The organism is Phormidesmis sp. 146-33 (assembly GCF_052939515.1).
Genome location: NZ_JBJPHU010000021.1, coordinates 1 through 57671, shown reverse-complemented (window position 1 = coordinate 57671; position 57671 = coordinate 1). Strand labels below are relative to the sequence as shown.

Genomic DNA, 57671 nt, shown 5'->3' with positions numbered 1-57671 from the left:
TTGTGAATCATTAGTTTGTACCTCCTGACTTCGAGTGCTTACTGATAAGCTGTATTCAGACAATTGACGATCAAATGCATGTTTCTAATATCCAGCTTTGTATCTGATTGATAAGCGAAATCTTTCGCAGGCAAATATACTGTTGAGTCAAAGCGATCTCTTCGAGTTACCCGCAAGGGGTCGCTTCGAGTTACCCGCAAGGGGTTGCTCAGGTGGATTTTTTCAGAGGAATCGCGATCTAGAAAGGTGAGAGGAGCTAACTGTGCAAGTTGTCAAGGAGTATGTGCGGCGCTGGTACGAAAGCGGATTAGACCCCGACGAGTACATCTGCCATAAACGCCAAGGAAACTTTGTTGAAATTGAAGAGGCTGAAACGGGCAAACGCCGTACCGTTCTCACCTTTTGTACCAATGACGTTTTGGGGCTAACCCAGGAAGAATCGGTCAAACAGGCGGCGATCGATGCCATTTTGCAGTACGGAACGTCCAATAGTTCTACATCGGTACTGAGCGGTCGAATCGATCTCCACCGTCAGCTAGAAAACGAAATTTCTGCCTTCAAGCATTTGCCGAATACGCAGCTATTTCTCAACGCTTGGATGGCGATGCAGGCGCTGATGGATGCCTTTTGTCATCTGGCGATTCCGGTTCCTGGCTTTCAAAACAACCGCGAAACGCTGATCTTGACGGATGTGTTGAACCACGGCTGTATCGTGACGGCTCTGGCGAATGCGGGCACTCGTTCTGGAAAAATGTTTGGGCATAGTGCAAGGGTGCGGGTGCGGGCGTATCGTCACTGTGATGTAGAGGATCTGGCTCGAAAGCTAAAACGCTATGCTCAACCGGACGATCGCATCATGGTGGTTTCGGATGCGGTCTTCTCAATGGATGGTGACATTGCGCCTCTGCCTCAGATGTTAGACGTGTTGGAGAATTATCCAGATAGCACCCTGCTCATGGATGAGGCTCACGCGAGTGGAGCGATCGGAGCCACAGGTCGAGGCATTTACGAATACTTTGGTCTCAAGCCTCAAGATGCGATCGCGCGTGGTGTCAATCCGTTGATCATGACGACGTTTTCCAAGTTTGCGGCATCAGCGGGGGCGGCGATTAGTTCTCATGTACCGGAACTGATTCCGCTGTTGAATGTGTCCCCGACTTCGATCGGCACGATTTCGCTTCCTGCCCCGACCGCGGCCGCCGCTTTAGAGAGCATTCGTCTCGTCGCCAATCAGCCAGAACGGGTAGAGCGCTTGCAGGAAAACACGAAATATCTGCGATCGCACCTTGCGGCCAATGATTTTGTGGCGATCGGCGAAACCAACGTCGTGCCTGTGTTGTTGCCCCCCGAACTCAACCCTAAAGAATATGCTAGGGAGTTGATGGACTTTGGCATCTGGGTGTCTCCGATCTGGTTTATCGCCAAGCCTCGTATTCGGATCACCGTCAATGCCCTGCACACCAAAGAAGAGATGGATCGCTTGGTGACGGGTATGGTCAAGAGTCGCGATCTGGTTTACCAACCCACGATTAGCGCTTAGACAATTTCAGATTGGGTGTTTAATGGGTGAACAGGCGATCGCTTCTAAACGAGGGGGCGATCGCTTGTTTTATAAATTTGCGAATTCGCTCAGTCGCCTGCTAAAAGCCTGGTATATTCTTCAGCAACAACTCTAGAGGAGGTTATATACTCATGAAACCCTCTGTCAATATAAATTCTATAGACGCTGCATCATCTCCTACTTTTCAAATTATTCCTGTCACGAATTCAGCAGAACAAGCCCTATTTTTGAGAGTGCCTGATATCGTTTATGCCAACGATCGCAATTGGGTGGCTCCGCTGCGAAGTGATGTAGCCAAAAAGTTTGCGGCAGACAATCCCTTTCTTCAATACGGCAGACTTCAGCAATTTATCGCCGTTAGAAATCAGAAAGCGATCGGGCGAATTGTTGCAGCCGTTAACGATCGCTTGGTTGAACGAGAAGGCATGGCGATCGGCATCTTTGGTTTCTTTGAATGTGTTGAAGAGTTTGAAGTGGCGCAAGCTCTGTTGAATGCGGCGGGTGAATGGCTAAAAGAACAGGGAATGACGAGAGTGAGAGGCCCGATCGACCTTTCAACTCACAACAATTGTCTGTTTTTGGTTGATGGATTTGACTCGCCGCCGATGGTGATGATGCCCTACAATCCCGCTTACTACCCACAATTTTTAGAGCAGGATCATTGGCACAAAGCAAAAGATGCCTACGCTTATGATTTTCGGTTAGATAAACCGTTGCCTCCAGAGTTTGAAAAAGGCTATCAAATTGCTTGCAAATCAGGCGTTAAGTTTCGTCCTTTGAATACAAAAGAAGGATTTGAGAAAGATGCAATTAGCCTTTATCAGTTGTTTACCAAAGCCTTTTCTAATAACTGGAGTTCGACCCCGCGCACTCAGGAAGAATTTTTAGAAGAAGCAAAATCGCTGCAAAGTTTAGTCGATCCAGACGTGTTTCCGATCGCCGAATACAATGGTGAAATGATCGGCTTTTGGATGGGATTGCCTGACTATAATATTGCGCTCAAACACGTCAATGGTAAATTGAATTGGTTAGGAATCCTCAAGTTTCTCTGGCACCGTAGACAGATCGATCAAGGAAGAGTAATCGCCATCTGTTCGCTTCCAGAATTTAGGCGAAAAATGGTTCCGTTAGGGCTAATTTATTTAGGAATGACGGGCGGAATTAAAAAAGGAAAACCCTACAAACGAGCAGAACTTTCCTGGGTCTATGAAGACAATTCTCCCTCACGTAAACTGATCGAAGCGTCTGGTGGAAAGATCTACAAAACCTACCGAATGTATGAAAAAAGCTTAGTTTAACCTGATACAAAACAGAGGACTATTTCAGATGAAAGCATTTGTAACAGGGGCAAACGGTTTCACAGGGTCTCATCTCGTCAAAGCGCTAGAAAAACGAGGAGATTCTGTCATTGGATTGGCAAGAAAATCAAGTGATCTATCCCGATTGGCAGGTACAAAGGTTGAGTTGATCTATGGCGATATTACCGATCGCTCCATTCTCCAACAAGCCATTCAAAAAGTCGATGCGATCTTCCACACGGCAGCCTATGTTGAATTGGGTTTAGTCGATGCGGCCCGAATGGAACAAGTCAACGTTGAAGGCACCCGATCGCTCCTCCAAGTTGCTCAATCTTCCAACATTTCAAAGATGGTTTATTGCAGCACGATCGGCATTTTTGGTGACACTCAAGGCAAAGTCATCGATGAGACCTTTCAACGAGTTCAAAAAAACTTTTCTTCAGCCTACGATCGTACCAAATATGAAGCACAACAACTCGTTGATCAAGCCGCTGCTCAAGGCTTTCCGATCGTCAGCGTCATGCCCTCTGGAATCTTTGGACTCGACGATCCTCACTTTATGCCCGTCCTCAATTCCTTTCTCAAGGGGCGCTTAAAAGTTTGGGCAGGCGGCGATCGCATTACGGGTGTAGTTCACGTTGATGATCTGGCAGAGTTGATGATCCTCGCAGCCGAAAAGGGCAAACCGGGCGACTACTATATTGCGTCAGCGGGCGATTTATCCACTCGCGACATGTTCCAAGTTTTTAGCCAAGAAACCGGAATTTCTCCCCCATATGAAGTGCCCGAATCGATCGTGCGCGTCGTCGGAACCGTGTTAGATGGAATCGGACGATCGCTCTCCTGGCAACCCCCGATCGACCGTGAGCGAGTGCACTATGTCTACGATCGCTGTGTCCGTGTCACAGGTGCCAAAGCCAGAAAAGAACTCGGATGGAACCCACGATCGGTCGAAACAACGCTCAAAGAACTCGTCGCCAACTAATCATTACCAACGACACAATCTCTATATTCAAAATATTCAAAGAATTGAGAACAAGTAGCCGAGAGGAACCAGAAACCTGGAGATGGTCTGTGAAGGAGTTGTAAACTATCTGTGAAGTATCTGTGAAGTATCTGTAAAGTACTGATAAAAAGTGAACTCGTAACCCGTCCATAACCCAGTCGTAACCCATCTATCCTGAACAATCCGGTAATCTAATTTTCTACCTAGAGTGCAACGGGTCGGGGCTACCTGTCCAAAATGACGCTCACGGATTTAGAGAATAATTAGGGATATCGATGATGACAAAGCTTGGCTACTTAGTGTTTCAACGCATCACCACGGCGCGTTTGCTACGTAAAGTGTGTGTACTGGCGCTGGCTGTACCATTTCTAACAAGTTCTACGATCGGTTTTGCATCGGCTAACCAAAAAGAGAACAAAGGCGGAAATGAATCATACGCGATCGGACTTTGGGGCGATTTACCCTACTCAGACGTGCAGGCGCAGACAGGCGTACCCAACCTGATTGCTGACATGAACGCGCAAAAACTAGCCTTCACAGCCCACAACGGCGACCTGAAAGCAGGCAACTCCACGCCCAACTCGGTCACGCCAACTACCTGCGACGATGCTCTCTTTATCCAGTCGCTTCGCTACTTCAACGATTTGAAAGCTCCCGCGATCTTCACACCAGGCGACAACGATTGGACTGACTGCGATCGCCCCTCAAATGGTGCATTTAACTCGCGCGAACGTCTCGATCGTCAAAGAGAACTATTCTTTAGCACAAGGTTTTCTCTTGGTCAGCGTAAACTGGCTCAGGCAGTTCAAAAAGGGCCTCTATGTCTCGGTGTAAAGGGTGCCGTGCCCTGTGTCGAAAACCGCCGTTGGGAAGTTGGTAGAGTGACTTATGCAACACTCAACATTCAGGGTTCGTGTAACAACCTGTGCGACACTGCGCCTGACCCACAGGAGTATGCAGCCCGAAATGCAGCTAATATCGCCTGGCTGAAAGAGACCTTTAGAGTGGCAAAGGCACGTAACTCGGTGGCGGTGATGTTGATTTCTCAAGCCAATCCGGGGTGGGATCTCAGCGACGGAACCAGAGCGGCTTTGCGTGACCCAAGAACCCTTGCCCAGACGGACGGACAGCCCGATGGCTTCCAAGAATTTTTATTAGCATTGCGCGCCGAGGTGGTTGCTTTTCGTAAGCCAATCGCCTACGTGCATGGTGACTCGCACTATTACCGCATTGATAGACCATTCTTGGATGCTCAAGGCAGACGGTTAGAGAATTTCACTCGTGTTGAAACCTTTGGCAATAGTGCGGCAACTGGCAACAACGACGTGCAGTGGCTCAAGGTAACGGTCAATCCGCGTAGTCGCGAGGTGTTTTCGTATCAGACGCAGATTGTTCCTGATAATCGGGTTGCGGTTCCGGCTCCGTAAGTTCATAGCTCTGATTAGCACTGTCTAATGAACAACTCCTCTCAAGGGTCATTGTGCATGGGGGGAGTTGTTTTTAATATGAACTTTTAATATGAACTTTTAATATGAATTTGATCGACTTTATTTTTAACGTGAATTCGACAAAGGTTTTCCGCTTCGTTACTCAACGCTTCTGCCCCCCAACCCCCCAATTCTGGGGGACTTTCGGGCAAGATTTCTCGTTCAAAGTCCCCCAGAATTGGGGGATTTAGGGGGCTGCCTGGATCTATAACCGCAGCGAAAGATTCCATCGAATTCACATTGTTTTTAGCATCTATTGTGGCCTTGGTGATTGTCTTGCTGTCTTTGACAAGCTGAATATTGATCTGACAGCACTTCTAATTGTGTGGTTTGGATTATTTGTGCAGAGTAGTGTGTTTTGGAGATGTGTTTTTGCAAGCGATCGAACCAGGTTTGTGGAGTCGCTAGAGCATTCTACAAACTAAAGTACAAGCTGTAGATTACGTCTAACCTGCACACAGAGCATATGCACTTTATTGTTTACTAACAAGCAGCCTGTTCTTTGAATTCAACCTTCTTGATTTTATCGAGAGCTTTTATAAACCCACCGAATTTTGTTTTGCCATTCAAATACCCATTACCGTTTAGAGCATCCGATACGATCGTGCCATCAAATAATGTGATCACAACTTTTATAGAAGTCACGCTAATGACGGGCGGCGGACTTGTGGTTACTTCTATGACCTGAAATTGCTTCATGTTAGTAAAAGGAATCACTTGTCCACTCACTAAAGGTAAACGAGAACCTCCACTAAAGCTGAGAGAATTTGCATCGACTGCAACTGGTGCTTGAGGATTGTCTAACGACGTAATACAAACTGTTTGGGTAGATTTCGGCGCTGGTGTGTTCGTTGCAATCACATCCGGTGAAGACGATGGTTTACTGATTGGCTTCTCAGTATTAGGTGTAACACTCGGCTCAGATGTTGGTTGAGGAGAGGCTATCTTTGCATCAGGTGTTTTCTGAATCCATGCGATTAGAACAGGGCTAGCAAATACAGCAGTCATCACTGTTCCAATCAAAGTGACGATCGCCACAAAGATAGTTGGGTCAAGTTTATTCTTCTTAGACTGATTCTCTTGATCTTCTGAAGATGTCTTAGGCATCAGTAGTCACTCTCCACCTTAAACAGATTTCTTTTAATGGTTGGTATCAGTCCATTTAAGCAATACGGTGCAACAGTTTTTAGACCTGCGAGGTAGATGCAAGCTAATCAGAATCTTACAATGCAACCCTCAGAAGCGAAACTCGCGAACACGCCGATCGCCAGTAAATCGGAAAAGCGGCGTTCCCTTTTGAGTGAGTAGCGTCCGATCCTTGCCCCCTAGTCGCACTCTCACCTGCAAACTATCAAGATTCCAGTTGTCGCCACCAATTCCACCGCTAAAGGTTGTTTCCAACCTAACACCGAGAATATCTTCAGGTTGGAGGGTTGCGGGTAGAGTTCGTGATACAGACTGACTTGAGTTGTCAATCCAGCGTTTGCGATCGTTGATATTATCAAACCGGATGGAAGTACCTGTGCGTAAAATCAGTGAGAGATGGACATTATCATTGCCACCGCGCAAATCGTCACTTCCCGTATCAAACTGAACGACTAACTCATTCGGTCGGTCTGTAACGGTTGGTGGGGTAGCACGTGAGTATTTGGTATCGACAAAGTAGGCACGCCAGCGTTTGTTGGGTTCTTCTGCATAAGTATACATGGCACCTGCCACGTTGGGTTTGAGTGTTAAGATTCGGTTCGGGAAATTGGGGTCATACACAAAAATCGAAACATCTTCCGCATTAGCATTGAGATTGCCTGTGTAGTCACCCAAATCGTACCCGATCGCAAGTACCTGGTGGCTGCCAGGACAACCTTTTGGGCATCCACAATCGCTACCGCAGGATTGCAGACCTAGGGGTACAGGCTGTCCTCGGTCAAGACGCTGGCGCAGTTCTCCCAATCGTCCTCCCCCAAACTGAAGCCCCCAATTGAAGAACTCGCGATTACGTGCCCCACCGGGATTGAACCCATATTCTGCCCACTTATCAATATTGCGCTCGATCGAGTTGACCTGACGATTGTAGAGATAGCTTTGCAGGGTTGTCCCTTCAGCAGGCATGAAGTCTTGCTGCGGAATTTGGCTTCGAGCATTGAAATAGTCAAGTGCAGAATAGGCCATTCCACCGCATAGCCCACTTGTTGTCCAATTGAGTTCGCTAATGAAAATGTTTTTGAAACGGTTTGTGAATTTGAAGCCGTGTTCGTTAGGTTTGAAGCGTGTCATGACAGGTGCTGCGATCGCAGAGATGGGCAGCAAGAAGCTTACAACGCAAGCAGTGGTTGAGAAAAAAACGAGCCACCGAGTCTTCTCATAAAATTTTGAAATCTTTCCAATCGTTCTTGATTCAAGTTTAGTTTCTGTCATATCTGAACCAGTCAAATTGCATTCTTTTTTATGGTTCATCGTTTCCTCCACGTTTGGTAATTCAACAATTAGTTTCCAATAGGTAGATCCCCAACTAAAAGATCAATAGTGTAAGTGCTTGCAAGCAAATGATCATGGACAGACAAAATTCCGAGCGTTCTCATTGCTGATGGGTAAATTTACTTCCAGTATGTGTCTTAGATTTAGCCTCTCGTAGTACCCTTGAGGATAATTTTTAATGGATAAGGCAACTATGCTTCAACAATCTTATAACTGCGCTTCTACAGTAAGTTGAGCAGTCTAATGGCCTAATAAATGGACACTTGCCTTGAGGTTGATTCCCAAAACCTGCGAGTTATTCCGATAGCCTGCACCTAGAGCTTCCTTGAGGAATCTAAGCCGAACTACGTAAATGATACTTCGGTGCAAATCAGGGGTTGCAAAATCTTCAGTATTTCTTATAACTAAAGAGCTTTGTTTGTTCAAAATCGACAGTCAAAAAACGATCGCTCACTCTGCACTAACCGCGATCGCTCCTTCTCAAAAAATTAGGATTCCAAAAAACCAAAAATTTGTGTAAGATATTCCGCAGATGGATCAAGCGCCCCGAAATCTGATCTAGGAAATCAAACTCCGAGGACTTCCATCTAAAGTTATACCAAATTCACTAGTTACTGATACAGATCCTCGCCCCCTAAATCCCCCATTTTGGGGGACTTTGAAACGGCTTCCCTGATAGGTTTTTTTCAAATCTGAGAGATGGAAATCGGTTAATTAACTGATTTTTATGAGTATCATTTGTTGGTTGATTTGGTATTAGGCGTAATAACTTCAGAGGCGTATGTGATTGTACACCGTCAGCTTTGCGGAAGTATCGGATTCTCAAAGTCCCCCAGAATGGGGGATTTAGGGGGCGAAGGATCTATAGCATTAACAAATTGATTGGGTATGACGTGAATTCGATGAAATTGTTCGATACGGTGATTAATCCGGGTAGCCCCTGAATCCCTCAATGCTGGGGGACTTTGAACCGGGAATCTGATCTAAAAGTCCCAAAGTTGGGGGGTTGGGGGGCTGAAGGGCTGATAACGAAGCGATAAATCTCATCGAATTCGGATCATAGCCAACAGAACATAGCCAACAGAGAAGATGTAGAATTCATTAAAGTCTGCATCTTCTCTAACGCGGTAAAGGAAGGGACTGCGATCGAATCTCTTCTACCTCCAAGGCTGGCTTATCTTCTAGTCCTGACAGCGCACCCACTTGAATAACCATCGCTTTCTCGTCGGCCAGTCTTGTAAAAGGCTGAATCGCTTTAATTTGCACCCCTGCCCGAATCAAGGTATAAGCCACCAGTTTGACATTATCTTCACTAACATTTTTGCCATAGAAAAGAATGTTAATTGGAATGTCAGTCACTTCTGGTTTTTTAATCTCCAGGTTAAATCCCAGTTTGGTTAGCGTTGCTTGTAGTGCTTCTGGGTCAACATCTTTGGGATAGTACTCAACTGTAATTGGCTGAGATTTCTGCACCATGATTTGAGTTTGGTCAGGCGCAGCAGGGGTTGTAGAAGGCATCGGAGCGGGTACAGGAGCGATCGTTTCAGATGAGGGCGTTGTCTCGGCGATCGAGCTTCCATCCGTTTGAGCTGCAAGTTTTTCAATAGTTTGACGATAGCTGTCGTTAGCCTTTTTGATCTGCTCGACTCGATAATCTTGTTCTGCGGGAGAACTGGCCAACAGATCTTCGACTCCTTTATCAGTAAAGCCAAACTTCTTAAGTTGTTTGATCAAAACGGCTTTGTCTTGATTGAGTCTTCGCCGCTGTAGATTTAGCCCCTCGATCTGGCTCTTTCTAGCTTCAATATTGGTGTTGAGTTGTTGGATTTGTTGATTGCGTTCGTCGATCGTTTGATTGGCTTGATGAACTGCGAATACGATCGCAACGGTTGCACTGATCAAACTCGACAAAGAGAGAATCGCGCTCAACCGAACGATCTGTTTCGCTCTACGGCCTACGTCTGCAAGTCGCTGATCGGCCGCCTCAACTTCACGACTTTTGGTAATGTATTTGTTCTGTAACTCTGTCGGTATCGGTTCTCTCTTTCCTGATTGTGCTAACCATTCTTCAGTCGATTTCAAATCTTTTCCGCGCAAGAGAAATCCGTCATCGCGTCCGTGTTCCCATTCGATCGCTCGACGCAGTAACCGAGTGTGAGCTTGCACATGCGCTAAATCGGTATTAATTGCTTTAATCAGCTTGCGAAATGCAATGTTAAAGTCATCATTTTCTCTAAAAAAGATCCAATTCAACTCGGCTAAAACTGGGTGTACGCCTGTTGCTTCGCGACGAACGATCGGAATAATGCGTTTATTTAATGCGATCGCTTGTTCGAGTTCCTTGATACATTCTTTAGAAGCGGCCGAATCAGGCGTAATCACAAAAATAAAGGTGTCTGCATTCTCGATGCCGTGCGCGATCGCTTTACGCCATTCTTCCCCAGCCGGAATGTCTTCCCAATCGATCCACGGATCGCGGTTGAGTTTGCGAAAGGCAGCATCCAGGATTTGAACAAATTCCTTATCTCGACGAGAATAAGAAATAAACAGATCATTCCTGCGAAGGATAGAGGGCGAATTAGTAGAGGGCATCAGAGTTTCCTCTCTAGCAGGAGGTCTTGACTAGATACAGGGGCAAACATGCAATTCACGGAGAAGGTCGATCGTAAAGTTCTCCAATCTTGCCCAATCTGATAGAGAAATTAGCAAAACTTGTGACTCCGCAACATCCAGGCTGTGATTTAGGGAGAAACTATGCCAAATGCAGTCAAAAAATCTTTGGGAATCGGTCGAGGGCGCATTGTTTCATCGACCCAAACCCATAGCGCTTTTGCCGTGACTAACAACATTTCTTCACCCTGTCTCCGAATCTCATAGTGGCGTGTGGCGCGAGTGCCCTTCATCGTTTCTAGCCAAGTTTTGATTTCTAAATTGTCACCTGCGATCGCCGAACTCAAATATTCAATCTCAACTCGCCGCAGCACAAAAACGCCACCCAGTTCTCTGTATCGTTCTAGCGAAAAGCCCAGATGTTCAGAATGCTCGATCGCCGCCTGTTCTAAATAATGTTGATAAACTGCATTATTAACATGTCCTAAAGCATCCATTTCATAATGTCGAACTCGAAGCTGTGTAATAAAAGTCTGCATAAGAAAAGTGATATCAATTCAATAAAGTTTTTCGCTTCATTGTTTAGCGCTACTGCCCCCCAACCCCCCAAAATTGGGGTAGGGTTGATTTATTCTAGGGAGAGAAAAGCGAACAGCCGATTCCCTCATTAGTTGCTAAGAACCATCCAAATGAAAGAATCAGGGTTTTGGGTTTCCTTGATTTTCCCTTAATCAGAATGAATCAGCCCTACCAAAATTGGGGGACTTTAAGACAAGAATTCCAGTTCAAAGTCCCTCACTTGTGGGGGATTTAGGGGGCGTTCCCGAATTTGCAGTCGGAGCGAAGTATTTCGTCGAATTCACGTTAATTAACTCAACTCTTGGGCCAGAGGCAGTCGAGGCGTACGTTTGGTTTTGGAATTTGTTTTAGAGAAGAGTTTGCTGGCTTCCTTGAGATCAACATTGCCGCCACTGATAATCACGCCAATCCGCGCATCAGGAACCGAAATAATGCCTTCGAGTAAAGCAGTCGCGGCCAAGGCTCCAGTTGGCTCTACCACAAGTTTCATCCGCTCCCACAAAAAGAACATCGATCGCACGATCGCCGCCTCTGAAACCGTCACCATATCCTGCACATAATGCAAAATCAAAGGGAAGGTCAGATTTCCCAAACTGGTAGAACGGGCCCCATCCGCGATCGTCGTCGGATTCTCAACCGTTTGCAGCGTGCGACTATAGAACGATCGCATAGCATCGTCAGCTTTTTTGGGTTCAACTCCGATCACCTGACAGTGAGGAGACAGCGTGTGAGCAGCGATCGCGCATCCCGAAATCAGCCCACCTCCGCCACAGCAGACCAGCAAAATATCCAATTCTCCGACTTCTTGAATCAACTCTTGAGCCACTGTCCCCTGTCCCGCAATCACGGGCGCATAGTCAAATGGGGGAATCAGGGTTGAGCCTTGTTCAGCAGCAATTCTCTGCGTCACTTCTTCGCGTTTTTGAGTGGTGCGATTGTAGAAAATAATATCGGCTCCATACCCACGGGTCGCAGCTTGCTTAACCGCAGGCGCATCATCGGGCATGACGATCGTGACGGGAATCTGCAAAATTTGTCCCGCCAGAGCCAACGCCTGAGCATGATTACCCGAAGAAAAGGCCAGAACGCCCCGATTTTTCTGTTCGTCAGACAACAGCGACAGCGCGTTAAAGGCTCCCCGAAATTTGAAAGAGCCAGTCCGCTGAAAGTTTTCGCACTTAAAGAAGACCTGACTGCGCGTGCGATCGTTCACCGTCGTCGAAGTCAAAACGGGAGTCCGATGAGCCGTTCCCAACAGTCGGTTGGCGGCAGCTTCGATGTCAGAGTGAGCGATCGCGGGCAAAGACAAGGATTGATCAGTCATAGGATATGGCGGTTCAAACCGCGCCTACAGGTCGTTGATTTCCCGCCCTTTATTTTCCGCCGTAATAGAAGGCGACTTCTTTCTCTTTGAGAGGGGCAAAGTCGGCTGCGGTGAGCATTTGGTTGAGTTCGTCTTGGGGAATGTGCTTTGCGCCAATTCGGACGATTCTAGAGCGCATTGTATTAGAAACACCGCTCCGCTGACGACCCGCTTCTAGCCCCATGACTTTGGTATAAAGGTCAAGCTTGGAGGTCGGAATAGGCGAACCGTCGAAATCAATGCCCTGAGCGATCGCAACATCGATCGCATCTGCGCCCGTCGTGGACTGCATCTCTGAATTTGTTTCGGGTGACATGTGAAGAGTGATCAAAACTTACAAAGGTATCTTACCAAGCAATGCACACTCCACTCATTTGAGAAAGCAGCGATTCAAGAGTCGCAACAGATACACTGCTAGTAAGAGTTTGGATTGCCCTTTTCCCATGTTCAAAGTTATTACACCTGGATTTTCTCAAACCTACGATCGCTGGACAGATGCTCTCGAAGCAGGCAAATTGTTAATTCCAAAATGCAAGTGGTTTAGCGATATCCGCATTCTGGAAAATGGAGAATTGGTCTGGGTATACAGTCGATCGCATAAATTTCCTCAGTTTGTCGGGCCGGGAACCTACGATCGTTTGGCAGAAAAGTTCTTAATTGAAACCAGCGAGATAGAAATTGACTCAAATCAAGAACACGCTCAATCAGGAGACACACTGGTTCAACAACTTCAATCAACAGAGACGGGAGCAGTCTACACACAGGTCACAATCACAAATTCTGCTGATCAAGAAATGATCAAGCGTGGAGTGCTTGCCCCACAACAGCTTCGCCAATATCAGGGACGGGCATTGGTCGATACGGAAGTCGTCAGGTTAGTTATTCCTCAAACGGTGGCAGAGCAGTTGGGTTTACGAATTCGCGGTCAGCAGCTTGCTCGATTTGCCGACGGATCTGAAGAACTGGTAGGCGTTACAGAAGGCATCATGATTGACTGTGAAGGACGCAATACGACTGATGAAGCACTCGTGGTTGGTGATGAAATCTTGATCGGCCAAGTAATTTTAGAAAAGTTAGATCTCCTGCCAGATTACAAAAATCAATGCTTAATTCCTAATCCTGTTAATCCTGATTATCCGGTGGCGATTATCAAGCGATCGTCTCCCTCCAAACAATAGAAAGACAACCAGTTTGGTAGAAACAGGATGCAATTAGGAACTCTCTACAGAGGAGAAAACAATGGTTAAATCAACAGATATGGGAGCAGTTCATACTCAAGTTACGCTAACCAATGCAGTCGATCAGGGGATGGTGAATCGTGGAGTACTTGCCCCTCGCCATCTTCGTCAACATGAAGGACGGGCACTCGTGGACACAGGAGCCGTCATGCTGGTGATTCCCGCAGAAATTGCAAGGCAGCTTGGACTAGAAATTCGAGGACAACAACTTGCCAAATTTGCCAATGGTGCTGAAGAGCTAGTTGGCATTACAGAAGGCATCATTGTTAAATGCGAAGGACGCAGCACGACTGATGAAGCGCTTGTAGTGGGCGATGAAATTCTCATTGGTCAAGTGATTCTAGAGAAGTTGGATCTCTTGCCAGATTGCAAAAATCAACGCTTGATTCCTAATCCTGCTAATCCTGATTATCCGGTGGCGATTATTAAGTAGCGATTTGCTCCACCAATCAAGCCACATCTTAAACGTCACTTTCATAAACATCAGTGCATTTATGGAACTGGTTACCCGATCCTCTAGTCAACAAAGAATGTCTGAACGTTTTACAAGTCGCGGTCGGGCTGTTGCCAACTCGTTTGTATGTTCGCAAAGCCAATGCGAAAGGAACGTGAAGATTTTCTAGATTAGCCTGAAAACTAAAAATATCGAGGCAAATTAAAACTACATCGTTTGTCATATCTGATACTAAATACATCCATGATCAAACCCCACCAGTTACTCGTTGCGCTTGTATTGTCTACAGCAGGTTTAGCTGCCAATTCTCTAAACGCCAAAGCTGCGACGGTCGTTCCCCAAACCACGTTGACCGATACAGGGTTTGAGCAGCTCATTACCACAGGCAAATTTACAGAATCCTTTGTGGCTCAAAGTCGCATCGGCAATAATGCCACCAACGGCACTCAAGAAATCGATCTCCTAAACCCTAAAAACAATCTAGGGTCTACCGGGTGAGTTATGCTAGTCAAGCACTAAATTTAGGAAGAGCTAACGCATTTGAGGAGCTTTGAGAATTCTTAACCCCTACAGACTGTTTATGGTGAACGTATGCATAATGATTCCGATAGACCCACAATCTATTGCCCGTCGATCAAAAACAACGTCAGTGGACAAGTGGGCAAGCGGTTGATTTCTCTTTGGAGTATGACGGCTCTTTGGTGAAATACATCGTCGGCAATCAAACTATCAGCAGTAATGTATTTAGTGGAGCTGTGAGCGATATCTTCTTCCGCACTCGTGCTGCCGCTAACAGCAGTATGTTATTGAGCAATCTAGTTTTCAGCGATGCCAAGTCCACAAATCTAGCAATCACGAATGTGCTGTCGTCTGGTTCTATCTCCAGCGATGTTGATTATCTGCAATTAAGCAAGATATCGGGCGCATTCAAGCTAACTGGTAAATCGACGATGACCTGGGCAGGAAACAGACCCAACAATTCTGCGCTGGCCTATCAGCTTAAAGTGGGCACCACTCCCATCCAAAAGAAAGTCCCCGAACCGGGAACGATCGCCGCCCTCATGCTCATAGGGTTAGCGATCGCAGGCAGCAAGAAAGCCAAAGCGGCCTAAAGACAGTCGCGATCGACGCGATCAATCTGCACATCAAACATTACAACAAAGGTGCCGTCGGGAATCTGTTGCCGTAAAAAGTACATATGACCGTCGGCATCGGCGCGTTTATGAAAGCGATCGACCACCACTCGCTGCATTCTCGGTAATACAGCACTTTGCAAATAGATGAAGTACAAAAATAAGTGATTAAAACTCCCGGAGGATCGGGCTTCTTATCAATTTAACTGTGCTTCACTAACTAGAAATCTGCTGTAAGCGAACGATCGCCCAACACTTCAATCACTCCCGATAGGTCACAGAAATCTCTGACGCAAAATCACTACGATCGGCGTTGTATGTCATGATTTACTTACCTAAAGTTTGCAGCCGTGCAGTTGCAGACTCTTGGCGGGGCGTGTAACTGCACTTCAGTTTTCTAATAGCCGTAATTGTTTGCTGTGCGCCTCGAAAGTTTCTCAAAGCCCAGATCGAATTAGATGAACAGCGATTGAGTGCGATCATCCCCATATAGATCTTGAAACCATTCGTGACCATCTGGCGGTAATTCCTCTGATTTGTGCGGGAGGGTTGCCAGCGGGTGCGATCGGGCAACTGCCTTTGAGAGGGCGTTTTTATTGGCTGGTAGCGCCTCGAAGTACCATCATTCAGACTTCACGGGTGCATACTGGACTTTGCCAAGATCTGCCTGCCGTTCTTGACCGTCTCCTGGATGCAATGGTGCGCCCGTCACACGACTGCATTCAATAACACATCGGCACCATCGCGAACGGGATCAGTGCAGGGCAGTCCGGTTTGTTGTTGAGTTTGAGCGATCGCGTCCCTCGCGGCTGCTTCATCCAAATGGGCTGTATTCAATGCAATGCCTGCAACTTTTGTCGGTGCAAACGATCCACCTGCGGCTGCCACCGTTTCATAGAGGTGAATTACAGTTTCAAGCGGTGGAATGGCAAAATCAGGAAAGGTGCGAATGTGAGTTTGTCCGGCTCGATGCACCAAAATCAAATGGGTCGCCTGACTGCCTCGAATTAGCGGTAACGTTGCGGTTGAAGCCGGACTGAGTAGAGAACCCTGTCCTTCAATGTGCAAAATGTCTGCCTGATTGCCATGACGCATCACCAACTGTTCGACTGCTCCAGACGCAAAATCCACCCGAATTGCATCTAACGGAATGCCATCGCCCGCGATCATAATGCCAGCCTGACCTGTGCCCAAAAAGCGCGATCGCAGCCCTCGTTTTTGAGAAGCCCGATGTAATTCTAAACTCGTCGCCATTTTGCCAACGCCCATATCCGTCCCCACGGTAAGAACTCTGAGGCAGGGAAGCGATCGCGCCACTCCACTTCCTACTTTTAACCCCGATGGCTCTTGCCGAATGTCCCAAATCCACTGCCCTGGTTGTAATTGATTTTGCAGTTCAGGAATTGCCGACATTCGCGTATGCAAACCGTTCATAATCGACATGCCAGCCGCGATCGCTTCCTTCAGTTCCGAGAGCCAAGCATCGGGCAACCGTCCGCCAGACGGCGCGATACCAATGGCTAATACCGTCGGTTGATAGGCTAGTGCATCTAAAACAGAGGCTACGATCGGCGCATCACAGGGAATATTCGTAAGCGATTGCAACGATTCTCCTGCACAGTCTGCATCAATGACAGCGGCGATCGTGTCTGGCCGATAGCGAATTAGAGCCAGTCCCGTTTTTCCCTGAGTTCCCCGAATGCCTTCATGGAGAAGAACTGCAACCCGATCGATGTCCGTCAGCATAAACTAAACTTGGTCAGGATCAATACCTAATTCTCTCAGACGAGTGGCAAGGCGATCGGCCCGTTGACGTTCTTCTTCGGCTTGCTGTTGAGCGACGTGGGCTAACTCCTCAGCTAACAAAACCAGATTGCCTTGTGAGTCTTGACACTCCCCGGCGTGAACGCACGGGGATTCTTTAATCTACGAGCCAACTTGCTCAAGCAGGATTGCTCCAGCCAAAGTAGAGGTCGATTCTCCTAAAGCGTTGCTTGGTTCAAGACCAAAGGTTCCGGTATGCCCTACCGTACCCAACCCCCGGCTGAGGATGTTTCTCGCTGCATTGTGGTCTCTATCCAACACACACCCACACCGACAAACATGAGTGCGCGTACTCAAAGCTTTCCTGACCACTTCACCGCAGCGAGAGCATTCTTGGCTGGTGTATTGAGGATTCACGGCTATCGTGATTCGTCCAAACACCTTTCCAAAGTATTCAATCCAGACTCGGAACTGATACCAAGATGCGTCGTTAATCGACTTGGCAAGACAATGATTCTTCACCATATTTTTGATTCTCAAATCTTCGTAGGCGACTACATCGTTAGATGTGATGACGCACCGCGCCAGCTTAATGGCATGGTCTTTACGCTGCCGACTTATTTTGAGATGGCGCTTACCTAAAACCTGTCTTGCTTTCCGCCTGTTGTTTGACCCCTTCACCCTGCGAGAAACACGTTTTTGGGAACGCTTGAGAACTCTTTCACCTTTACGGAGAAAGGTCGGATTCTCAATCCTTACGCCCTCTGAGTCAGTGTAGTACTCTTTCAAGCCCACATCTAACCCGATAGTGTTTCCCGATGGCTCTAGCATCTCTGAACGATTCACATCTACGCAGAACTGAACGTATACGCCATCTGCCCGTTTTACCAATCTCACCCGTTTAATTTGGTCAGGTTGATAGAAATGCAAATCGCGGGTTCCTTTCAGTTTCAAGCGCCCAATGTTCTTTTTGTCCGTGAACGTGATGAACTTCTTATCGTCTGCCAACTTCCATCCAGAGGTTTTGTACTCAACCGAGCGACAATCTTTTTGGAATTGCGGAAACCCTTTCTGACCGGGGATTCCTTTCTTGCAGTTTTCAAAGAACCGATTGATGGATGACCAGGCTCGTTCTGCACTGGCTTGCCGAGCCATGCTGTTAAGTTCATTTGCAAACGGGAAATTCTTTGCTAACACCGCGCAGTATTTTTGCAAATCGTTTTGTCCTGTCCCCTTAACATCCATCCACAGCCGAATACAGCTATTTCGGATGAATTGGGCAGTGCGAATTGCTTCGTCTACTGCTTTGAACTGGCTTGATTTCCCGTATGTTTTGAACTCTAAGACCAGCATCGTTTTGACCCACCCACGATATTCTTATATTAGCACAGTCAATATAAGATGTATAAGATGTGTTGAAAATCTCTTGGTCTGCTGCCTGAGAGATTGGCGCGATAGCGCCGTTGCTCTGCATCCCCGTCCTCAAGGAGCGGGGCTTTCCGCAAAATCTCGGTAAAGTCGCAACCAGGAACAGCCTCCCGTCGGAGGTTCTCGCCGAATACTCCCGTGCCAATTGCCCAACCAGAGTCCAAGTTTTTCAGACCAGAGCCATCCTTGAGAATTGGGAGTCAAAGGCTGATAACGCTGTGAAGCATCCAAATGCCAACCTTGTAGAGAGGTGGGGTCAAATGGATTGTAGACAAAGTAGTCTGCGGTGCGAAAGGTGCGTTCGTAGAGGTGTCTTTTCTCGTTGAGGTCGATGTTAGCAGTAGATGGGGACATGAATTCGACGATCACATCAGGGTAGCGTCCTTGTTCTTCCCAGGTAATCCAACTGCGCCGCTCTCGATCGCCATCCACCTCCAGAGCCACAAAGTAGTCGGGCCCTCGAAAGTCTCGATTCATGGCTTGGTTTTGGCTGTAGTAGACAAACATGTTGCCGCCTGCAAAGTAGTCTGTCCGGTGACTGAGGGCTTGTAGGGTTGAGTCAATCAACACATTCATGGCGATGCGGTGGCGGTTGCTTTCCAAGGGTTCTCCGTCGTCGTAAGGCAGATCGGTCGGCGGTGACGGAAATTCCCATTCTGGGTCAGGCTCAGGATCAGGCTCATAACCAGCTAGAAAGGGTTCTTGGGGGTTGAGCGGGTTGGTCAGGATGGGTCGAGTGACATAGCCGTTCTCCTGTGTGTCACAGTCTCTTTTTAGTATAAGAACTGGGTACGCTAAAGCAAATCTTAATTACAGGGCAAAATGTTAGTTCAACAAAAGATGAGAGTTGTTGTTGCAGCGTTATTTTTTGCGATCGCAACCCCTTACTCCGAACGTGGAACTGAGCAGGCTGTAGCGGCTAATGTAAAAGCAGAACTTGCACAACAATCACCCGTTTCTGATAAAGAAGAGTATGTGACTCGTTTATTTGATTTGTCTGGTAAAAAGCTCGCTGAGTTTGAAGGACGGATGTATCGCTTTAGTCCAGATGGGCGGCGACTGGTAACCGAATCAAGATTTGGGCTGGGGCGCTTTTTTTTGTTTGATCTATCTGGTAAAAAGCTGCTGCAACTTGAAGGAAGCACGCTAGAGTTTAGCCCAGACGGACAACGAATTGCTTTAGGCGGTAAAGATTATTTTCAGCTATACGATGCACTAGGGCGCAAACTGGCTCGACTACCAGGAAGAACTGCGTCATCGCCTATGTTCAGTCAAAATAGTCAACGAATTGTTACGCTTACAGATGATAGTGCCTATTTATTTGATGCTTCAGGTTGGCAAATGGCTCGAATGCAAGGGCTATTCCTTGACTTTGTTAGTGGGTTTGATGCGACTGGAGAACGACTAATTCTAAATCGATTAGATTCCACAACTTGTACTTTGTTTAACTCGTCGGGTCAGACGATCGCTCAATTGCCAAAAGCATGTGCGGGTGTTAGTCCCAAAGGACGAAGATTCTTCTCCTCAGTCGGAACTTTGGATGAGCCATCCCTTCACCTGTATGACTTTTCGGGTAAGAGAATGGCTCAACTATCCGGTTTTTTTGGCATCTTCGATCGCAGTGAACAATTCATTCTGACCACTGATTTTAGAGAAGACTCAAGCTACTTATACAATGCGACGGGCAAAAAGATTGCTCAACTGCAAGGAAGAAATGGAAGATTTAGTCCGACTGGTAAGCGGTTGGTGACCATTTTAGGCAATACAGTTTATCTATATGATGTGTCAGGAAAAGAACTTGCTCGCTTGCCAGGAAATTATGCTGCTTTCCTACCGCAGGGTGATAAATTTGTAACCTTTCTAACTGGAAAGAACAAACAACCCAACGATATTTCTGGTGGACAAAGCCGCTTGTTTGATGGCTCTGGTCGAGAACTTGCCAAAATGACTGGAGATCTTTCTCCGGCTGAGATGGTTTTATATGGGGCTGGTGGCACTCCACTCCCTTCGGAAGCGATCTACAGCAAATCTTTCTCATTCTCAAGCCCGGATGGACAACGTTTAATTACAAGTGATTCTCAAAAAAGCTATCTCTATAATTCATCCGGTAAACAAGTTGCTCAACTACCAGGACTTGCTCCAGAGTTTAATTCAACTGGTCAATTAAGTACTACTTCAAAAGAGAAGATCTACCTATTTAATCGCTCAGGTGTCAAGGCAATGGAAGTTCAGGGCGAGTTTAAAGTTTTTAGTCCTGATGGTCAGCACTTGGCGATCGTCGAAAAAAGGGAAAAGCCGTAACTTCCTCTTGAACGTTTTGAATGGATTATCAACTTGTAAGTTATCAACTTGTAAGCTTCTCAAAGTGCGTTAGCGGTTTCTCAGTTTTACGCCGATGCCAGGGAGATTAGTGGGGACGACGCGACCGTTTTGGAAGGTAGCCCCAATGAAGGGATCGTCTGATAAATTCAAATGACTGTCTAGGTCGAGGTGATCCGCTAACGGCGACAGGTGAGAGAACGCGGTGTTGAGTAACAAACTGTCAGAATAGCAGCCAAACATCACCTTAAAGCCAAAGGCTCTGGCCGCGTGAATCATGCGTAACGCTTCTGACAGACCGCCTGACTTCATGAGTTTGATATTGATGCCGTGAGCGCGATCGACCAACAACGGCAAATCCCGACTCGTCCAGCAGCTTTCGTCCACAAAGATCGGCAACGGGGACTGATAGTAAAGCTTGGCTAGATCAGCTTCTTGTCCTTTGGGTAACGGTTGCTCAATGTAAGTTACGCCTTGATCTGCCAGCCAAAATGCCATTTTGAGCGCGGTTTCTACTGTCCAGCCGCCATTGGCATCAATACTGATTTGCGAAATCTGAGGAGCCGCTTCTTTGACGGCCAGCAACATGGCGCGATCGGCTTCGATTCCTTCTGGACTGCCCAATTTCACTTTCAAGGCTTGAATTCCGAGAGATGGTTCGGCGACCCCTTGCGGGTAACTCGAAGAGATCGTGCCTTTGCCCAACCAATCTAATACTCGCTGTCTTGCCGCTTCTGGAGAACTGATGCCGACCGTCACTGAAGTCGGAACAATCTTCTCTCTTTCCAAGCCCCACAGTTGCCAGAGCGGGAGGTTGATGGCTTTGCCTACCCAATCATGTAGGGCGACATCGAGCGCGGCACAGGCGGCAGAGGGCAGGTGAGACTGCTGGGCTAGTTGGTCGATGCGGCTACGTTCGAGGGGATGCAAGGATTTAAGTAGGGGTGCGATCGCTTGGAGAGACCGCGCAATTTTCTCGGTGGTTTGGGGCTGTTCTCCGATCGAAAACGGCGACGCTTCTCCCCAGCCTTCGATGCCATCTTGCTCAATTCTAATCAGGACATTCGTGGTTTGGGCAGTGGTTCCGCGACTAATGGTGAGGGCAAACCGCTTATGAACGGTAAAGGTTTGGATCTGAATTTGCATTGTTAGAGAGTTCGATTAAATTGCCGTCAGGGTCACGCAGATAAATCGAGAGAAGTTTGCCCGTTGCGCCTGTTCGCTCAATCGGCTCTCCGAGAATGTCTACCTCGCACGATCGTACATGACGAATGATCTGCTGCATTGGGATTTGGGTGATGAAGCACAAATCAGCAGAACCGGAGGTTGGATGGAGTGCTTTTGGCTCAAATTCTTGACCAACCTGATGTAAATTGATTTTCTGACAACCGAACTTTAGGGCTTTACGATTCTGTCCAAATGTAATGACTTGCATTCCTAAAACTTTTGTATAAAATTCGCAAGTCACTTCAATATCTTGAACATTGAGAACTAAATGATCGAAGCGATCGACGTTCATAAAATTTTTGTATTACTTAATCACGGCAACTGGATAATCAAGATTCTTTGGATTGGGAATTAATCGCTGTTTTTTGCAATCTGCCAGCAAGTCTAGCTTCTCTAAAATCACTTGACCAATGAGAAGATTATCTTTAATAGATCGATAATGGCTTTAACCTAGCACTCTAGACTCAGAATCTTCTCAAATCAAGGGTTAGACCAGAAGCCGCTATAATCCAACTATCGAGGCGATTTTACGCTAAAGCTTATGAATCTCCCAATCACCAAAAGTCCGAGTCAGCCTACCGTCAAGCGTTTCACTGTAGACGAATATCATCGTTTGAGTGAGCTTGGTTTTTTTGCGGAGGGCGATCGCATCGAATTAATCCGAGGAGAACTGGTCTATATGGCAGCAAAAGGAACTTCTCATGAGGTCTGTTTGACCAAGCTGATTCGAGCCTTGCCTCAACTGCTGTCCGACCGTGCAACTGTAAGATGTCAGTCTCCTATTATTCTCTCTAACAGTGAGCCAGAACCCGACTTTACGATCGTTACAAATCGTTCTGATGACTATTTAGAGTCGCATCCAAAGCCAGAAGATGTATTGTGGTTGATTGAGCTTTCTGACGCTTCTCTGACGTATGACCAGGAGACAAAGCTAAATCTCTATGCAGAACACAATATTCAAGATTATTGGATTTTTAATCTACTCGAAAATGTTCTAGAAACCTATCGTGAGCCTTATCAAAAATCGCAGGGATTTGGTTATCGAGTTAAGCGGGTCTTGTTGCCAAATGAAGGGCTTACTCTTCCTTATTTCCCTGATCTAACGCTGGATTTGTCTAAAGCCTTTCCGACCAAACTCACTTGATCATCGCAACGGGGGAGTCAGGGCGACCTGGCACCAGACGTTGATCTTTGCAATCTGCCAGGAAATCTAATAATTCCGTGACTCCAAACAGAAGTATCCTAACTCTTCCTTCAGTATAGAAAGAAAGTAGAAAAGAAAAAGAGACGCAACGAATTACGCCTCTCTTACAGATGATTCAATGATTTGAGATCAAGAATTAGTCACGACCGTTAATCGCAATCAGCAATCGCAGAATGAACACAAACAGATTGATGTAAGTCAAATACATCGACAGCGCAGCAGGGAGATACTGTTCATCGGTGTAAGTGCGCGGCAGAATAAAAAAGTCAACCACCGCAGAACCGACAAATAACAGAACACCAATCGCTGAGATAGCTACTTCTAAGAATCCAGGAGTGTATATCCCAAAGACCGATAGAAGGAACTGACCCAACAGCACTACACACAGCGCGATGATGCCTAGCTGAATCGTTTTTGACAGCGCCATCCCGTCTTTTTCGGACAGATTGGAGCCGATCGGTTTTGCTGCAATAAACGTGACACCACAGCCCAAAGCCGCAAATCCTACTCCTGCAATCCCGACTCCCGAAGTTTGCAGTGCCAAAAAGACCAACCCACTCAGGGTATAGCCCGACAGCAAACTATAAGTTGCCAACAACGGCAGTGCAACGCTATTGTTTCCTTTTTGGGCAACGCTAGAAGCCACGAAAAACAAAATCAATTCGAGAATAACTGCCCCAATAAACGTGGGCATAAAAATCTGCGGATTGTTGGCAATGACTGTCAGACCGCCGTAAGTGCCCAACGCCGTGAGCATCAGACCGCCGCCCAACCAGGGAAGGGCATTGGCAATCACGTTAGGGCCGACGAGCGCCTGCCCCTTCGCATCGCGGATCGCTTGACGGAAATTACTGGTATTACTCATGTGCTTCCAGGTAAATAGAGTTTGTCATTCTTCTATTTTCCTCCGATTTTTGAGAATCGACCAAAAAGTATCAAGAAAATAAAGGATGTGAGCCTGTTACAGTAATGCTCGTTGCAGCAGCCACAATTGAACTGCTCACTTACATCTATTTTTTGCTGCCTTTGTCTAAATACACCTTATGGATATAGCTATCCTATTTGAGTTGTGAGAACTTGGTTATCAACATTGTTGCTGCCATAAGAAAATTTACCTTTAACCCGCGCCCCCAAACTTGTAGCCCAGCGACGCATTGATGCCATACCTCAGCCTAAAGTCAATTTCAACATTGATCGATCGCAGGGTGGTTTGCTTGAAAAATCTGGCGTTTCCACTGACTGCTCGATAGAAGCCCGATCGCCGTTGAGCAGATGTAGACGGGAGCGTTTCTAAACTTTGGGCAACCTGTGTCTGAGCCACGATTGGTTGAAGCGCGTCTTGAGTGTGCTGATTCAAATCTAAATAGCTTGTCAGGATTCGTTTGAGTATTACGACTCGCGACGGGTCGAGCTAATTTTGAATTCTAATAAAGGTCTGAAATTTTTAAAGATTTTGTAAAAGCTCCCCTCAACTTTGGGTTTTAGAACTGTCATCCCGTACCATCTCCTGTAAAAGATAGGTCAGTAAAATTGCGGCCGCTTCCCTTTTAGAGTCAGCACTTTTGCTGAGAAAAGTTCGTGGAGTGCGTTGATCTACTGAGCTTTAGCGAATTCAGCCATGTGGCAATTAAAAAGTAGTTGAATAATTAAGCTCTCTATTGAATCGGGAAAGAACTTATGGTGATTCGTCAACCTAAAGAAGCTGATGAATAATTGGCAAATCAAACTGAGAAAAGTAGCGGCTCGTCGCTCCAAATTTCCGCTTCCCCGGTACGTTCACACCCTTGCCGAAATCGAGCCAGACCTTTTGCAGTCCCATCGCATCAAAGGAATCATTCTCGACTTGGATAATACAGTGGTGTCAGAAGACGATCGCTACCTCGCCCCCCACGCCGAAACCTGGATTGCTACAGCCCAATCATTGGGATTCAGCTTCTTCATTCTCTCCAACGGTAAACGTCAGCACCGCGTTGATTATTGGTCAGATCGCCTCAAAATGCCCACCCTTAGTCCTGCCCGCAAACCCTTTCCGCGCAGCTTTCGACGCGCCCTGCGATCGATGGGGCTACCCTCCAGTCAGGTTGTGGTGATCGGCGACAGTTTGCATACCGATTTAATTGGGGCGTGGATTGTGGGATGTCGATCGATTCAAGTTGCGTCTCTCCCCCATCCGCCTCGCTGGTGGGAAAAAATTGCGGGCTGGCTGATTCAAAAACCCTACACTCGACCTCAAGAACTATGGAACTTTTCGGAGCAGGAATACTCTCGTAAACAGGTTTGATGACGACGATCTCACCTCAACTTCTCGATCCAGGGTCAACTACTAGAGTCAAGCAAATGATTTCTACCATGCTCAAAGACATCTCAAAACCTCGCCAAGATCTGCTGGCGGTGATGCTGGTTGGAAGTGTGAGCGGGCTGATTACTTATTGGCTGGCTCATCAAATTCCCGCTAATCTTTACAACTTCTTTGATGTTTGGTTTCAAGCTGATCTGCCGCTGCAATTTCAACGGGCTGCCTACCCAGTTCACCAAGCTCACTACACCAAGCTGCACCCCTTGTTTTCGCTGGTTGTCTTTCCGGTGGCTGCGGTGTTTCGACTCATTCCAGGGGTTGACGTGATTGAGTCGATTCGGCTGTTGGTAAGCCTGGTAGCAGGGGTTTGGAGTGGCGTTCTGTTTCTGGTTGTGCGAAATATGGGTTGCCGTTTGCTGGATGCCAGTTTGTTGACCTGTGTGGCGATCGTCAGTGCGACTTCTCTATTTTGGGGAACGATTTTAGAAACCTGTCAGTTTGCTGCGTTGGGATTTTTGCTAACGTTTTGGGTGGCGTTGGTCAGTGAATCTCGTCCCGTTTCGCCCATCTGGTACGTTGTTGCGAATGTCGTTGCGTTAGGATTTACCATCACTAACTGGCTCACAAGTATTATCGCTACGCTGATCTACAAAACCTGGAAACCTGCGCTAGGCATTCTATCAGCAACGGTAGGTCTGGTGCTGGTGCTCTATGTGATTAAAGGTCTAATTTTGCCAGTCGGATCGGCAACCATGCCACCTGCGGCTCAAGCTTCATTGACGCTGACAAGTACCGTCTCTTCAGAATCACCCGTCCAAAAAACTCGGCTTAAATTTCTGACCGTCCCTTCTCCTGAGCGCATTGGGCAAGTTTTGGGTGCTGCGATCGCTCACACAATGGTTATGCCAGAGGTTATGCCAGAAATCACAAAGCTCCCTCACGCCAATTCTCCCGAACTGTTGAGCATCCAGCGGTCGCGACCGGGATCAGGCAGTGTTTTGGGCGGAGTCGCTGTCGGGTTGTGGACAGCCATTCTGGGTTTGGGCGTTTGGAATTTCTTTAAGGTCGATCGTAACCCCCGATTCAAGCTCGTTCTAGGAGCGTCTGTTGTGACGCAGTTGGGACTCTTTATTCTCTTTGGCGAGGAAACCTTTCTCTATGCGCCTAACTTTTTGGCTCTGTTGCTGCCCGTTGCCGCCCTGAGTACGATCGGTCAAACTCGTAAAGTTGCCCTGGGTTTGATTCTTTGTCTATTGCTGAGTGCAGGCCTCAATAATTTCTGGCAATTTCAAAAGACAACCGCCCTCCTAAACCAGGCTCAATACAACGCCCTTGCGTCACGATCGTCTTTCTAGTCGTCCGTCAACAATGCAGTGAGAAATCTTAATCCCCCCAACCAATAGAAGCAATTCCTTCCTCCCTCCTCCCTTCTCCCTCCTCCCTCCTCCCTCCCCCCTTCTCCTTCCGCCAAAGTACCAGCATCCTACTTACCCAAAACGCCCATGAACTTCTCACTTATTCTCCTCACAGCCAGCGCCCTGATTTGCGGCATCGTCGATGCAGGCACCCGCCTTCGAGGAGGTTCGTTTAGCATTCAAGCTGGTTGGACAATTTTACTGGGGGTGTTCAGCCTCGCGTTTGTGGTTCTACGAGCCAAGATCCCTAAGCAAGTTATAGGGCCAGGTGCTCTACTGATGGGATTTCTCAGCTTAGGGGTCGCCTCACTTGTATTTGACCCCGCCGCCCTCAATCTTTCTTTGCGCGATCAGGCTCAAAGTCTACTGGTGTATTGTGGCTTTGTTGGGTTGCTGCTGCTGGGGGCGATCGAGACTTATCGAGCAAAAGATCAGCTTTGGTATTTGCACACGGGATTCCATCGAGCTTGTCAGTGTGCTGGGCTGATTTATGCCGCGAGTCTGGTCGCAGGGCCGGGCAGCAATCTATTTATTGGGGCGCGATCGTTTGCGCTGTTTGCTTTGATTGCCGTCTCCTGGTTTTTGGCCAGCGCCCGTTACCGATACTCCAAAGATTTGCTGTGGGCGATTATCTTGATTGCCTTGATTGGCATGAGTTTGTCACGCACCGCTACTGTAATCGCGCTTGTGATCTTTCCGTTCTCACGAATCTCGCCGCACAACTATAAAACCTGGATCAGATTCTTTTTGTGGGCAGGCTTTATTGCTCTGGTTGCTTATCTAGCCTTCAATTTTGTTGAACCGATTCGGGCACGCTTTACGGAAGTAGGAGACAGCGGTCAAATTGGGGGCATAAGCCTCAACACGTCGGGGCGAGAATATTTATGGCAGGCGGTGCAAAACTCGATCGCCAGAGCGCCGCTGTTTGGGAAAATCATTGGGTTAGGGCCGGGCGCGACCTCACTGGTGATTGAAGGGGGACAACCTCACAATGACTATTTGCGGCTACAGCATGATTTTGGCTATCTGGGACTCAGCTTTTGGGGACTCGGCTACGCTTGGCTCATTGCCATCACGTTCAAATCCTGGCTGTGGGCCGATCGCTACGATCGTGACAATGCCCATGTTCAACTTGCGGCTTTTCTGGCGCTGGTCAGCATTGGTCTTTCGATGGTTACAGACAACGTGATTGTTTATGTGTTTGCGATGTCTCCTCTGGGGCTATTGACCGGAACGGCGATCGGTCTGCAAGCAGCGCACTACAGAATGAGAAATCAATATCTTCAAGAACTGCGATCGCTGCCTGACGAATCTGAGACCGAGGAGTGGACAGTCGCCGAGCAGCCTTAAATCAGTCTTAAATGAGGGCGTATTCAACACGGCAAATTGTGAACCAAAATGCTTGTCTTAACGTGGATTCGATCAAATCTTTCGCTGCGGTTGTGAATCCAGGCAGCCCCCTAAATCCCCCACGAGTGAGGGACTTTGAACCCAACATCTTGTCTGAAAGTCCTCCAATTTTGGGGGGTTGGGGGGCAGAAGCGCTGAAGAACGAAGCGAAAAAATTTCATCGAATTCACGTCAAAATTGGCAGCTTGGAGAGCAGAAGCCGTCAACAACGAAGCGAAAAATTCTCATTGAATTCACGCTGACTTAGGTGAGTCTTTAGAAGCTTGCGTGAGTTCCTGGTAGATTTGGGTGAATCGCTGCTCCTTGCTCTCCAAGCTGTAGGCTTCTCGAATCCGCTGCTGTCCGGCTTGACCCATGCGATCGCGCAACTCTGAATTATGAGCCAGTTTTTTCATCGCCTGCGCTAAATCTTGAATCGCTTGCTCAGGAGATTGAGCCGCTACCTTGATTCCTACTTCATTTGTCACCATCTCACCGGGCCCGCCTAAATTGAGACAGAGGATTGGGCGGCCCGTCGCCATCGCCTCAATGCACACCCATCCGCCTGAGTCGTGCAGACTGGGATGCACCAACACATGAGATTGCCCTAACTTTTGCAGGGATTCTTCTCTTGACAGGCGCTCCCAAAACTTAACCTGGTGGGCAATGTTCAAAGATTCTGCTAAATTTTCTAGCCGCTGCTGCTCTGGCCCGATACCCAAAATCCAATACTCAGCGTCAGGGAGATTGGCCTCCGCAAAAGCCTGTAAACCCAGGTGAAACCCTTTCCAATGCAGCAATCGACCCATGCTAATAAAGCGGATCGGCGCATCTTTGACCGCAGACTGCTGTTTTAATTGATTGATTTCTAAATCAGGGAGGCTGAGAGCGCTCATCACTTCGACAGACCGGGCCCCCAGCTTGTACAGTCGTTTTGCGGTGTCATCGGTGGTGGCCCAGACGATCGCGCTTCTCCGAATCGTCATCTTCACAAATGGGTCAAACTCTCCTATCCGTTGGGCGGCCGCCCGCACAATTTCATAGATTTTATTCTTGAGGCTAAAGTCTTTCCAAAAAGGCTGAGGCGCTAACTCTGCACCACCCACCGGCCCCAACACAAAGGGAATCGGCAGCAGCGACAAAAAACTGGGACTTTGATATTTTCCATAAGTAACATGGTGGACGAGATCAAACTGGATGGCTTGATGCAGCGATCGCCCCACAAAATATGCCCAGATCTGCCACAAATAGTAGTGTAAATGCACCCCCACTAAAGGACGTTTACCTTCTTGACTCCAGTCATAAACCCAGCCCAGCGGATCAAGGTAAGCCACCTTAAGATTGGGAATCGGATTTTTGGCCAATTCTGCCTCGATAGCTGCCCGATGGGTATTGGAGGTCAAAATGCAAACCTGGTGATGCTTGGGGATAGCCTGCGCCATGTTCCAACCGATTCCTGGTTCAGAACCGCGGTTTGGTTCACAGGCATAAGCAGATAGCAAAATTTTCATAAACGTGAAAGCTAAATGACTAAAAATCAACTCTGGCAGGCAGATGAGACGGAGACGATTTTGTAGAAGTTTGAGAGTCCGAAAAGCCACAAAGAGACTGATATTGCTCTAGAGCACGGGCGGCGATCTGGTTCCATTGCAGGTACTCTAGCGCATAGCGTCGTCCTCGCAAACCGAGATTCTGCCACTCACCGCGACGCTGAAATAACTGCAAAAGTCCGGCTTTGATTGCCTCAGTTTCTGGTGCAACCACGACTCCACACCCACTCGATTGGACATGGGGCGCAATTCCCGCAACTTCTGACACCAACAAAACGCGACCCGCTAACATCGCCTCCAATGCGGACAAACTGAACCCCTCAAATCGAGAAGTCAAACAAAAGATATCGCGATCGCCCATCAGCATAGAGGGTGAGTTTTGATAGTCTGCTTCTAAGAAGGTGACGCGATCGTGAATGCCGAGTCGAATGGACTGGGTTTGCAGGGAGGCGCGATCGCCCCAGTCCGGCCCCTGAATTTCGAGCGTCGCGTTTGCAACCTGGACAATCTCAGCAAAGGCATTCAGTAAAATATCTAATCCTTTGTTGTAGGCATCTAATCGACCCAAAAAGAACAGTCGAGGCGGGCGATTACTTGTCCAGTTCAGCGTCGCTTCGGGGTGAACATCCTGGGGTGAAAAACCGTTGGGGACTTCCACGATCGTGGTGGCAACGCCCAGGTGTCTCAGCCATTCTCCATGTCGGCAATCCAAAACCTGCACGGCCTTGGCCTGTCTCAAAAGCCGCCGCTCTATCAAATACCAATATGTCCACTTGAGAAAAGACTTGGTGCCAAAGATGGCTGGATGGTAGGGATCGTGAGGAGCAACCACATAGGGAATGCGCGATCGCATCAAGCAGCGAGACATCGCATAGACGCTAGGGTGAAAAATGCCGTTGAGAATTACCAGATCTTCAGCATAGATGTGATGTTGAATATATCGCTTGAGGGCAGCAGAAAGGCTCAGAGACGGATGAGTGTTGGGACTTGCAAAACAGCGAATTCGGTAGCCTGCTTCTGTCTGAAAACACCCCGGTGTTGTCCCTTCACAGAGAATCGTCACACTCACCCCACAAGATGCCAAACCCGATGCCAAACCGTGAACTGCCTTAGAAGTGCCCTCATGAGCAGGATTTTCCTGAGCCGGAAAGTGCTTGAGATACAAGTAAAGATTCATTCAATCTGACCCATTTTGCGATCCCTTCCATCCAAGAAAACAATCCCAGGAAGCAGTTCCAGACACCAACGCCTGCGGTTTCCTCCCTCCTCCCTCCTCCCTCCTCCCTCCTCGCGCAGCTCTCCCTCACCGGCCCTTGTGAGCAAATTCTACGACCTGAGTTAGAAACTGGGCAACTCCTTCAGGCTCATAGTTTTCGATGATTTGCTGCGATCGCGCTCCCATCGTTGGCGCAAGATTGGGATCTTTGATAAACCGACTCATCCGTTCTGCTAGTGCTTCGGGGTCATTGGGATCGATCACATAGCCGTTTTCACCGTCTGCTACCATCTCGGCGGCTCCTGCACAGTTTGAGCAGAGGATAGGTTTCCCAAACACCATTGATTCCAAAACGACCATGCCCCAGGTGTCTTCTAGCGTTGGCAAAATAAACACATCGGCGTTGCAGAAATAGGAGCCAAGCTCGTCATAAGCGACCCACCCTTCCCAGCGAACGTTGTCAAGTTCTCGATTGCGGCTGAGGATTTCTAGCTCATCGCGATCGCAGCCATCCCCTACCACGACCAGCGTGTAATCTTGATAGCCCCAGGCTCGCAAAACGGCACAGGCTTCGAGCAACAAATGTAAGCCCTTACGACGAATCAGTTGCCCAACAAACAGAAAAACTGGGCGTGAGGCATCTTTAAAGCTGTCAGGTTCTCGCTCTTTGACGCGACCCAGGAGGGCTTGTGCGTCGGGCACTTCATAGGGTCGAGCAAAAACGCGCTCTGGCGGGGTCTTGAGAACATCAATCAGATAAATCTGCCCTGCGTCGCTGTTAGTAATGCAGGCATCCGTAAACTGAATCATGCGCCGCCGAAAAAACAGCCGAATCGGATCGTCTAAAAAGTCAAAGGCCGGAGAACAGCCCTCATAAGCAATAATGACGCGCCAGCCCGCGATCGGCTTTAACAACAGGATCAAAAGCGTCCACATTGAGAAGCCACTCGCAAAAATCACATCGGGTCTGAACCGCAGCAACTGGGGAACAATGCGAGGCGAGGCAACGGTGATATTTCGCACATATTGCCCAGTGTCGGCTTCGGTCGGAATGAACTTTGTCTCTCCAACAATCTCAACCGTAAAAGCGTTCTCAAACCCTGGGGCAAACCCAGTCCAGACTCCTGTAAAAATCTTGGTCTGCTTGATTCGCTTAGTAAACTGAGTAAAAACCGGATGCCAGTAGCTACCCAGAGCCAGCGAAGGAAACACCCACGCCACCTTGAGATTGGCAATGTCTGACTCGATCGGGGTTTCAGGATGGGGTAGAGGCGAGTTAGTGGGCGACTTTGCTAGAGCGTTTGAGGCTGACCTGTCCATATCGTTTCAAAAATAACGTTGGCGAATCGTTGGGCTGAGTTTTGGGCGGCGAATGTCTGCATTTTTTGGCGATCGCCCATCTGGTCTATGGGGTTTCGCAATAGAGACGTTATCCCGTTTGCAATGGCGTGAGGGTCAGTAGAATCGACGGCAACTCCTAACTGGTGGCGACGAGTAATCTCGCCCATTAGTCCATAGTTGGATGCTAAAACAGGCTTTTGAGCCGCAGCTGCTCTGACTAAAATGGCGCTCATTCCTACATGGCGCTGATAAGGTGCCAGTACCGCATCGGCTAGTTGAAAGTAAGGCTGAATGTCGCGATCGATAACAAACTGATGAGACCCCACAATCTGAACGGGCAGCGATCGCCGAAGCGACTCAATCTGACCGTCGAGTTGAGATTTTTCTGCGGGGTCGATCGGGCCGACTAGCAGGAGACAGAGTTGCTGACAATCTTCAGGAGGGAGTCGCGCGATCGCCTCTAGTAGCTGATGGATGCCTTTGCGCCCATCCAATGCACCAAACAACAAAAAGACTTTTCTGTGTGGCTCGATGCCTAAGCTTACTTTCAGGCTATCTGTAACTTCAAGCGGTTGATCATAAATTTGCACAGGATCAGGCAAATAGACAGGCTGCACCTTGGTGTGAAACTGCTCCCAGTGTTCTAGGACAAAGGGATCGAGACAAAACAGGGTTTGCAGTTGAGGATTAGCCAACACGCGGTTCATCAAAACCTTGTCGCGCAACTGTTGTGCCCAATCGTGGCGAGACGAATGATTCTCGAAGCTGGGGTAGTGAAACGTGGGACGAAAATAGATTCCAGAAAACGAGCAGGGCAGCGTCGCCCCCAGCGCTAGAGGAAACTGTCGAGTGTCAAAGTAGGGGATCAGACAGTGATCCGATTTCAGCGTTGTTGCATAGTGCCGCAGCAGCTTCCATTCTTGAAAGGCGCGAACGAACCGAGATCGGGCCGACGAGCGAGGACTAAGAACCGCCGCCTCTGAGGGAGCGATCGCCCTAAATTGAATTCTAGAATGGTCTCCCGCTTCTGCTACGACCTCTGAGTGCCGCTCCAAAAATTCTGGCGAAACCACGACATCTAGATGCCCGATCAGCGATCGTTCTCGCCAATAGCGCACGAGATGCTGAATGTATCCCGGATAGTGCCCGCCAACCGAAAGCTCAAACATCATCAGCCGCGAATCAGGGGTGCGGTTTGACTGAGTATTCAGAGTTGGGGGTTGAGTGTTGAGCGACCCTAAAGCCTCCCGTTCTTCTGGGCTGCGATCTCCGACTTCAGGCATTAACATAGCGGGATTGCTCCACCGTGACGATTTCTTGCAGAATGTCGGTAACGCTGCGCGTCAGTTGCCAGTTGGGAAAATGGGCTTTAAGCTTTCGCAGGTCGGACATGTAGCAGATGTGATCGCCGATGCGGTTTTCGTCCACGTAGACCCACTTCATTTTGCGATCGGTCAGCTCTTCAACCACGTCAAAGGCTTCGAGAATCGAAATGCTGTTTTCTCGGCCGCCTCCCAGGTTATACACTTCACCCGGACGGGGACTGTTGCGAAACGCCTCAAACGCCTGGATCACGTCGTAGCTGTGAATGTTGTCTCGCACCTGCTTCCCTTTGTAGCCAAATACTTTATAGGTGCCGCCGTTAATTGCGACTTTCACCAGGTAAGAGAGAAACCCATGTAGCTCAACGCCCGAATGAGACGGCCCGGTTAGACAACCCCCGCGAAAGATGCCTACATTCATGCCAAAGTAGCGTCCATACTCTTGAGCCACAATGTCGGCTGATGCTTTAGAAGCGCCAAATAGGGAATGGAGGCAGCGATCGATGCGACAGGTTTCTGGGATGCCGTGATAGTCTGACTGGTTGGCATAGTCGTAGCGCTTTTCGAGTTCTACCATTGGCACTTCGTTAGGAGCGTCGCCGTAGACCTTGTTGGTGCTCATGTGGATGAAGACCGCTTCGGGACAAAACTGGCGAGTCGATTCTAGAAGATTGATGGTGCCGAGGGCGTTAACTTCAAAGTCGAGAATGGGAATCTGGCAGGCTTTGTCGTGAGAGGGTTGGGCCGCACAGTGAATGATCAAGTCAAACTTGTGAGTGCGAAATAGCTCAAACAGACTTTCTCGATCGCGGATGTCGATCGTGTAGTGTTCAAACTGGCTGGTTTTTTGCTGGAGACGGCTTAAATTCCAGGTAGTGTCGCCTTGAGCGCCAAAAAACTCAGCCCTCATATTGTTATCGACTCCGACGACGTGATGCCCCTCCCGATCGTAATATTCCACTGCTTCAGACCCAATCAAACCACTCGAACCCGTCACTAAAACTCGCATCTAAGATCACTCCTGGATTCATTACGGAATAGATTTCACCCTGGGAAGAACGATCTGCCTGATTGAGACGAGACGCGATCGCTGAGAATCTGCGCCCAGAATTGTTCAGGGATTCGCCAAATGTCTACACCAAGTAACGCTATTAAATCAGCCAGCTTTGTGATTTTGCTAGGGATTGTCGGCGGTTTCACTGCTTCTTTAAGGAATGAACCTGACACTTTCCGGTAAATTCACGAATTCTGAACCCGGCTGACTGTAATATTTGTGACAAAAATAAAGAGAGTGTAAGTGTGATCGCGTAATCAGGTTTGACTTACCCTATCGCTTTTTGTTTAGGGTAGAACTGTGACTGGGTTAACAACCTATTAAATCTTTGACGCTAAAAGGGTTTGAAATAACCGTTGGTAGCGATCGGCTTGCAGCTTGACGCAAAAGGCTCGGAGGGCTTTTTCTCGTGCAGATTGAGAGAGGAGTTGGCGGCGATCGTCCGCTTCTAGCACCCAGGCGATCCCCCGCGACAGATCCTCAATCTCAAACGGTTTTGCCAGATAGCCATTTTGCTCGTGATCCACAATATCTCTCAGCCCGGTCGCGTCAAAAGCCACAACAGGTGTGCCACAGGCTAACGATTCAGAAGCCGTTTGCCCAAAAGACTCTTGCAGCGAAGGCACGACCATCACATCGGCAGCAGAGTAAGCCAGCGCCAACGTCACATCGTCTGCCAGCTTGCCCAGGTAGTGCGTTTTGAAGTCTAAGCGGGCGGAATCAGACTGAGATGTGCCAAACAAGACCACTTCACTCTGCGCTGCCCAACCCGACTGACTCAAGTTTTGTAAAGCGGGCAACAAGAGATGAAATCCTTTGCGCTTGTCGGTCATGGCTCCGGGTGCGCCAAACAAGATGAGTTTTTTGTCCTGTGGCAAATTCAGAACTTCACGCGCGATCGACTGAGGAATCGGACGATATTTTTCGGTATCTAATCCGCCGTTGATCACCTCGATTTGCCGCTCTTTAAACAGAGAACTTTTAGCCGCACAGTCGGCAATCCATTGACTGGGAGCGACCAGACTTAAGTTCAACTGTTTCCAGGCACGGGACTTGCGCTGCCAAATCCAGCGAGACAGATCAAATTCTCGATGACTTGCCAACTGAGGGCAACTTCCGCAATTGGACTGGTAACGATCGCACCCTTCGTTGTAGTTACAGCCTCCCGTCATCGGCCACAGGTCGTGCAGCGTCCAGACGAGCGGTTTGTTAAATTGGGCGATCGTTTCGATTTGTAGAAAGCCGTTGCAAACCCAATTGATATTGACCACATCGGGATTGATTTGGCGTACCGCAGACCGCAGATTGTCAGGCAACCACTGGGCTGAAAAAAGTGTCTGAGTTTTGGGATAGAGCTTGAGGGGAATGCCATTTAGGGGCGGCCCAAGCTTAGTCAAAATCGTTTTGTGAGCGGTCACCGTCTGATCACTGCTAAAGCGATCGCGCACCAGCATTGAGGAATCTACGCCGATCGCCTGCAATCCTTGATGAAGCCGATATGCGCCCCGTGCTGCCCCTCCGTTGATATCAGACTCGTTGAGCAGTAGCACCTTCATAATTCTTATTTAACGTTCTCAGTGAATATTTTGATTAATTTTTAATCAGTGGTGGCGGCTTCAGAACTTGGAGCAGAGGGATAGGCGGTTGTTACAGGAATGCTGCGAATCGTTTTTGAGGGTTCTGGAATGAAGGGAGTCCCCCAGGTAAGCTGAAAGTATTTTCGCATCAAGCGACGAAGGCTTCTACGAACCAGGCGATGGGGCACCCAAACCGTCGAGGCGAGAATATACAAAACGCCCTGTTGATGAACCTGAGCATTAAAAATGCCCTGCTCAAACCCCAACGACCAGATTTCCAGCGCTTCTTTTTTGAATCCTTCACTCGCAAGGGGGTCAATAAACCCGAAGTAAAGCCCACCAATTCGGTGTCTGCGCTGTTTGGTTAATAGTCCTGCTCGATCGAGATTTTTCTGCAATTCAATCAGCAATTTTTTGTGAGAGTTGAGATGCGCCGTGCCTCGTGCTTTGTCGCTGACTGATCCAGCGTGACAGACTCGCCAAAAACAATCTGGATAAGGGAATTTTTGATAGTTGAAACCCAACGCAAGCGCACGAATATGATATTCGACATCCTGCCAGCTTGAGAGTGCTTCATGCCAATCCCCCAATCGATTTAGAGCGTCTTTTCTCCAAATTGGACACATGGTTTGCCAGGGCAAATCAAAAGAGAGAAAACGATCGACATCTTCGACTTCTTTATCCACATTCAAAAGTAGCTGTAAGTCGTTAGGATGCTCTCGAAAGATGATGCAGGGAAACACTCCAAAATCAAGTTTGGGTGACATCTCCATACAAGAAAATCTCTTTTCTAAAGCATCTTGGGACAGACAATCGTCTGAGTCTAGATAAATCAAATACTTGCCTTTTGATAATCTCGTTCCCAGGTTGCGACAGGCAGGTGCGCCCGAAGGTGTCTCAGACCGTTTGACATAGCGAATTCTGGGATCAATTTGGTTCAGTTGAAGAACCTGTAATTCGGTGTCATCTTGAGAACCGTCATCAACGACTAATGCCTCCCAGTTTTCAAACGTTTGCTGCTGTAAAGAAGTTAGCGCTTCTAGTAACAGAGTCGCCCGATCGAGGGTGGGGATAATGACAGAAATCTCAGGTGAATTCATGGGCAATTGTCAAGTTTTAAGCAAGTTTTGAACCAGCATTAGGATTGAGCCGAAGCCTGTTTACTCAGCACGACCTCTTGATAGCTTCCTGACTTGGTAATGCGTCCTTTTTCAACTTGATAGATGCGATCGCAATGTTCCAAAGTTGTCAATCGGTGAGCAATGAGAATAATTGTTTTGCTGCCTCCTAATGATTTAACGGCTTCACTGACTAAACTTTCGGTCTCATTATCTAATGCGGCCGTGGCTTCGTCTAAAATGAGCAGTTGGCGATCGTGATAGAGCGCTCTAGCAATTCCAATTCGTTGCCGTTGCCCCCCTGATAACCGAACGCCTCGTTCTCCAATAACGGTGCCGATTCCTTCAGGCAGTTGCTCTACCAACTCAGTTAATTGAGCGACTTGAATAGCTTGAATTAGCTTCTCTTGATTGATGAGATGGTCGGGAACTCCAAAGGCAATGTTTCGCTCTAACGTGTCGTCGATCAAAAAGATAGATTGTGGCACATAGCCAATCAGATTTTGCCAGGCTCTAAGATTGTTGTAAACAGAAACGCCGTCTACTTTGATATCTCCACTTTCTGGCGTTAGTAGTCCTAAAATGACATCGACTAGCGTTGTTTTCCCGGCACCCGATCGCCCAATCAGCCCAATTGATTCTCCTTTTTTTAAGGTTAGAGAAATTCGATCCAGCGCCTCTTCTTCAACGTTGGGATAGCGATAGGTAATCTGATCTAAAACAAGCTGTTCAGAAAATGGCATCGCCTGTTCTTCAGATCTTTCTGGTAACTTTGGTGACTGCTTTTCTAGAGACTGTAGATCAAAGTAGAGCTTGTCCATTGAGTAGCTGGCATATCGCACATCATTGAGCGAGTTAACCACATTGCCAACTGCTGGCAGCAGGCGAATAGAAGCCATCGCAAAGATGCCCAAAACCGAGCTTAAACTTTGACTATTTGCCGGATTAAAGACTAGAAAGATGGCGGTAAAGCCGACTAAGAAAGTGATGAGAAAGGCTTCGATCGCATAGCGAGGCAAATTAGTAAACGACATGTGCGCCGCACTCGAAACGGCAAATCGATCCATCTGAACGCTGGCTTGTTCTTCAAAGTAACCTTCACAACCAATCACCCGAACTTCTTTGAGTCCACCTAAACTGTGATTAATAATTCGCATCATCTCTTCGTGGGACTCCGATCGTTCCTTCCCCCAAAAAACGAGCTTGTGTCTAAACTGATAAAACAACCCAGATGCCAACAACACGATGCCAATAATAATAAACATCGCCATTGAATTGGTGCTAACTAATAGAAAGATGATCGCCAGCGTGACCACACTATTAGAAATTGCAAACAACATCGGCATCACAACTTTGTAGCTAAACAACTCAGTTTCGTTGAGCATGTTTTGCATCAAGGTCGATGAATTTCGAGTGAGGTGATAGGTGTAAGGGGCTGCTGAGTAGGCATGAAGTAACCGAGTACAAAGCTCTCCTCGCTGCTTGAATCCAAACTCAAAAATGTATCTTTGAATGTAAAAACTCAAGAATGACTTTAAGTAGAAGATTCCAACCACCACCAAGCCGACCGCAATCAAAAAATTAAACTCTTGACCTGGTGTAAATCCAAAGCGTTGATAGAGCCAACTCAGTCGCTCATTTTGTTCAATAAACTTCAAATTGGTGGCGATCGAAATGAAAGGTCCAACCAGTCCAATCCCCAGGGTCTCTAATAAAGAAGTAAATATAAATAGAGACACGAGCAGAAATAATTGGTTTCTTCGTTCTCCCAGAAGATAGAAAAACTTGGACAGATAACTCATCATCTGGTCAGCACCTCATTGCTTGTAAAAAATAGTCCTGTTGTGAGTCTCAATTTAGCAGCGGTGTACTGGGGAAAGTTGCCACTTTTCATGGTTCATTTTCTATGAAAGGCCTCTCAATTTGACAAGACTGAGCAGGGTAATTACGGAAGATCTTCAAGGAAGTCAGCATGATTTGTAAGCCACATTTTGGTTGGCGAAAACCTGAGTTTTCAAGACTTTAATCGATTTGATGGCCTTCTAAAAACGTTTCAACAGGCGCAATTGCTTCAAAAATGACTTCACTTGATCTTCATAGAGGGGTGCACTGCTCAGGGGGTCTGATTGGTTTGCTCAGTATATCAACTACCACAGAGGCAATCGTGTTTTCTTGGAGTAGAAAAGAGGCTTTCTCCAAACATAATGTATTTTTTCGGTAAAGACCCCGTAGAAGCACTGGCTTTTCTCACGCGCTTTTTGATAATCGTGGAAAGCACAGGTCATTCAGTTTCGCGATCGCCCCGTTTCTCAATTTGCGATCGCGCTCATACTCAAGTTGCATAAATTTTAAGCATAAGTTTTAGCAATCATGCTGCATCAGAAGGATCTCAGATGATGGATCAAACAAATAATCGTACCCGTGTCAGTATTGGCATTCCTGTTTACAACGGGGATAACTATCTGGAAGCGGCAATAGACTCGCTGCTCGCCCAGACTCTCAAGGATTTTGAAATTATTATTTCAGACAATGCTTCGAGCGATCGCACTGAAGAAATCTGTCGATCCTACGCGGCAAAAGATGCCCGAATTCGCTATTACCGCAACGAGGTCAACCTGGGAGCCGCCCCCAACTTCAACTGCCTAATTGACTACGCTCAGGGAGAATATTTCAAATGGGCTGCCCACGACGATATTCATGAGCCGACCTATCTAGAGCGCTGTGTCGAAATTCTTGATCGCGACCCCGGTGTGATTCTCAGTTATTCATGGACGCGATATATCGACGATCGAGGGCTGCTCTGTCCTGAAGTGTATGCGTTTGACGGCAAGCTGAGACTCAATTCTGAAAAGCCTCACGAGCGGTTTCACGATATTGCCTGCACTCATCAAGAATGCTTTCCGATCTTTGGGCTGATGCGGTTGAGTGCTTTGAGACAGGTGCCTCTCTATGGTTCCTACGGTCACGCAGATGGGGTGTTGCTGGCTCGAATGGCGCTGTTAGGTCGATATTACGAGATTCCAGAATATCTCTTTCTCTCCAGGCAACATGCAGAGCAGTCCTGTAAGGTTTTTGCCAAGGAAGACAGCGACTACGACTACTTTGAGTATGCTGCCTGGTATGACCCCTCCAAGACCGGAAAATTTACCCTGCCGCACTGGATTTTGTTTATCGAATATTGCCGAGCGATTTTGCAAGCGCCCATTAGCTTTTCTGAAAAAATTACCTGTTTTCGCCAACTCAAAGTTTGGGTCAACTGCTATTGGACACATATGGTGAGAGACGTTTTGGGCGCGGTCAATTACTCGCTTCATTCTCTCAAGCAGGGCATGAGCCGTCATCAGCCTTCTCAAGCAAATTAGCCCAACCCGTCCGGTGTCGTCAAACAGGTCGATTTGGATTTCTAACTGCGATAGGGGAGTGATGAAAACGATCGCGTAGCCTTCTAAGTCATCAGCCTGGAAGTCACAGAGACCTTAGAAAAAGAAAAGAAAAGAGAATTTTTTGGGCGATCGCTTTCAAGTTGGTCAGAGGATGTTAGCAAGAACGCCCACTTTTCTCAATTGGCTCTGTACAATTTCTCCATAAGATGATCAATTTGGTGTCAAGTTGTTGAAAGCTGCCCCCCTCAGCGATGTGGAGAAAATACCCAGATGACGCAGACAGTTCGTGTAAGCATTGGCATTCCTGTGTATAACGGTGAAAATTACTTGGAGGCAGCGATCGAGTCGTTTCTAGCTCAGACGTTTAGCGACTTTGAACTGATTATTTCGGACAACGCTTCGAGCGATCGCACCCAAGAGATTTGTCGAGAATACATGACAAAAGATGCGCGAATTCGCTACCACCGCAATGAGACCAATATTGGAGCCGCTCGCAACTATAACGGGCTGGTCGCGCTGGCAAGCGGCGAGTATTTTAAGTGGGCTGCCCATGATGATATGTGTGCGCCAACCTATCTAGAGAAGTGCGTTGAAGTGCTCGATCGCCATCCTGACATCATCAACTGCTATCCGTGGACTCAGTTTGTAGATGCAAAGGGTGACCCTGATGCGCGTCACTATGATTACGATGGCAAGCTGCGACTCAATTCTGAAAAGCCTCACGAGCGGTTTCACGATATTGTCTGCACTCATCAAGAATGTTTTCCGATTTTTGGGGTGATGCGAATCAGTGCGCTCAGGTCAATTCCCTTACACGGGTCGTATGGTCACGCGGATGGGGTGCTGCTGGCGCGATTGGCGCTGTTGGGGCGATATTATGAGCTTCCAGAATATTTATTTCTCTCCAGACAACACGCAGAGCAGTCCTGCAAACTGTTTGCCAAACAGAATAGCGATCAGGATTACTTTGGCTACACGGTTTGGTTTGACCCCGCTAAGTCGGGTAAATTTATGCTGCCGCGCTGGACATTGTTTATTGAATACTGCCGATCGATTCTACAAGCCCCCGTCAGCAGCGCCGAAAAAATGGCCTGTCTGGGACACATGCGCGAGTGGCTAAACTGCTACTGGAAACACATGGTGAGAGATGTTTTGTCCGCGACGAGCCAATTGTTGCAGGTCTGGAAGTCCGGAAGCAGTCCACCCAGCCCACCGAAACCATCTCAAGTCAATGGCTAAATCCCAAAATCCAGCAGTGGTGTCGCACGGGGTTCATTAAGTTTGCTGTGACAGCGTGCATCGTCAACAGTTTGGCATACCATTTGTGGGAGTTTTCATGAAAGTCGCAATTTTGGCAGGCGGATTGGGTTCTCGTCTTGCCGAAGAAACTGAAACCAGACCGAAGCCAATGATCGAGATTGGAGGCCGTCCGATTCTCTGGCACATTATGATGCACTACTCTACCTATGGCTTCAAGGACTTTGCGATCGCCCTCGGCTACAAAGGCGAAGTCATCAAAAAGTACATGGTGGACTATTGTTCGCTTAACAGCAATCTGACGGTAAATTTGCAAACGGGACAGATTGAACTGCACGGCGGCGTAAAGCCAGACTGGACGATCGACCTGATCGACACCGGACTCTCGACTCAAACAGGCGGACGAATCAAGCGCCTGGCTCCCTATATGGGCAATCAGACCTTTATGCTGACCTGGGGCGACGGCGTGTCTGATGTGGATCTGGATGCACTGTTGGCGTTTCATCGATCGCACGGAAAATTGGCGACTCTGACCGCGGTGCGGCCTCCGGCGCGGTTTGGCCATCTGCAACTGGATGGAGAGCAAATTGTCGAGTTTTCTGAGAAGCCTCAGATCGGAGAAGGCTGGATCAACGGCGCGTTTTTTGTGTTGGAGCCGGGAATTTTCGACTACATTGATGGCGATACAACCCATTGGGAAAAAGAACCCTTAGAGCGGTTGGCTAGAGATGGGCAGTTGATGGCTTACAAACATACGTCTTTTTGGCAATGTATGGACACCATTCGCGAGAAGAAAATTCTCGAAAGCCTCTGGGAAAGCGGCAAAGCACCTTGGAAAGTTTGGGGAGATCAGAATGCGAGTTTTGTTAACGGGGCACAAAGGCTACATCGGCACAATCATGACACCCCTGCTAATCGCAGCCGGGCATGAAGTCGTCGGATTTGATAGCGACCTCTATCAGCGCTGTACGTTTGGTGGCCGTATTCCCGAAATTCCCTGTCTACAAAAAGACATTCGTGACGCTGACGCGGCTGATCTGGCGGGATTTGAGGCAGTCATTCACTTAGCGGGATTGTCGAATGATCCGCTGGGCTATTTGAATCCTGACCTGACTTACGCAATCAACTACGCAGCCTCAGTGCATTTAGCAAAGCTGGCAAAATCAGCCGGGGTGGAGCGATTCATTTTCTCGTCGTCTTGCAGTAATTATGGAGCGGCGGGGGATACGCCTGTGAATGAAACTTCTGACTTTAATCCTGTCACGCCCTACGGTTCTTCAAAAGCGATGACCGAGCAGGAAGTGACGAAACTGGCAGACGATCGCTTCTCTCCTACCTTTATGCGAAGTGCGACGGCCTATGGAGTTTCGCCTCGATTGCGCTTTGATCTGGTGTTAAACAATTTAGTCGCGTGGGCCTTTACGACGGGCAAAGTGTTGATCAAAAGTGACGGCACACCCTGGAGACCGATCGTTCACGTTGAAGACATTTCTCGCGCCTTTCTCGCGGTACTGTACGCGCCTCGTGAACTGGTTCATAATCAGGCGTTTAACGTGGGACGGACAAGCGAAAATTACCGGATTCGAGACATTGCTGAGATTGTGAAAGCAACCGTTCCGGGATGCGAAGTAGAATACGCCGAGGATGCGGGCCCTGATCTACGCTGCTACTGTGTGGACTGCGACAAAATCGCTCAAACCCTGCCTGAATATCAGCCCCAGTGGACGGCCCAAAAGGGAGCCGTGGAACTTTACAACACTTACCAAAAGGTGGGGCTAACGCTGGATGAGTTTGAGGGCGAAAAGTATAAGCGGATTGCTCACATCAAGTACTTGATCAATGATGGAATGCTCGATTCCAATTTGCGGTGGCAGAAGACGACGCTAACTGAGACGGAGTTGTAGAATTCACCCATGAGTCATCCTACTTGCCGTTCCTGTGGCAACCCTGATCTCGATATCATCATTGACTTTGGGCAAACGCCGCTTGCTGACGCGCTACTTACCCATCCCCAACAGCCCGAACTCACCGCACGGCTCGATTTTGCCTTTTGTCCGGTCTGCTCGCTAACGCAGATTACAGAAACGGTGCCGCCAGAAATTCTGTTTTGTCGAGACTATCCTTACTTTTCCTCGGTTTCGCCGTCGCTGATGGAGCATTTTGGGCAGAGTGCCCGATCGCTGATCTCATCCCGGCACCTCAACGCTAACAGTCTGGTGATCGAAGCCGCCAGCAATGACGGTTACATGCTCAAAAACTTTGTCGAACAAGGCATTCCCGTTTTGGGCATCGATCCCGCTGACGGCCCAGCAACGGCTGCTCAAAAGGTAGGAATTCCCACGCTCAACACGTTTTTTAATCAAGAATTGGCGCGAGACCTACGATCGCAAAACAAAGTCGCAGATGTCTTTTTAGCGAATAATGTGTTAGCCCACGTCCCCGATCTCAACGGCTTTGTCGAAGGGATTCGCACGATTCTCAAAGAGACGGGAATTGCCGTAATGGAAGCTCACTATGTTGTTGATCTGGTCGATCACGGTGAATTTGACACCATTTACCATCAGCATTTTTGTTATTTCTCGGTGACAGCGCTCGATCGCTTGTTTCGTCGCCACCATTTATATCTCAATCATGTGGAGCGAGTTTCTGTCCACGGCGGATCGCTGCGCGTCTTTGTCGAGCCTGTAGAAGCGGTGCGCGAATCGGTAAAAATATTATTGGAAGAAGAAAAGAATCGTCACGTCGATCGCCTGGATTATTATTTGAACTTTGCCGATCGTATTCAAACCATCCGTCAAGATCTGCTCGCCATTCTGCGGGATCTGAAGCAACAAAATAAACGAATCGTAGCCTATGGAGCCGCCGCCAAAGCAACCACGCTACTCAGTTATTTTGGCATTGACCAGCAGCTAGTTGATTACGTTGTAGATTTGAATCCGTTTAAGCACGGACGATACATGGGTGGAAATCACTTACCGATCTTTCCGACTGCCAAACTGTTAGCAGACCAACCCGATTATGTCCTGATTTTAGCCTGGAACTTTGCCGAAGAAATCATGCGCCAGCAAGCCGATTATCAGCAACAGGGCGGTCAATTTATCATCCCAATTCCATCTCCCAAAATTGTTTAATCGAGAGCAATCGATCGCTGCTTAAACTTGACACTTGTGGGTGTTATTGATCACTAACCCTGTTTGATCAGCACATACTTATCGATCGTAGAAGCCATACAACCAGAGCATTTTAGGCTTTCTCAACGAATAAACTAACGCTTCCTTTGCGCCTGATTTTTCATAAGAAGCTGCCATATCAGCGAAGTGTGGCCGACAAGCCTTTGACACACAAAAGCTCCAGGATCGCCCCTATACTCACCTGAAAAGGAGGCGACAAACATGGATGCGAAAAAGTCAACTCTGGTTTCGATCGTCATTCCCAGCTACAACAATGCGTCATTTATTAGTGAAGCGATCGAGAGCGTCCTTGCCCAAACTTATCGTCCCATTGAAGTGATGGTCATTGACGACGGCTCCACCGACACCACGCGCGAAATTTGTGCCCGCTATCCCTCAGTTGCTTATCACTACCAACCCAATCAAGGGGTCAGCGTTGCCCGCAATCATGGGCTTGAGAAAAGTCGCGGATCGCTCGTACTGTTTCTGGATAGTGACGATCGCCTGCTGCCTGACGCGATCGCCACCAACGTCGCCTACCTGCAAACTCATACGGACGCTGGCTTTGTATTTGGACTATCGAGACCCGTTGCGGCTGATGGCGCACTAATAGCCGACCCACAAGAGCCTGTTGAGACTGCCAATTATCAAGCACTGCTGCAAGCCAATTTGGGGATTTGCCCCTGTGGAGTTGTGTTGTTTCAGCGTAGCGTTTTTGAAGCGATCGGGCAGTTTAACCCCGCCCTCAGACTGGCTCAAGATTATGATCTCTATTTGAGAGTTGCCAGAGCCTTCCCCATTTATTGTCACAACCAATTAATTGCTGACTATCGCCAACATGCAGAAAATGCTTCAAGCCAGGCCACCCGGATGCTCAAGGCAGTTTTAGGCATCATCGATTCTCAGCAAGACTACATTCAAGCTCACCCCCACTACCAGGAAGACTCCGAAATCGGCAAAAAAAACTGGTCAAAATTTTTGGGATCTGTCCTTGCAGGCAAAGTTGGAAATGAAGCCAGAGCCAAGCGATTTGTACCTGCTATACGCACAATGTTGCTGCTAGTACGCTACCATCCCAGCGCTTTTCTCCAGTATCTAGGAAAGCTGAATCGGCTCATGGCTGTCTCGCTTCAAGTCAAAAACACGAAGAACAAGGTGCTTATCTTTAAATCGTCTGTGGACTACAAACTGAATGGAGTGGAATCCCTAAACTGTTTCCTGACAAGGCATTTTGAACAAGACACGCTAGACATTTTTAACCGTTAACAGAGTGAACCCTTCTAATTTTTCTGCATGTATTTTGAGTAAAGACTGTGCAGACTTGGGTAAAGATTACGTAGAAGTGCCGGACGTTGACTAGGAAATTCAGTAGAAGTACCGCAGACTTTAGACAGATGTTTAGAATCGTCCGAAGTTGTTAACGGACAGCATTGACTCTGGTAAATTAGGCTCGGCAAGTTGAGTCAAAACTTCCTAATTAAACCAGGTGATCTGAATGTTTTCCACTGCAAGGTGCACTGTCTATGAATAGTTCGAGTTGTCGATTTTGCGGATCTCCTCTGCACCACACCTTCGTTGATTTGGGCATGTCGCCGCTGTGTCAGACCCACATCACCCCCGAAGAACTCAATCATATGGAGCCGTTTTATCCGCTTCATACCTATGTTTGTGACAACTGTTTTCTTGTGCAGTTGCAAGAATTCGTCAGTCCCCAGGATATTTTTACTGAGTACGCTTACTTTTCGTCTTATGTAGATGCGCTGCTCAAGAATGCCAGTGACTATGCGGATCTGATGGTCGATCGCTTCCACTTAACCCCCGACAGTCAGGTGATCGAGATCGCGAGTAATGATGGCTATTTGTTGCAGTATTTTCTCAAAAAAGGAATCCCCGTTCTTGGTGTCGAACCTGCGGTCAATGTGTCTCAGGTGGCGATCGATAAAGGCATTCCCGTTGTCAATCGGTTTTTTGGGAAACAGACGGCGATCGACCTGGCCGATGAGCGCGGCAAAGCTGATTTGCTGTTAGGCAATAATGTTTTGGCCCACGTCCCCGACATCAATGATTTTGTCTCTGGGATGAAAGTTTTGCTCAAGTCTGACGGCGTGATCACGATGGAGTTTCCTCATCTGATGCGTCTGATGGCGGAAAACCAGTTCGATACGATTTACCACGAGCATTTCTCTTATCTGTCTTTCACAGTCGTCGAGAAGATTTTCGCGCATCATGGGCTGACGCTGTTTGACGTTCAAGAAATTCCCATTCACGGCGGCTCGTTGCGAATCTATGCCCGTCACGCCGAAGACAGTTCTAAACCTGTGGGAGAGCGCGTTACCGAACTTTTGGCACGAGAAGACGCGGCTGACTTTAACAAGCTAGAAACCTACTTTACCTTCACCGAGCAAGTCAAAGAAACCAAGCGCAAACTGCTGGAATTTTTGGTCACTGCGAAACAGAAGGGCAAAACGATCGCAGGCTACGGCGCTCCCGGCAAGGGAAATACGCTACTCAACTACTGCGGCATTCGGACTGATTTTCTCGACTATACGGTCGATCGCAACCCTTACAAACAGGGCAAGTTTACCCCCGGAACGCATATTCCCATTTTGTCGCCTGACCAGATTCGAGAAACCAAGCCCGACTATCTGCTGATTTTGCCCTGGAATGTGAAAGACGAAATCATGAATCAAGTCTCCTACATTCGCGAGTGGGGCGGACAGTTTGTGATTCCGATTCCTGAAGTCAAAATCTATTCCTAGTCGTCAATTCATCGTCGTCAATTCGTCGCTGTTAATTCAGCAATTTGAACTTACTAATCACTTCACTATCTCCCGGACACCTATGGTTGGAACGAGTAATGTGAGCGTCGATCGCCAATCCACTCTCAGCGCCAAAGACATCATCACCCAGGATCTCGATTACATTTGCGCCAATCTGACTGAGGAATTTGGTCAAATGGCTGGCAAAAATCTGCTGATCACAGGCGGCGCTGGCTTTTTGGGCTACTACTTTGTGCAATCCGTTCTCCACTGGAATCAGAAAGCGGACTCTGGACAGCAAATCAACCTCACGGTCTACGACAACTATTCGCGCGGCGTTCCTACTTGGCTGATGGATCTCAAGGGCGATCCGACGCTGACGCTGCTCAAACATGACATGACTCAGCCCCTCCCGCCCGACATGGGAGACTTTCAGTACATCATTCACGCCGCTTCGATCGCCTCTCCCACTTTTTACCGCAGAGACCCGATCGGCACGATGGATGCCAACGTTAATGGATTGCGAAATCTGCTGGAACACTTCAAAAATCAGCAGACACAAGGCAAAGAAGTCGGCGGCTTTTTGTTTTTCTCTAGCAGCGAGATCTATGGCGATCCGTCTCCTGAGCATATTCCGACACCCGAAGACTACCGTGGCTATGTGTCTTGTACCGGCCCGCGTGCCTGCTACGACGAAGCCAAACGCTATGGCGAAACGCTCTGCGTCAATTTTGCTCAACAGTATGGACTGCCCATCAAAACAGCGCGTCCGTTTAATAACTACGGGCCAGGATTGAAGATTACCGATCGTCGCCTTCTCCCTGATTTTGCGCGAGATATTTTTTCGGGTCGAGACATCACCATGCTGTCAGATGGGTCGCCCAAACGCACGTTTTGCTATGCGGCTGACTCGATCACAGGCTACTACAAAGTGTTGGTCAAAGGTCGCGCAGGCGAAGCGTACAACATTGGGATTGAGACACCTGAAATCTCGGTTGCAGAACTGGCAGAACGGGTCGTTTCTCTCGCTCAAGAACTGTTTGGCTATCAAGGCAAAGTCGTTCGCAAAGTCAGTGAAGACCAGGATTATTTGGTAGACAATCCCAATCGCCGCTGTCCGATCATCGAAAAAGCACGAACTCATCTAGGCTACAATCCGACCATCTTTGTCGAAGAAGGACTGAGACGATCGCTGATTTGGTATCACGACAACCAGGAAGCGGAGGACGCATAATGCAAGTTTCGATCATTGGCACAGGCTATGTCGGATTGGTGTCGGGCGTTTGTTTTGCAGAAAAAGGGCATCAAGTCCTCTGCGTCGATATTGACCCCATCAAAGTTGAAAAAATCAACCAGGGCATTTCGCCATTTTACGAACCCGGATTAGACGAACTGCTAGAACGCAACATTCACACTCGTCTCAAAGCCACGACCGAATTTCGGAAAGCGATATTGGAAACCGATGTTTCGTTGATCGCCGTGGGCACTCCATTCGATGGGCGAGAAGTCGATCTGACCTACGTCAAGCAAGCCGCTCAACAAATTGGCGAAGCGCTCAAAGACAAGTCCACGTATCATCTAGTGATCGTCAAAAGTACGGTCGTTCCGGGCACAACCGATCAAGTGGTGTTACCGATTCTGGAAGCGGCTTCTGGCAAAAAAGCGGGCGTTGATTTCGGCGTGGGCATGAACCCAGAATTTCTGACCGAAGGCGAAGCGGTGAGCGACTTTATGTATCCCGATCGCATCGTCCTGGGCGGTATTGATGACCAAAGTATCGATCTGCTGGGCGAACTTTACAGTGGATTTGAAGGAGTCGATCGCGTCAGAACCAACAACTCGACCGCAGAGATGATCAAGTACACCTCGAATTCTCTGCTGGCGCTGCTGATCTCCTTCTCGAATGAAGTGGGGAATTTGTGTGCGGCGATCGGCAACACCGACATCGTAGACGTGATGAAGGGCGTTCATAACAGCCGCTATTTGACCACGATTTTGCCCAATGGCGATCGCGTTGTCTCGCCGATTACAAGCTTTTTGGCGGCTGGCTGTGGTTTTGGAGGAAGTTGTCTGCCCAAAGATGTGAAGGCGCTGATTGCCCACGGTGAAAAGCACAATCGTCCGATGCCCTTGTTAGACGCGGTGATTCAAGTCAATCAGGCTCAACCTCAACAGGTGATCGATCGACTTCACAAGCACTTCCCCTCGCTGGAAGGTGTTCGGATTGCCATTTTGGGACTCTCCTTTAGACCCAACACCAACGACATGCGCGAATCTCCCGCGATTCCTCTAATCAAAGATCTGTTGGCACAAAAGGCAGTTCTGAAGGCTTACGATCCCGTTGCCAATCAGGAAGCGGCCCATATACTCGGTTCTGACCAGCTCGATTTTTGTGACAGTTTGGCTCAAGTTCTCGAAAACGTGGATGCGATCGTGCTGGTGACGCGGTGGGATGAGTTTCGATCGGTGCCCCAAATCCTTTCTCAGACAAATCCACAGCCATTATTTATCGATGGTCGCCGTCTATTGGAGAAGCAGAGCATTGAGCGCTACGAAGGAATTGGGCTGTAACAACCTGTGACCTCAAGAGGCTAAACGCCATGAATATCATTGATCTCAGACGAGAACTTGATCTAGACCACACGGCACAGGAAATCTATCAGTTTGCGGTGGAGCTGTACCCGATTTGTCGCAGCATCACGGGAAACGGCTTTCGCCAAACGCTGAATCAGATTCAATCCCACATTCCTCTGACGCTCTACGAAGTGCCGTCTGGAACTCAAGTTTTTGACTGGACGGTGCCCAGAGAGTGGAATATTCGCGATGCTTACGTCAAAAATTCTCAGGGCGATCGCGTCATTGACTTTCAAAAATCCAATCTGCATGTGGTGAACTACAGCATTCCCGTTCATCAAACAATGTCGCTGGAAGCCTTGAAGTCTCATCTGTTTACATTGCCCGATCGCCCCGATTGGATTCCCTACCGCACGTCTTACTACAAAGATAGCTGGGGATTTTGTCTGACTCACAAGCAATTTTTAGACCTTCCAGAAGACGAGTATGAAGTCTGTATTGACTCAACTTTGGAGCCTGGAAATCTAACTTACGGCGAGTATTATTTGCCGGGCGAAACGACGGATGAAGTGCTGATTTCCTGTCACGCTTGTCATCCTTCTCTTGCAAATGACAACTTGGCTGGGATTGCGATCGCCACCTTTTTAGCCAAGCAGTTAAGTCAGATTGCGCGTCGCTATTCCTATCGATTTATTTTCATTCCAGCTACCATTGGTTCGATCACCTGGCTCAGTCAAAACGAAGATCGGGTCGCCAACATTAAGCATGGGTTGGTGTTGAGTTGTTTGGGCGACTCAGGTAAATCAACCTACAAAAAAAGTCGGCGAGGCGATACTGAAATCGATCGAGCAGTTCTTCACGTTTTGCAGCATTCTGGACGGGAATTTGAAGCGATCGAGTTCATTCCCTACGGCTATGATGAGCGGCAATACTGTTCTCCAGGGTTCAATCTTCCAGTCGGTTGTCTGATGAGAACTCCGAATGGTAAGTATCCTGAATATCACACATCGGCTGACAACTTAGAATTTATTCACCCTGTCTACCTGAAGGATTCTTTTGCCAAATGTTTAGCGGTTTTCTCGGTTCTGGAACACAATAGAACTTACTTAAATCAAAATCCCAAATGTGAACCTCAGCTAGGAAAACGGGGACTTTATCGGGCAGTGGGTGGCACGTCAGGGAGTGGGATTAGTGAAATGGCGATGCTGTGGACGCTCAACTTATCGGATGGTCAACATAGTTTATTGGAGATTGCCGATCGCTCTAATTCTGACTTCGATGCGATCAAAAAAGCTGCCGATGCCCTGATCAAAAACGATTTGTTAAAAGAATTGCTGTGACATCAAAAAACAGGGAATTCTTAGAGAAATTAACGCAAGGAGACTATTCCAATGAAAGTTGTTTTGTTTTGTGGCGGTTTAGGAACAAGACTTAGAGACTATTCCGAAAGTATTCCAAAGCCGATGGTGAATATTGGCTATCGACCGATTCTTTGGCATTTGATGAAATACTATGCCTACTATGGTCACAAAGAATTTATTTTATGTCTTGGCTACAAAGCTGACTTTATCAAAGATTACTTTTTGAACTACAACGAATGTTTGTCAAATGACTTCGTGTTATCGAGCGGCGGTAAAGAAGTTCAAATGTTGAATAGTGACATTCAAGATTGGAAGATTACCTTCGTTGATACAGGTTTACATTCCAACATTGGTCAGCGTCTAAGAGCCGTCGAAAAACATATCGGCGATGACGAAATTTTTCTAGCAAACTACAGCGATGGGTTGACCAATCTTCCTTTAGATCATTACATTGACAACTTTATTCGACAAGATAAAACAGCGAGTTTTCTTTGTGTCAAACCAACGCAAACGTTTCATGTCGTCTCGACTCAAGAAAATGGTTTAGTTACCAGCATCCAACACGTAACAAGCTCAGATACACGAATTAATGGTGGCTTCTTTGCCTTTAAGAGAGACATTTTTAGATTCATGGAAAAAGGTGAGGAATTAGTAATCGAACCCTTCCAAAGACTCATCGAAAAAGAAGAACTGATTGCCTATAAATACGACGGCTTCTGGACTTGCATGGACACTTTTAGAGACAAACAAAATTTGGATGATATGTATTCTCAAGGCAAAGCCGTTTGGGAAGTTTGGAAAACGCCTGAAATTTTGTAACGCCACGATTCACGGAGAGCAAAAGTGCTGAAGTTACAGTTTGACCAAACCGACGATTCGACGTATCGAGTTTTGTGTCTCGGTGCCCACTGCGATGATATCGAAATTGGCTGTGGAGGAACGATTCTTAAGCTAATTGAAACCTATCCAAACCTCGTTTTTTACTGGGTTGTCTTTAGCTCTGGTGAAGTACGATCGAAGGAAGCATTTCTCAGCGCCAACCGATTTCTCAAAGATGCAAAGGTTGAGAATATTGTCGTCAAAAACTTCCGAAACAGTTTCTTTCCCTTTGTAGGGGCTGAGATTAAGGAATATTTTGAGGAAATTAAGCAGGCATTTTCACCCGATCTGGTCTTCACTCATTATCGAAAGGATGCCCATCAAGATCACCGCTTAATTTCTGATTTAACCTGGAATAGTTTTCGAGATCACTTAATTTTGGAGTATGAAATCCCCAAATATGATGGTGATATTGGTAACCCCAATTTCTTTGTGCCTCTCGACGAGACGATTTGCCAACGCAAAATTCAAACCATTCTAGATGTCTTTGAAACACAGAAAAAACGACAGTGGTTTACTGAAGATACTTTTCAGGCACTCCTGCGGCTGCGAGGTGTTGAGTCTAATTCCCCCAGCAAATTTGCGGAAGCTTTTCACTGTCGAAAGGTCGTGATGTGATCTGTAGAGCAAACGATCGAAGGTTTCAATTGATTAGCGATTTATTAGCAATTTAGGAGATCTCTGTAGGGGTCTCTTTTTCTTTGAGGGTCGATTTAATATCATCTCTTGATGAAATTTTAGAAATCTTTTATTAGCCTCCATAATACAGAGCAGCTTTACTCAACCTTTAAATTGAAAACTTCGATGAATGCTGAATATGACTGAGTGATCACCCCAAACCTTAAAGAAATTCATCCATAACCATGAAGAGTGCATGAAAGGACTTGCCCGAAGATTTACGGAAGAGATAAGGTTTTTGGAACGATCTAACGCTGGCTCAAGCTGCAAGCCAGAATTTAAGCCTAGCGTTTGAGTCTGATATTGAAGATTGATCAGAGTTTTTCCAGAGAGTTTTTCCACCGAAACGATCGCCAGCCACACCTGTCATTTTGTTGCAATCGCTGAGAGAACCCCTCAATGCATACTGTTTACTTTGATTCTGCTGTCAGTGACTCGGTAAGACGACAACGCCTTTATCAAGGGCAAATCTTCGTCTTTTCGCCGCGCCCTAGCACGTTAGCTCTGTGTCAGCTTGCCCGCGAGATGCTCGAAGCGGCCTTTGCTCCCCTCGATCCCAAAACGGCTCAATATCATCTGTCAGTTGAGGAATACGTGGCGATCGTCGCTCCTCTCAAGCCTCAGTTTATTCATCATCCCAGCACCAAGCAGTTGATTCGGGACGTTTTGACTGATTTGGCGTGCGATTTAGATCAGACCTATTTAGATGTGCCGCGCTTTCGCATGGTGACTTCGGATGGTTATCTGACAAGCGGTGTGGGATATGCTCACCATCCCCATCGAGATACGTGGTATTCTGCGCCGATGTGTCAGCTTAACTGGTGGCTCCCGCTTTATGAGATTGAGTCTGAGAGTTCGATGGCGTTTCACCCTCGCTACTGGAATCAGGCTGTAGAAAACGAATCCAGCAGTTTTAACTACTATGAGTGGAACCAAAACGGACGCAAAAATGCCTCACAGCACATCAAGTCAGACACTCGCAAACAGCCCCACGCAACTGAAACGATCGAGCTAGATCCCCAGGTTCGCGTTGTCTGCCCCGCTGGAGGAATTGTCTTATTTTCGGGCGCGCAAATGCACTCAACGGTGCCCAACACGTCGGGTGTGAGCCGCTACAGCCTTGATTTTAGAACGGCACACCTGGACGAAATTCTTTCTAAAGGGGGCGCTCCTAACATTGACTCTGCGCCTACGGGCACTTCGCTAAGAGATTTCATGCGCGGCAGCGATCTTGCTCGACTTCCTGAAGAAATTGTGTCTCTTTATGATGCGACCCCCAGCGAGGAAGGTTTGATTTTTCAGCCTGAATTAAGTTCGGTTTAAGTTAGTTCAGATTTAGCCAATCCTGCGATCGTCCCATTCACAAACATTTCTCATGAGTCAACCGCCCGTTATTGAACAAGCTAACCCGATCGCACCGCAGACGACCCAGGCTTGCCCAAGCTGCGGACACTCAGCACTTGCGGTCTTTTATGAGGTGAAAAACGTCCCCGTACATAGCTGTTTGATGATGCCGACTCAACAGGAAGCGCTGGATTTTCCCTGTGGGGATGTGGCGTTGGGTGTTTGTTCGCAGTGTGGATTTATTACCAACGTGGCGTTTGATGCCCGCCATTCTGACTACTCGCCGATTTATGAAGATCAGCAGAGTTTTTCACCGACATTCAACTCTTTTGCTCACAAACTGGCAACTCGGCTAATTGAGAAGTTTGACCTGCACGATCAGGAAATTGTCGAAATCGGCTGCGGCAAAGGTGACTTTTTGGTGTTGCTGTGTGAGTTGGGCAACAATCGCGGACTGGGTATCGATCCCACTTCGGTGAGCGGACGAGTCCAGAGTCAGGCAGCCGATCGCATCCAATTTATCCAAGACTATTATTCTGAAAAATATGCCGATCGCTGCGGTGATTTGATCTGCTGTCGCCACACCTTGGAACATATTCACCAAACCGCTGAGTTGATCAAAACGATTCGTCGATCGATTGGCGATCGTCTCGAAACCACCGTCTTTTTTGAAATCCCAGACATGGGACGAGTTCTCAAAGAGCAGGCGTTTGAAGACATTTATTACGAACACTGTTCTTACTTCACCCCTGGATCGCTGGCTAGATTGTTTCGTCATGCAGGATTTGAGGTCGAAGATTTGTATCTGGACTACGGCGATCAGTATTTGATGATCGAGGCGCGTCCTGTCGTCACACCTTCTACCAAAATCCACCCAGCCGAGGAGAGCGTAGACCAACTTTTGCAAGCGGTTCAGCACTTCACAACCTGTATCGCCCCCAAATTAGCCTATTGGAAACAGCACCTAGAGGACATGCGATCGCAGGGAAAACGCATCGCCGTCTGGGGATCTGGCTCTAAATGTGTAGCCTTTCTGACGACATTGGGGACTCAAACCGCGATCGACTGTGTGGTAGACATCAATCCGCATCGTCACGGTCGATTTATTCCAGGGGTGGGGCAAGAGATTCGATCGCCTCAGTCTCTCAAAGAGTATCAGCCCGATGAAGTGATTGTCATGAATGCGATCTACTGTACCGAGATTCAACAAATGCTTGACCAAATGGGCGTTTCAGCCCACCTTGTTTCAATTTAACGTCCAAAAAATAACGAAACACCCTTTTCAAGGCTAAGAACGGTTCACCGACGGTCAGGGCTACCTTATGTATGATTTTGCAATTATTGGCGGCGGCATTATTGGCTTATCGACAGCCATGACTTTGGCAACCCGCTATCCCAGCGCTAAGATTTTGCTGCTCGAAAAAGAAAGCCAGTGGGCCCACCACCAGACCGGAAACAACAGCGGTGTGATTCATTCAGGCATCTATTACCCACCTGGCAGTTTCAAAGCCAAATTTTGTCGCGAAGGCAGTCGATCGCTGATCCAATTCTGTCGAGAACATCGCCTCGATCACGAAGTCTGCGGCAAAGTCATCGTCGCGACTCAACCCCAAGAACTGCCCCATTTAGAAATTCTCTACCAGCGAGGACTCCAAAACGGTCTGCCCGTCTCCCGTCTCACACCCGCTCAAGTTCAAGAAATCGAACCGCATGTGCGCTGTCTGGCTGGCATCCGCGTCACCTCAACGGGAATTGTCAACTATAGACAGGTTTGTCAGAAATATGCAGAACTGGCGATCGCCCAGGGAGCCGATCTGCGCCTCAACACTCAGGTCGAAATGTTGGTCAAAACCAGCGAGGGACACGGCATCGCCACCCCCAACGGCATGTTTAACACTCGATTTTTGATCAACTGTGCGGGACTCCACAGCGATCGCCTCACTCAACTCACCAAAACCAAACCACCCGCCAAAATTATTCCATTTAGAGGAGAATATTATGAGCTAAAGCCAGAAAAGCGGCATCTCGTCAAAACGTTGATCTATCCCGTTCCCAATCCCAACTTTCCTTTTTTGGGCGTTCACTTTACTCGAATGATTGACGGTAGCGTTCATGCGGGCCCTAATGCGGTTCTGAGTTTTAAGCGAGAAGGCTATCACAAAACTGATTTCGATCTACGTGACTTTGCTGATGTGGTCACCTACCCTGGCTTCTGGAAGCTTGCCGCCAGACACGCCGATCAAGGGCTGCGAGAAATGGCTCGATCGTTCAGCAAAGCCCTGTTTGTGCGGAGCTTACAGCGATTGATTCCCGACATTCAATCCGACGATCTGATTCCCACTCACGCTGGAGTCAGGGCCCAGGCGCTTCTACCCGCAGGCAAACTGGTGGATGACTTTTTGATCGTGCAATCGGGGAATGCTCTACATGTCTGTAACGCCCCTTCCCCCGCCGCAACAGCCTCGCTGGAAATCGGTCAAGCGATCGCCGCTCAGGTGCCGACTACCCAATTTTCTCCCGTGTTCCTCAGCCCCACCTCGCTCAACGTCAACGCGAATTCTACTTAAAGTAATCGACAAGAAACATAATGATTTGACAAACAACCGCCCCAGACCGTCCAGAATTTACTGAAGCTTTGTTTAATTAATTCATAGCTTCTTCGTATCTTTGCTGACTCTATCCTGTCGTATTCCGTCAAATCTTTAAATCGCCTTTCAACAACACCCTTTTCGGTCAGATATTCAGAGAGCCTAGTCAGACATGAGACCCTTCCTACCCAAGCCCATCCTTTCCCTTGCTGGATTGACCCTCCTCACCTGGGCCACAGCTTCCCCGCTCAACG

Annotated in this window: 52 protein-coding genes; 30 read left to right on the top strand and 22 right to left on the bottom strand. The window is 47.9% G+C overall.

From position 1 onward, the window contains the following. Positions 1-262 precede the first annotated feature (262 nt). From ACJ2PR_RS11000 to ACJ2PR_RS10985, 4 genes are all read left to right on the top strand, one after another. Entirely contained in the window at positions 263-1540 is a 1278-nt protein-coding gene (locus tag ACJ2PR_RS11000) for an aminotransferase class I/II-fold pyridoxal phosphate-dependent enzyme (protein WP_446861644.1), read from the top strand. A 152-nt stretch (positions 1541-1692) separates the two neighbouring features. Then, positions 1693-2859, top strand: coding sequence for a hypothetical protein (locus tag ACJ2PR_RS10995; RefSeq protein ID WP_446865907.1), 1167 nt, complete (start codon positions 1693-1695; stop codon positions 2857-2859). 28 nt (positions 2860-2887) lie between these two features. Continuing rightward, entirely contained in the window at positions 2888-3844 is a 957-nt protein-coding gene (locus ACJ2PR_RS10990; protein WP_446865906.1) for an NAD-dependent epimerase/dehydratase family protein, read from the top strand. 296 nt (positions 3845-4140) lie between these two features. Continuing rightward, positions 4141-5292, top strand: coding sequence for a hypothetical protein (locus ACJ2PR_RS10985; RefSeq protein ID WP_446877034.1), 1152 nt, complete (start codon positions 4141-4143; stop codon positions 5290-5292). A gap of 543 nt (positions 5293-5835) precedes the next feature. Here ACJ2PR_RS10985 and ACJ2PR_RS10980 read toward each other — a convergent pair. The 6 genes from ACJ2PR_RS10980 to ACJ2PR_RS10955 form a co-directional block, all read right to left on the bottom strand. Then, positions 5836-6459, bottom strand: coding sequence for a hypothetical protein (locus tag ACJ2PR_RS10980; protein ID WP_446877033.1), 624 nt, complete (start codon positions 6457-6459; stop codon positions 5836-5838). Between the two features lie 129 nt (positions 6460-6588). Next, positions 6589-7626, bottom strand: a complete 1038-nt coding sequence (locus ACJ2PR_RS10975) for a hypothetical protein (protein WP_446877032.1) — start codon at positions 7624-7626, stop codon at positions 6589-6591. Between the two features lie 1320 nt (positions 7627-8946). After that, positions 8947-10419, bottom strand: a complete 1473-nt coding sequence (locus ACJ2PR_RS10970) for a TIR domain-containing protein (protein WP_446877031.1) — start codon at positions 10417-10419, stop codon at positions 8947-8949. A gap of 149 nt (positions 10420-10568) precedes the next feature. After that, entirely contained in the window at positions 10569-10976 is a 408-nt protein-coding gene (locus ACJ2PR_RS10965) for an acyl-CoA thioesterase (RefSeq protein ID WP_446877030.1), read from the bottom strand. A 329-nt stretch (positions 10977-11305) separates the two neighbouring features. Beyond that, entirely contained in the window at positions 11306-12340 is a 1035-nt protein-coding gene (locus tag ACJ2PR_RS10960; RefSeq protein WP_446877029.1) for a threo-3-hydroxy-L-aspartate ammonia-lyase, read from the bottom strand. A gap of 49 nt (positions 12341-12389) precedes the next feature. Further along, positions 12390-12695: a small RNA NsiR4-regulated ssr1528 family protein gene (locus tag ACJ2PR_RS10955; protein WP_446877028.1), complete on the bottom strand. Its 306-nt coding sequence runs from the start codon at positions 12693-12695 to the stop codon at positions 12390-12392. Between the two features lie 127 nt (positions 12696-12822). Here ACJ2PR_RS10955 and ACJ2PR_RS10950 point away from each other — a divergent pair, with 127 nt between their 5' ends. The 5 genes from ACJ2PR_RS10950 to ACJ2PR_RS10930 all read left to right on the top strand — a co-directional run bounded on the left by ACJ2PR_RS10950 (position 12823) and on the right by ACJ2PR_RS10930 (position 15183). After that, positions 12823-13557 carry a hypothetical protein gene (locus ACJ2PR_RS10950; RefSeq protein WP_446877027.1) on the top strand — a complete coding sequence of 245 codons (735 nt, stop codon included), beginning with the start codon at positions 12823-12825 and terminating at the stop codon, positions 13555-13557. A 61-nt stretch (positions 13558-13618) separates the two neighbouring features. Beyond that, positions 13619-14050, top strand: coding sequence for a retroviral-like aspartic protease family protein (locus tag ACJ2PR_RS10945; RefSeq protein ID WP_446877026.1), 432 nt, complete (start codon positions 13619-13621; stop codon positions 14048-14050). A 53-nt stretch (positions 14051-14103) separates the two neighbouring features. Further along, complete coding sequence (locus tag ACJ2PR_RS10940; protein ID WP_446877025.1) at positions 14104-14229, top strand: hypothetical protein; 126 nt, start codon at positions 14104-14106, stop codon at positions 14227-14229. A gap of 85 nt (positions 14230-14314) precedes the next feature. After that, positions 14315-14569, top strand: coding sequence for a choice-of-anchor W domain-containing protein (locus ACJ2PR_RS10935; protein ID WP_446877024.1), 255 nt, complete (start codon positions 14315-14317; stop codon positions 14567-14569). A 125-nt stretch (positions 14570-14694) separates the two neighbouring features. After that, positions 14695-15183, top strand: a complete 489-nt coding sequence (locus tag ACJ2PR_RS10930) for a choice-of-anchor W domain-containing protein (RefSeq protein WP_446877023.1) — start codon at positions 14695-14697, stop codon at positions 15181-15183. Here the strand turns inward: ACJ2PR_RS10930 and ACJ2PR_RS10925 are convergent. Then, complete coding sequence (locus ACJ2PR_RS10925) at positions 15180-15347, bottom strand: hypothetical protein (RefSeq protein ID WP_446877022.1); 168 nt, start codon at positions 15345-15347, stop codon at positions 15180-15182. The genes ACJ2PR_RS10930 and ACJ2PR_RS10925 overlap by 4 nt on opposite strands. Before the next feature lie 325 nt (positions 15348-15672). On the opposite strand from ACJ2PR_RS10925, the gene ACJ2PR_RS10920 reads away from it, so the two are divergent. After that, positions 15673-15933, top strand: a complete 261-nt coding sequence (locus tag ACJ2PR_RS10920) for a DUF3037 domain-containing protein (RefSeq protein ID WP_446877056.1) — start codon at positions 15673-15675, stop codon at positions 15931-15933. On the opposite strand, the gene ACJ2PR_RS10915 is transcribed toward ACJ2PR_RS10920, so the two are convergent. From ACJ2PR_RS10915 to ACJ2PR_RS10905, 3 genes are all read right to left on the bottom strand, one after another. Continuing rightward, positions 15913-16950 (bottom strand): DUF1611 domain-containing protein, encoded by a 1038-nt coding sequence (locus ACJ2PR_RS10915; RefSeq protein WP_446865894.1) that lies wholly within the window; start codon positions 16948-16950, stop codon positions 15913-15915. The two genes, ACJ2PR_RS10920 and ACJ2PR_RS10915, sit on opposite strands and share 21 nt — an antisense overlap. Before the next feature lie 180 nt (positions 16951-17130). Further along, on the bottom strand, positions 17131-18321 hold the full coding sequence (locus ACJ2PR_RS10910) for an RNA-guided endonuclease InsQ/TnpB family protein (RefSeq protein ID WP_446877021.1): 1191 nt from the start codon (positions 18319-18321) through the stop codon (positions 17131-17133). A gap of 129 nt (positions 18322-18450) precedes the next feature. Continuing rightward, positions 18451-19023 carry a Uma2 family endonuclease gene (locus ACJ2PR_RS10905; RefSeq protein WP_446877055.1) on the bottom strand — a complete coding sequence of 191 codons (573 nt, stop codon included), beginning with the start codon at positions 19021-19023 and terminating at the stop codon, positions 18451-18453. A 195-nt stretch (positions 19024-19218) separates the two neighbouring features. On the opposite strand from ACJ2PR_RS10905, the gene ACJ2PR_RS10900 reads away from it, so the two are divergent. Beyond that, complete coding sequence (locus ACJ2PR_RS10900) at positions 19219-20697, top strand: WD40 repeat domain-containing protein (protein WP_446877020.1); 1479 nt, start codon at positions 19219-19221, stop codon at positions 20695-20697. A gap of 69 nt (positions 20698-20766) precedes the next feature. On the opposite strand, the gene ACJ2PR_RS10895 is transcribed toward ACJ2PR_RS10900, so the two are convergent. Then, positions 20767-21861, bottom strand: coding sequence for a dipeptide epimerase (locus ACJ2PR_RS10895; protein ID WP_446877019.1), 1095 nt, complete (start codon positions 21859-21861; stop codon positions 20767-20769). Then, a complete protein-coding gene (locus ACJ2PR_RS10890) occupies positions 21827-22234 on the bottom strand; it encodes a VOC family protein (protein WP_446877018.1) in 408 nt (135 codons plus the stop codon). Before ACJ2PR_RS10890 ends, ACJ2PR_RS10895 begins: the two co-directional genes overlap by 35 nt. Before the next feature lie 249 nt (positions 22235-22483). Between ACJ2PR_RS10890 and ACJ2PR_RS10885 the strand changes: the two genes are divergently transcribed. Beyond that, positions 22484-23086: a Uma2 family endonuclease gene (locus tag ACJ2PR_RS10885; RefSeq protein WP_446859394.1), complete on the top strand. Its 603-nt coding sequence runs from the start codon at positions 22484-22486 to the stop codon at positions 23084-23086. Positions 23087-23282: 196 nt separating this feature from the next. Here ACJ2PR_RS10885 and ACJ2PR_RS10880 read toward each other — a convergent pair whose 3' ends face one another. Both ACJ2PR_RS10880 and ACJ2PR_RS10875 read right to left on the bottom strand, forming a co-directional pair. Continuing rightward, the gene (locus ACJ2PR_RS10880) at positions 23283-24011 is read right to left on the bottom strand and encodes a Bax inhibitor-1/YccA family protein (protein WP_446877017.1); all 729 of its coding nucleotides are present in this window, start codon (positions 24009-24011) and stop codon (positions 23283-23285) included. Between the two features lie 252 nt (positions 24012-24263). Then, positions 24264-24467 carry a hypothetical protein gene (locus ACJ2PR_RS10875; protein ID WP_446877016.1) on the bottom strand — a complete coding sequence of 68 codons (204 nt, stop codon included), beginning with the start codon at positions 24465-24467 and terminating at the stop codon, positions 24264-24266. Between the two features lie 384 nt (positions 24468-24851). Here ACJ2PR_RS10875 and ACJ2PR_RS10870 point away from each other — a divergent pair, with 384 nt between their 5' ends. From ACJ2PR_RS10870 to ACJ2PR_RS10860, 3 genes are all read left to right on the top strand, one after another. Continuing rightward, a complete protein-coding gene (locus ACJ2PR_RS10870) occupies positions 24852-25427 on the top strand; it encodes a YqeG family HAD IIIA-type phosphatase (RefSeq protein WP_446877015.1) in 576 nt (191 codons plus the stop codon). Further along, on the top strand, positions 25427-26797 hold the full coding sequence (locus ACJ2PR_RS10865; RefSeq protein ID WP_446877014.1) for a hypothetical protein: 1371 nt from the start codon (positions 25427-25429) through the stop codon (positions 26795-26797). The genes ACJ2PR_RS10870 and ACJ2PR_RS10865 overlap by 1 nt, the downstream gene beginning before the upstream one ends. A gap of 147 nt (positions 26798-26944) precedes the next feature. Further along, entirely contained in the window at positions 26945-28207 is a 1263-nt protein-coding gene (locus tag ACJ2PR_RS10860) for an O-antigen ligase family protein (RefSeq protein ID WP_446859388.1), read from the top strand. A 293-nt stretch (positions 28208-28500) separates the two neighbouring features. Here the strand turns inward: ACJ2PR_RS10860 and ACJ2PR_RS10855 are convergent, their stop codons facing one another. The 8 genes from ACJ2PR_RS10855 to ACJ2PR_RS10820 form a co-directional block, all read right to left on the bottom strand. Further along, complete coding sequence (locus ACJ2PR_RS10855) at positions 28501-29757, bottom strand: glycosyltransferase family 4 protein (RefSeq protein ID WP_446865883.1); 1257 nt, start codon at positions 29755-29757, stop codon at positions 28501-28503. 19 nt (positions 29758-29776) lie between these two features. Next, the gene (locus ACJ2PR_RS10850; RefSeq protein ID WP_446877013.1) at positions 29777-30973 is read right to left on the bottom strand and encodes a glycosyltransferase; all 1197 of its coding nucleotides are present in this window, start codon (positions 30971-30973) and stop codon (positions 29777-29779) included. A 126-nt stretch (positions 30974-31099) separates the two neighbouring features. Then, complete coding sequence (locus ACJ2PR_RS10845) at positions 31100-32332, bottom strand: glycosyltransferase family 4 protein (protein WP_446877012.1); 1233 nt, start codon at positions 32330-32332, stop codon at positions 31100-31102. Next, complete coding sequence (locus tag ACJ2PR_RS10840; protein WP_446877011.1) at positions 32305-33642, bottom strand: glycosyltransferase family 4 protein; 1338 nt, start codon at positions 33640-33642, stop codon at positions 32305-32307. Before ACJ2PR_RS10840 ends, ACJ2PR_RS10845 begins: the two co-directional genes overlap by 28 nt. Further along, a complete protein-coding gene (locus tag ACJ2PR_RS10835) occupies positions 33629-34684 on the bottom strand; it encodes an NAD-dependent epimerase/dehydratase family protein (RefSeq protein ID WP_446877010.1) in 1056 nt (351 codons plus the stop codon). Before ACJ2PR_RS10835 ends, ACJ2PR_RS10840 begins: the two co-directional genes overlap by 14 nt. Positions 34685-35049: 365 nt before the next feature. Beyond that, a complete protein-coding gene (locus tag ACJ2PR_RS10830; RefSeq protein WP_446877009.1) occupies positions 35050-36285 on the bottom strand; it encodes a glycosyltransferase family 4 protein in 1236 nt (411 codons plus the stop codon). Positions 36286-36326: 41 nt separating this feature from the next. Next, a complete protein-coding gene (locus tag ACJ2PR_RS10825) occupies positions 36327-37406 on the bottom strand; it encodes a glycosyltransferase family 2 protein (RefSeq protein WP_446865877.1) in 1080 nt (359 codons plus the stop codon). 38 nt (positions 37407-37444) lie between these two features. Beyond that, entirely contained in the window at positions 37445-39163 is a 1719-nt protein-coding gene (locus tag ACJ2PR_RS10820; protein ID WP_446877008.1) for an ABC transporter ATP-binding protein, read from the bottom strand. 654 nt (positions 39164-39817) lie between these two features. Between ACJ2PR_RS10820 and ACJ2PR_RS10815 the strand changes: the two genes are divergently transcribed. The 15 genes from ACJ2PR_RS10815 to lhgO all read left to right on the top strand — a co-directional run bounded on the left by ACJ2PR_RS10815 (position 39818) and on the right by lhgO (position 57396). Next, positions 39818-40786, top strand: a complete 969-nt coding sequence (locus ACJ2PR_RS10815; protein WP_446877007.1) for a glycosyltransferase family 2 protein — start codon at positions 39818-39820, stop codon at positions 40784-40786. A gap of 291 nt (positions 40787-41077) precedes the next feature. Beyond that, positions 41078-42046 (top strand): glycosyltransferase family 2 protein, encoded by a 969-nt coding sequence (locus ACJ2PR_RS10810; protein WP_446877006.1) that lies wholly within the window; start codon positions 41078-41080, stop codon positions 42044-42046. Positions 42047-42143: 97 nt separating this feature from the next. Continuing rightward, complete coding sequence (gene rfbF, locus ACJ2PR_RS10805) at positions 42144-42995, top strand: glucose-1-phosphate cytidylyltransferase (protein WP_446877005.1); 852 nt, start codon at positions 42144-42146, stop codon at positions 42993-42995. Next, positions 42919-43968, top strand: coding sequence for an NAD-dependent epimerase/dehydratase family protein (locus tag ACJ2PR_RS10800; RefSeq protein ID WP_446877004.1), 1050 nt, complete (start codon positions 42919-42921; stop codon positions 43966-43968). The genes rfbF and ACJ2PR_RS10800 overlap by 77 nt, the downstream gene beginning before the upstream one ends. Positions 43969-43977: 9 nt before the next feature. Next, positions 43978-45195 carry a methyltransferase domain-containing protein gene (locus ACJ2PR_RS10795; protein WP_446877003.1) on the top strand — a complete coding sequence of 406 codons (1218 nt, stop codon included), beginning with the start codon at positions 43978-43980 and terminating at the stop codon, positions 45193-45195. A gap of 261 nt (positions 45196-45456) precedes the next feature. Continuing rightward, positions 45457-46500, top strand: coding sequence for a glycosyltransferase (locus ACJ2PR_RS10790; protein WP_446877002.1), 1044 nt, complete (start codon positions 45457-45459; stop codon positions 46498-46500). 257 nt (positions 46501-46757) lie between these two features. Next, positions 46758-47993: a methyltransferase domain-containing protein gene (locus ACJ2PR_RS10785; protein WP_446877001.1), complete on the top strand. Its 1236-nt coding sequence runs from the start codon at positions 46758-46760 to the stop codon at positions 47991-47993. A gap of 82 nt (positions 47994-48075) precedes the next feature. Then, positions 48076-49227 (top strand): NAD-dependent epimerase/dehydratase family protein, encoded by a 1152-nt coding sequence (locus ACJ2PR_RS10780; RefSeq protein ID WP_446877000.1) that lies wholly within the window; start codon positions 48076-48078, stop codon positions 49225-49227. Then, positions 49227-50564 (top strand): UDP-glucose dehydrogenase family protein, encoded by a 1338-nt coding sequence (locus tag ACJ2PR_RS10775; protein ID WP_446876999.1) that lies wholly within the window; start codon positions 49227-49229, stop codon positions 50562-50564. The genes ACJ2PR_RS10780 and ACJ2PR_RS10775 overlap by 1 nt, the downstream gene beginning before the upstream one ends. Positions 50565-50593: 29 nt before the next feature. Beyond that, positions 50594-51907, top strand: coding sequence for a DUF4910 domain-containing protein (locus ACJ2PR_RS10770; RefSeq protein WP_446876998.1), 1314 nt, complete (start codon positions 50594-50596; stop codon positions 51905-51907). 51 nt (positions 51908-51958) lie between these two features. Continuing rightward, positions 51959-52747, top strand: coding sequence for a glucose-1-phosphate cytidylyltransferase (locus tag ACJ2PR_RS10765; protein ID WP_446859369.1), 789 nt, complete (start codon positions 51959-51961; stop codon positions 52745-52747). A gap of 24 nt (positions 52748-52771) precedes the next feature. Then, the gene (locus ACJ2PR_RS10760) at positions 52772-53425 is read left to right on the top strand and encodes a PIG-L deacetylase family protein (protein WP_446876997.1); all 654 of its coding nucleotides are present in this window, start codon (positions 52772-52774) and stop codon (positions 53423-53425) included. Positions 53426-53884: 459 nt separating this feature from the next. Beyond that, the gene (locus tag ACJ2PR_RS10755; RefSeq protein WP_446859367.1) at positions 53885-54808 is read left to right on the top strand and encodes a phytanoyl-CoA dioxygenase family protein; all 924 of its coding nucleotides are present in this window, start codon (positions 53885-53887) and stop codon (positions 54806-54808) included. Positions 54809-54860: 52 nt separating this feature from the next. Then, entirely contained in the window at positions 54861-56084 is a 1224-nt protein-coding gene (locus ACJ2PR_RS10750; RefSeq protein WP_446876996.1) for a class I SAM-dependent methyltransferase, read from the top strand. A 67-nt stretch (positions 56085-56151) separates the two neighbouring features. Then, positions 56152-57396 carry an L-2-hydroxyglutarate oxidase gene (gene lhgO, locus ACJ2PR_RS10745; protein WP_446876995.1) on the top strand — a complete coding sequence of 415 codons (1245 nt, stop codon included), beginning with the start codon at positions 56152-56154 and terminating at the stop codon, positions 57394-57396. The last annotated feature ends 275 nt before the right edge of the window (positions 57397-57671 follow it).

Coding starts and splice junctions, on each gene's coding strand:
- rfbF (WP_446877005.1), top strand. CDS start 42,144: ATGAAAGTCGCAATTTTGGCAGGCGGATTGGGTTCTCGTCTTGCCGAA.
- ACJ2PR_RS10755 (WP_446859367.1), top strand. CDS start 53,885: ATGCATACTGTTTACTTTGATTCTGCTGTCAGTGACTCGGTAAGACGA.
- ACJ2PR_RS10950 (WP_446877027.1), top strand. CDS start 12,823: ATGTTCAAAGTTATTACACCTGGATTTTCTCAAACCTACGATCGCTGG.
- ACJ2PR_RS10800 (WP_446877004.1), top strand. CDS start 42,919: ATGCGAGTTTTGTTAACGGGGCACAAAGGCTACATCGGCACAATCATG.
- ACJ2PR_RS10885 (WP_446859394.1), top strand. CDS start 22,484: ATGAATCTCCCAATCACCAAAAGTCCGAGTCAGCCTACCGTCAAGCGT.
- lhgO (WP_446876995.1), top strand. CDS start 56,152: ATGTATGATTTTGCAATTATTGGCGGCGGCATTATTGGCTTATCGACA.
- ACJ2PR_RS10915 (WP_446865894.1), bottom strand. CDS start 16,950: ATGCTGACGGACATCGATCGGGTTGCAGTTCTTCTCCATGAAGGCATT.
- ACJ2PR_RS10880 (WP_446877017.1), bottom strand. CDS start 24,011: ATGAGTAATACCAGTAATTTCCGTCAAGCGATCCGCGATGCGAAGGGG.
- ACJ2PR_RS10780 (WP_446877000.1), top strand. CDS start 48,076: ATGGTTGGAACGAGTAATGTGAGCGTCGATCGCCAATCCACTCTCAGC.
- ACJ2PR_RS10990 (WP_446865906.1), top strand. CDS start 2,888: ATGAAAGCATTTGTAACAGGGGCAAACGGTTTCACAGGGTCTCATCTC.
- ACJ2PR_RS10860 (WP_446859388.1), top strand. CDS start 26,945: ATGAACTTCTCACTTATTCTCCTCACAGCCAGCGCCCTGATTTGCGGC.
- ACJ2PR_RS10795 (WP_446877003.1), top strand. CDS start 43,978: ATGAGTCATCCTACTTGCCGTTCCTGTGGCAACCCTGATCTCGATATC.
- ACJ2PR_RS10960 (WP_446877029.1), bottom strand. CDS start 12,340: ATGACTGATCAATCCTTGTCTTTGCCCGCGATCGCTCACTCTGACATC.
- ACJ2PR_RS10985 (WP_446877034.1), top strand. CDS start 4,141: ATGATGACAAAGCTTGGCTACTTAGTGTTTCAACGCATCACCACGGCG.
- ACJ2PR_RS10900 (WP_446877020.1), top strand. CDS start 19,219: ATGTTAGTTCAACAAAAGATGAGAGTTGTTGTTGCAGCGTTATTTTTT.
- ACJ2PR_RS10865 (WP_446877014.1), top strand. CDS start 25,427: ATGACGACGATCTCACCTCAACTTCTCGATCCAGGGTCAACTACTAGA.
- ACJ2PR_RS10765 (WP_446859369.1), top strand. CDS start 51,959: ATGAAAGTTGTTTTGTTTTGTGGCGGTTTAGGAACAAGACTTAGAGAC.
- ACJ2PR_RS10830 (WP_446877009.1), bottom strand. CDS start 36,285: ATGAAGGTGCTACTGCTCAACGAGTCTGATATCAACGGAGGGGCAGCA.
- ACJ2PR_RS10975 (WP_446877032.1), bottom strand. CDS start 7,626: ATGACACGCTTCAAACCTAACGAACACGGCTTCAAATTCACAAACCGT.
- ACJ2PR_RS10855 (WP_446865883.1), bottom strand. CDS start 29,757: ATGAAAATTTTGCTATCTGCTTATGCCTGTGAACCAAACCGCGGTTCT.
- ACJ2PR_RS10775 (WP_446876999.1), top strand. CDS start 49,227: ATGCAAGTTTCGATCATTGGCACAGGCTATGTCGGATTGGTGTCGGGC.
- ACJ2PR_RS10840 (WP_446877011.1), bottom strand. CDS start 33,642: ATGTTAATGCCTGAAGTCGGAGATCGCAGCCCAGAAGAACGGGAGGCT.
- ACJ2PR_RS10750 (WP_446876996.1), top strand. CDS start 54,861: ATGAGTCAACCGCCCGTTATTGAACAAGCTAACCCGATCGCACCGCAG.
- ACJ2PR_RS10810 (WP_446877006.1), top strand. CDS start 41,078: ATGACGCAGACAGTTCGTGTAAGCATTGGCATTCCTGTGTATAACGGT.
- ACJ2PR_RS10815 (WP_446877007.1), top strand. CDS start 39,818: ATGATGGATCAAACAAATAATCGTACCCGTGTCAGTATTGGCATTCCT.
- ACJ2PR_RS10825 (WP_446865877.1), bottom strand. CDS start 37,406: ATGAATTCACCTGAGATTTCTGTCATTATCCCCACCCTCGATCGGGCG.
- ACJ2PR_RS10850 (WP_446877013.1), bottom strand. CDS start 30,973: ATGAATCTTTACTTGTATCTCAAGCACTTTCCGGCTCAGGAAAATCCT.
- ACJ2PR_RS10970 (WP_446877031.1), bottom strand. CDS start 10,419: ATGCCCTCTACTAATTCGCCCTCTATCCTTCGCAGGAATGATCTGTTT.
- ACJ2PR_RS10835 (WP_446877010.1), bottom strand. CDS start 34,684: ATGCGAGTTTTAGTGACGGGTTCGAGTGGTTTGATTGGGTCTGAAGCA.
- ACJ2PR_RS10870 (WP_446877015.1), top strand. CDS start 24,852: ATGAATAATTGGCAAATCAAACTGAGAAAAGTAGCGGCTCGTCGCTCC.
- ACJ2PR_RS10770 (WP_446876998.1), top strand. CDS start 50,594: ATGAATATCATTGATCTCAGACGAGAACTTGATCTAGACCACACGGCA.
- ACJ2PR_RS10935 (WP_446877024.1), top strand. CDS start 14,315: ATGATCAAACCCCACCAGTTACTCGTTGCGCTTGTATTGTCTACAGCA.
- ACJ2PR_RS10910 (WP_446877021.1), bottom strand. CDS start 18,321: ATGCTGGTCTTAGAGTTCAAAACATACGGGAAATCAAGCCAGTTCAAA.
- ACJ2PR_RS10945 (WP_446877026.1), top strand. CDS start 13,619: ATGGTTAAATCAACAGATATGGGAGCAGTTCATACTCAAGTTACGCTA.
- ACJ2PR_RS10845 (WP_446877012.1), bottom strand. CDS start 32,332: ATGGACAGGTCAGCCTCAAACGCTCTAGCAAAGTCGCCCACTAACTCG.
- ACJ2PR_RS10995 (WP_446865907.1), top strand. CDS start 1,693: ATGAAACCCTCTGTCAATATAAATTCTATAGACGCTGCATCATCTCCT.
- ACJ2PR_RS10895 (WP_446877019.1), bottom strand. CDS start 21,861: ATGCAAATTCAGATCCAAACCTTTACCGTTCATAAGCGGTTTGCCCTC.
- ACJ2PR_RS10790 (WP_446877002.1), top strand. CDS start 45,457: ATGGATGCGAAAAAGTCAACTCTGGTTTCGATCGTCATTCCCAGCTAC.
- ACJ2PR_RS10980 (WP_446877033.1), bottom strand. CDS start 6,459: ATGCCTAAGACATCTTCAGAAGATCAAGAGAATCAGTCTAAGAAGAAT.
- ACJ2PR_RS10955 (WP_446877028.1), bottom strand. CDS start 12,695: ATGTCACCCGAAACAAATTCAGAGATGCAGTCCACGACGGGCGCAGAT.
- ACJ2PR_RS10965 (WP_446877030.1), bottom strand. CDS start 10,976: ATGCAGACTTTTATTACACAGCTTCGAGTTCGACATTATGAAATGGAT.
- ACJ2PR_RS10890 (WP_446877018.1), bottom strand. CDS start 22,234: ATGAACGTCGATCGCTTCGATCATTTAGTTCTCAATGTTCAAGATATT.
- ACJ2PR_RS10785 (WP_446877001.1), top strand. CDS start 46,758: ATGAATAGTTCGAGTTGTCGATTTTGCGGATCTCCTCTGCACCACACC.